The 52,451-nt window shown below is 46.5% G+C and carries 46 protein-coding genes; 11 read left to right on the top strand and 35 right to left on the bottom strand.

Annotated features, from left to right (window positions below; genetic code table 11):
• Positions 1–183: 183 nt before the first annotated feature.
• The gene (gene dxs / locus K1X61_12815; GenBank protein ID MBX7109525.1) at positions 184–2,106 is read right to left on the bottom strand and encodes a 1-deoxy-D-xylulose-5-phosphate synthase; all 1,923 of its coding nucleotides are present in this window, start codon (positions 2,104–2,106) and stop codon (positions 184–186) included.
• Positions 2,107–2,316: 210 nt separating this feature from the next.
• Here dxs and K1X61_12810 point away from each other — a divergent pair, with 210 nt between their 5' ends.
• Positions 2,317–3,069 (top strand): segregation/condensation protein A, encoded by a 753-nt coding sequence (locus K1X61_12810; GenBank protein ID MBX7109524.1) that lies wholly within the window; start codon positions 2,317–2,319, stop codon positions 3,067–3,069.
• A 46-nt stretch (positions 3,070–3,115) separates the two neighbouring features.
• Here K1X61_12810 and kbl read toward each other — a convergent pair whose 3' ends face one another.
• Both kbl and thpR read right to left on the bottom strand, forming a co-directional pair.
• On the bottom strand, positions 3,116–4,300 hold the full coding sequence (kbl, locus tag K1X61_12805; GenBank protein MBX7109523.1) for a glycine C-acetyltransferase: 1,185 nt from the start codon (positions 4,298–4,300) through the stop codon (positions 3,116–3,118).
• A gap of 104 nt (positions 4,301–4,404) precedes the next feature.
• Positions 4,405–5,019, bottom strand: coding sequence for an RNA 2',3'-cyclic phosphodiesterase (gene thpR / locus K1X61_12800; GenBank protein ID MBX7109522.1), 615 nt, complete (start codon positions 5,017–5,019; stop codon positions 4,405–4,407).
• Positions 5,020–5,235: 216 nt separating this feature from the next.
• Here thpR and K1X61_12795 point away from each other — a divergent pair, with 216 nt between their 5' ends.
• Both K1X61_12795 and K1X61_12790 read left to right on the top strand, forming a co-directional pair.
• The gene (locus tag K1X61_12795) at positions 5,236–6,903 is read left to right on the top strand and encodes a T9SS type A sorting domain-containing protein (GenBank protein ID MBX7109521.1); all 1,668 of its coding nucleotides are present in this window, start codon (positions 5,236–5,238) and stop codon (positions 6,901–6,903) included.
• A 71-nt stretch (positions 6,904–6,974) separates the two neighbouring features.
• On the top strand, positions 6,975–8,429 hold the full coding sequence (locus tag K1X61_12790; protein MBX7109520.1) for a hypothetical protein: 1,455 nt from the start codon (positions 6,975–6,977) through the stop codon (positions 8,427–8,429).
• A 130-nt stretch (positions 8,430–8,559) separates the two neighbouring features.
• Here the strand turns inward: K1X61_12790 and K1X61_12785 are convergent, their stop codons facing one another.
• The 4 genes from K1X61_12785 to trmB form a co-directional block, all read right to left on the bottom strand.
• A complete protein-coding gene (locus tag K1X61_12785; protein MBX7109519.1) occupies positions 8,560–9,768 on the bottom strand; it encodes a glycosyltransferase in 1,209 nt (402 codons plus the stop codon).
• A gap of 81 nt (positions 9,769–9,849) precedes the next feature.
• A complete protein-coding gene (gene asnB / locus K1X61_12780) occupies positions 9,850–11,739 on the bottom strand; it encodes an asparagine synthase (glutamine-hydrolyzing) (protein MBX7109518.1) in 1,890 nt (629 codons plus the stop codon).
• Positions 11,740–11,796: 57 nt separating this feature from the next.
• Positions 11,797–12,216 (bottom strand): MGMT family protein, encoded by a 420-nt coding sequence (locus K1X61_12775; protein ID MBX7109517.1) that lies wholly within the window; start codon positions 12,214–12,216, stop codon positions 11,797–11,799.
• The gene (gene trmB / locus K1X61_12770) at positions 12,173–12,820 is read right to left on the bottom strand and encodes a tRNA (guanosine(46)-N7)-methyltransferase TrmB (protein MBX7109516.1); all 648 of its coding nucleotides are present in this window, start codon (positions 12,818–12,820) and stop codon (positions 12,173–12,175) included. Before trmB ends, K1X61_12775 begins: the two co-directional genes overlap by 44 nt.
• A gap of 402 nt (positions 12,821–13,222) precedes the next feature.
• On the opposite strand from trmB, the gene K1X61_12765 reads away from it, so the two are divergent.
• Entirely contained in the window at positions 13,223–14,314 is a 1,092-nt protein-coding gene (locus tag K1X61_12765) for a molybdopterin-dependent oxidoreductase (GenBank protein ID MBX7109515.1), read from the top strand.
• Between the two features lie 219 nt (positions 14,315–14,533).
• Here K1X61_12765 and K1X61_12760 read toward each other — a convergent pair whose 3' ends face one another.
• The gene (locus K1X61_12760) at positions 14,534–15,397 is read right to left on the bottom strand and encodes a sulfurtransferase (GenBank protein ID MBX7109514.1); all 864 of its coding nucleotides are present in this window, start codon (positions 15,395–15,397) and stop codon (positions 14,534–14,536) included.
• Between the two features lie 67 nt (positions 15,398–15,464).
• On the opposite strand from K1X61_12760, the gene K1X61_12755 reads away from it, so the two are divergent.
• Positions 15,465–15,989 (top strand): DinB family protein, encoded by a 525-nt coding sequence (locus tag K1X61_12755; protein MBX7109513.1) that lies wholly within the window; start codon positions 15,465–15,467, stop codon positions 15,987–15,989.
• Positions 15,990–16,040: 51 nt separating this feature from the next.
• Here the strand turns inward: K1X61_12755 and K1X61_12750 are convergent, their stop codons facing one another.
• The 4 genes from K1X61_12750 to K1X61_12735 are packed head-to-tail and all read right to left on the bottom strand — an operon-like array spanning position 16,041 to position 20,659.
• Positions 16,041–17,342 (bottom strand): retroviral-like aspartic protease family protein, encoded by a 1,302-nt coding sequence (locus K1X61_12750; GenBank protein MBX7109512.1) that lies wholly within the window; start codon positions 17,340–17,342, stop codon positions 16,041–16,043.
• Positions 17,335–17,778 (bottom strand): hypothetical protein, encoded by a 444-nt coding sequence (locus K1X61_12745; GenBank protein ID MBX7109511.1) that lies wholly within the window; start codon positions 17,776–17,778, stop codon positions 17,335–17,337. Before K1X61_12745 ends, K1X61_12750 begins: the two co-directional genes overlap by 8 nt.
• A 57-nt stretch (positions 17,779–17,835) precedes the next feature.
• Positions 17,836–19,233 carry an MFS transporter gene (locus tag K1X61_12740; GenBank protein ID MBX7109510.1) on the bottom strand — a complete coding sequence of 466 codons (1,398 nt, stop codon included), beginning with the start codon at positions 19,231–19,233 and terminating at the stop codon, positions 17,836–17,838.
• Positions 19,234–19,282: 49 nt separating this feature from the next.
• On the bottom strand, positions 19,283–20,659 hold the full coding sequence (locus K1X61_12735) for a hypothetical protein (protein ID MBX7109509.1): 1,377 nt from the start codon (positions 20,657–20,659) through the stop codon (positions 19,283–19,285).
• Positions 20,660–20,931: 272 nt separating this feature from the next.
• Between K1X61_12735 and uvrA the strand changes: the two genes are divergently transcribed.
• From uvrA to K1X61_12710, 5 genes are all read left to right on the top strand, one after another.
• Positions 20,932–23,814 (top strand): excinuclease ABC subunit UvrA, encoded by a 2,883-nt coding sequence (gene uvrA, locus K1X61_12730; GenBank protein MBX7109508.1) that lies wholly within the window; start codon positions 20,932–20,934, stop codon positions 23,812–23,814.
• A gap of 230 nt (positions 23,815–24,044) precedes the next feature.
• On the top strand, positions 24,045–24,791 hold the full coding sequence (locus tag K1X61_12725) for a polysaccharide biosynthesis/export family protein (GenBank protein MBX7109507.1): 747 nt from the start codon (positions 24,045–24,047) through the stop codon (positions 24,789–24,791).
• A complete protein-coding gene (locus K1X61_12720) occupies positions 24,781–27,243 on the top strand; it encodes a polysaccharide biosynthesis tyrosine autokinase (protein ID MBX7109506.1) in 2,463 nt (820 codons plus the stop codon). The genes K1X61_12725 and K1X61_12720 overlap by 11 nt, the downstream gene beginning before the upstream one ends.
• A gap of 15 nt (positions 27,244–27,258) precedes the next feature.
• Positions 27,259–28,401, top strand: a complete 1,143-nt coding sequence (locus K1X61_12715; protein ID MBX7109505.1) for an undecaprenyl/decaprenyl-phosphate alpha-N-acetylglucosaminyl 1-phosphate transferase — start codon at positions 27,259–27,261, stop codon at positions 28,399–28,401.
• A gap of 70 nt (positions 28,402–28,471) precedes the next feature.
• Positions 28,472–29,440, top strand: coding sequence for a tryptophan 2,3-dioxygenase (locus K1X61_12710; protein ID MBX7109504.1), 969 nt, complete (start codon positions 28,472–28,474; stop codon positions 29,438–29,440).
• Positions 29,441–29,484: 44 nt separating this feature from the next.
• Here K1X61_12710 and K1X61_12705 read toward each other — a convergent pair whose 3' ends face one another.
• From K1X61_12705 to K1X61_12695, 3 genes are all read right to left on the bottom strand, one after another.
• On the bottom strand, positions 29,485–29,928 hold the full coding sequence (locus K1X61_12705; GenBank protein MBX7109503.1) for a hypothetical protein: 444 nt from the start codon (positions 29,926–29,928) through the stop codon (positions 29,485–29,487).
• A gap of 132 nt (positions 29,929–30,060) precedes the next feature.
• On the bottom strand, positions 30,061–30,438 hold the full coding sequence (locus tag K1X61_12700) for a rhodanese-like domain-containing protein (protein ID MBX7109502.1): 378 nt from the start codon (positions 30,436–30,438) through the stop codon (positions 30,061–30,063).
• A complete protein-coding gene (locus K1X61_12695; GenBank protein MBX7109501.1) occupies positions 30,438–31,310 on the bottom strand; it encodes a sterol desaturase family protein in 873 nt (290 codons plus the stop codon). Before K1X61_12695 ends, K1X61_12700 begins: the two co-directional genes overlap by 1 nt.
• A gap of 143 nt (positions 31,311–31,453) precedes the next feature.
• On the opposite strand from K1X61_12695, the gene K1X61_12690 reads away from it, so the two are divergent.
• On the top strand, positions 31,454–33,028 hold the full coding sequence (locus K1X61_12690) for a hypothetical protein (GenBank protein ID MBX7109500.1): 1,575 nt from the start codon (positions 31,454–31,456) through the stop codon (positions 33,026–33,028).
• Here K1X61_12690 and K1X61_12685 read toward each other — a convergent pair.
• From K1X61_12685 to K1X61_12590, 20 genes are all read right to left on the bottom strand, one after another.
• On the bottom strand, positions 33,023–34,465 hold the full coding sequence (locus K1X61_12685) for an aldehyde dehydrogenase (protein MBX7109499.1): 1,443 nt from the start codon (positions 34,463–34,465) through the stop codon (positions 33,023–33,025). The two genes, K1X61_12690 and K1X61_12685, sit on opposite strands and share 6 nt — an antisense overlap.
• Positions 34,466–34,718: 253 nt before the next feature.
• Positions 34,719–35,567 (bottom strand): hypothetical protein, encoded by an 849-nt coding sequence (locus K1X61_12680; GenBank protein MBX7109498.1) that lies wholly within the window; start codon positions 35,565–35,567, stop codon positions 34,719–34,721.
• Between the two features lie 121 nt (positions 35,568–35,688).
• Entirely contained in the window at positions 35,689–36,999 is a 1,311-nt protein-coding gene (locus tag K1X61_12675; GenBank protein ID MBX7109497.1) for a peptidoglycan DD-metalloendopeptidase family protein, read from the bottom strand.
• Positions 37,000–37,014: 15 nt separating this feature from the next.
• Positions 37,015–37,761 carry a DUF4292 domain-containing protein gene (locus K1X61_12670; protein MBX7109496.1) on the bottom strand — a complete coding sequence of 249 codons (747 nt, stop codon included), beginning with the start codon at positions 37,759–37,761 and terminating at the stop codon, positions 37,015–37,017.
• The gene (locus tag K1X61_12665) at positions 37,754–39,514 is read right to left on the bottom strand and encodes a tetratricopeptide repeat protein (GenBank protein ID MBX7109495.1); all 1,761 of its coding nucleotides are present in this window, start codon (positions 39,512–39,514) and stop codon (positions 37,754–37,756) included. The genes K1X61_12670 and K1X61_12665 overlap by 8 nt, the downstream gene beginning before the upstream one ends.
• Before the next feature lie 345 nt (positions 39,515–39,859).
• Complete coding sequence (locus K1X61_12660; GenBank protein MBX7109494.1) at positions 39,860–40,861, bottom strand: NTP transferase domain-containing protein; 1,002 nt, start codon at positions 40,859–40,861, stop codon at positions 39,860–39,862.
• A 75-nt stretch (positions 40,862–40,936) separates the two neighbouring features.
• Positions 40,937–41,371 (bottom strand): dUTP diphosphatase, encoded by a 435-nt coding sequence (dut, locus tag K1X61_12655; GenBank protein MBX7109493.1) that lies wholly within the window; start codon positions 41,369–41,371, stop codon positions 40,937–40,939.
• 144 nt (positions 41,372–41,515) lie between these two features.
• Positions 41,516–43,024 carry an oligosaccharide flippase family protein gene (locus K1X61_12650; protein MBX7109492.1) on the bottom strand — a complete coding sequence of 503 codons (1,509 nt, stop codon included), beginning with the start codon at positions 43,022–43,024 and terminating at the stop codon, positions 41,516–41,518.
• A 300-nt stretch (positions 43,025–43,324) separates the two neighbouring features.
• Positions 43,325–44,005, bottom strand: coding sequence for a lycopene cyclase domain-containing protein (locus K1X61_12645; GenBank protein MBX7109491.1), 681 nt, complete (start codon positions 44,003–44,005; stop codon positions 43,325–43,327).
• On the bottom strand, positions 44,002–44,460 hold the full coding sequence (locus K1X61_12640) for a sterol desaturase family protein (GenBank protein ID MBX7109490.1): 459 nt from the start codon (positions 44,458–44,460) through the stop codon (positions 44,002–44,004). Before K1X61_12640 ends, K1X61_12645 begins: the two co-directional genes overlap by 4 nt.
• 115 nt (positions 44,461–44,575) lie before the next feature.
• Positions 44,576–45,025 carry a hypothetical protein gene (locus tag K1X61_12635; GenBank protein MBX7109489.1) on the bottom strand — a complete coding sequence of 150 codons (450 nt, stop codon included), beginning with the start codon at positions 45,023–45,025 and terminating at the stop codon, positions 44,576–44,578.
• A 1-nt stretch (position 45,026) separates the two neighbouring features.
• Entirely contained in the window at positions 45,027–45,863 is an 837-nt protein-coding gene (locus K1X61_12630) for a phytoene/squalene synthase family protein (GenBank protein MBX7109488.1), read from the bottom strand.
• Positions 45,847–47,343 (bottom strand): phytoene desaturase, encoded by a 1,497-nt coding sequence (crtI, locus tag K1X61_12625; protein MBX7109487.1) that lies wholly within the window; start codon positions 47,341–47,343, stop codon positions 45,847–45,849. Before crtI ends, K1X61_12630 begins: the two co-directional genes overlap by 17 nt.
• A gap of 27 nt (positions 47,344–47,370) precedes the next feature.
• Positions 47,371–48,258, bottom strand: coding sequence for a MerR family transcriptional regulator (locus tag K1X61_12620; GenBank protein MBX7109486.1), 888 nt, complete (start codon positions 48,256–48,258; stop codon positions 47,371–47,373).
• 259 nt (positions 48,259–48,517) lie between these two features.
• Positions 48,518–49,177 carry an aquaporin gene (locus K1X61_12615; protein ID MBX7109485.1) on the bottom strand — a complete coding sequence of 220 codons (660 nt, stop codon included), beginning with the start codon at positions 49,175–49,177 and terminating at the stop codon, positions 48,518–48,520.
• Positions 49,178–49,446: 269 nt separating this feature from the next.
• Complete coding sequence (locus tag K1X61_12610) at positions 49,447–49,845, bottom strand: arsenate reductase ArsC (protein ID MBX7109484.1); 399 nt, start codon at positions 49,843–49,845, stop codon at positions 49,447–49,449.
• A 419-nt stretch (positions 49,846–50,264) separates the two neighbouring features.
• Positions 50,265–50,630, bottom strand: coding sequence for a DUF2200 domain-containing protein (locus K1X61_12605; GenBank protein ID MBX7109483.1), 366 nt, complete (start codon positions 50,628–50,630; stop codon positions 50,265–50,267).
• Between the two features lie 41 nt (positions 50,631–50,671).
• Positions 50,672–51,163: a DUF1801 domain-containing protein gene (locus K1X61_12600; protein ID MBX7109482.1), complete on the bottom strand. Its 492-nt coding sequence runs from the start codon at positions 51,161–51,163 to the stop codon at positions 50,672–50,674.
• A gap of 175 nt (positions 51,164–51,338) precedes the next feature.
• A complete protein-coding gene (locus K1X61_12595) occupies positions 51,339–51,776 on the bottom strand; it encodes a VOC family protein (GenBank protein ID MBX7109481.1) in 438 nt (145 codons plus the stop codon).
• A 59-nt stretch (positions 51,777–51,835) separates the two neighbouring features.
• Positions 51,836–52,285: an SRPBCC family protein gene (locus tag K1X61_12590; GenBank protein MBX7109480.1), complete on the bottom strand. Its 450-nt coding sequence runs from the start codon at positions 52,283–52,285 to the stop codon at positions 51,836–51,838.
• Positions 52,286–52,451: the final 166 nt, after the last annotated feature.

Raw genomic sequence — 52,451 nt, 5'->3', positions numbered from 1 at the left:
ATACATTTGTAGTGCAAATTTTACTGCCCCAAATTTGATCACTTCGTGACTTATTTGGGGCTTTTTCTTTGCACACTATACTGTGAAATACTTACTCAGATTGAGTTCTACATTTTCGGGAATACCCGGCAGTATGCCGGTGACATTAAAGTTCAGGTGCTTCGCTGCAGCTTGTTGTCCTTATCATTTCACTTTAATGAAAACCTTTTCCTTCACCATCTCTCTCACCGCCTCAACAATACCGTCTGCATCAAAACCACAGAGATGATGCAACTCCTTCAATGATCCATGTTCAATAAACTTATCTGGAATGCCTAACCGTTTTACCGCTGCGGAATAGTGATGCTCCTGCATGAATTCAAGCACGGCACTGCCGAATCCGCCCTGCACGGCGCCGTCTTCCACCGTAATGATCTTTTTGAATTTCTTAAAAACCTCATGGAGAAGTTCTTCATCCAATGGTTTCACAAAACGCATGTCATAATGTGCCGGGAAAATTTCATCCAGCCTGAGTTCATTACACGCTTCCACCGCAAAGTTTCCCGGATGGCCAATACTTAATATGCAGACTTCCTGTCCATCGCAGATCATGCGGCCTTTCCCAATCTCCAGTGCAGTAAATGGTTTTCTCCAGTTTGCCATGACACCTTCTCCTCTCGGATAGCGGATTGAAAACGGCCCGTTGTTTTTTTCTAATTGTGCAGTGTACATCAGGTTGCGCAACTCTTCTTCATTCATCGGCGCACTCACTACCATATTTGGAATGATACGCATATAGGCAAGATCAAAACTTCCCTGGTGTGTTACGCCGTCTTCGCCCACTAAACCTCCGCGATCGAGACAAAAAACCACGTGCAGCTTCTGAATCGCCACATCATGGATCACCTGGTCGTAACCGCGCTGCAGAAAGGTGCTGTACACATTGCAAAACGGAACAAGGCCCTGCGTAGCCAGCCCTGCCGCGAAAGTGACTGCATGCTGTTCCGCAATACCCACATCAAAAGCACGGTCAGGCATCTCTTTCATCATGATGTTGAGCGATGAACCGGAAGGCATTGCCGGCGTGATGCCCATGATCTTTGAATTTTCCTTTGCCAGCTCTACGATGGTTTGGCCAAATACATCCTGGTACTTCGGAGGCAGCGGCTTCTCAGGTATTTTCTTGAAAATTTCACCTGTCGCCTTGTCAAATAAACCCGGCGCATGCCACTTGGTCTGATCCTGTTCGGCGAGGTAATACCCTTTGCCTTTGGTGGTGATGCAATGCAGCAATTTAGGGCCGGGAATATGTTTGAGATCTTCGAGAATTTCGGTTAGCCGGTTTACATTATGCCCGTCTACCGGGCCGAAGTAACGTATGTTCAGTGCCTCAAAAATGTTGCTGCTTTTAGAAATGGCGCTCTTCAGGCTTGCTTCAATCTTAGAAAGCTGCTGCTGTGCTGCTTTGCCGCCGAGCTTTCCGAATAAGTTCCAGATCTCATCCCTGGTTTTATTGTAGGTGTGCGAGGTGGTGATGTCGGTGAGGTATTCTTTCAGTGCACCTACATTCGGATCAATGCTCATGCAATTGTCATTCAGGATGATCAGCAGGTTGGAGTCGGAAACGCCTGCATGATTCAATCCTTCAAAAGCCAGCCCGGCCGTCATTGCGCCATCGCCAATCACCACGATGTGTTGCCGGTCCCTCTCTCCCTTGTATTTGCTGGCAACTGCCATGCCCACTCCGGCAGAGATGGAAGTGGATGAATGGCCGACACCAAACGTATCATATTCACTCTCGGCACGCGCAGGGAATCCGGCTATGCCTTTGTATTTCCTGTTCGTCTGAAACCGTTTCCTTCTGCCCGTGAGTATCTTATGGCCATATGCCTGGTGGCCTACATCCCAAATGAGCTGATCGTAAGGTGTATTGAAGACATAATGAATGGCTACTGTCATCTCCACTACGCCAAGACTGGCACCGAAATGACCGCCATAGACGGAAACGCTGTCGATGATGTATTGCCGCAACTCCTGCGACACCTGGTACAATTTTTCTTTTCCGAGTTTCCGGAGATCGGAGGGATAATTAATTTCGGATAACAGTTCGCCTGCCTGAATTTCCATTCAATGTGAATAAATGAGTGGGTAAAATTAATGATTACTTCCTTTAAATCAGCCTTTTTTCGCCTCAACAGCCTGATTCGCAACGATTCAGGATCCGTGTTGCGTTTGTGGTCTTCAGGATGACACCGGAACAACGGTTGTGGATATTTAGACGCCCTTTCAATCATCTGCCTAACAACGGAAAGCTAATTTTGTTTTTCATTTTTTAAGATGACAGAAGCACCAACAACATACGAAATAAAACTGCCCCAGTTTGAAGGTCCCTTCGACCTGTTGCTTTTTTTTATTGAGCGCGATGAACTGGATATCTATAATATTCCGATTGCGCGCATTACCCAGGATTTCCTCGATTACATTCATAAGCTGAGTGTGATGAATATTGAGCTGGCCAGCGAATTTATCGTGGTGGCCGCAACGCTTATGCGTATCAAGGCGAAAATGCTGCTGCCCAGAAAAGAGGTGGATGAAAAAGGACAGGAGATTGACCCGAGGCTGGAGCTGGTGCAGCAACTGCTGGAATACAAACGTTATAAGGAAGTGCTGGATGACCTGCGCTTGCTGGAAGATGAACGCAGCAAGCAATACGAACGCGGCAACGTGGTGAGTGAACTCAAAGCGGTATCGGAAACCTGGACGGGTGAAGCGGAACTGCACACACTCACGCTTTTCAAATTGCTGAAGGCTTTTGAAAGAGTGATGCGCAGGATGGAAGAAGAGAAGAACAAGCCAGTTCATAAAATTATTTCTTTTCCCTATACCATCGAAGGCCAGAAAGAATATGTGGCAAAACTGATGGAAACGGAACATGATATCCCGTTTGCCCGTGTGTTTGAAGTTTGCACCAACCGCATTCATGCCATCTTCACCTTTCTTGCACTGCTGGAAATGAGTCAGCAGAAATTAATTCAGATTCAATCCGGAATGGGATTCAATAATTTCTGGATCAACAAGGCAGCGGCTTAGGCATTACATCCTCCTCACATTACAACTTCCGGAAGCTTTTTTTCAATTACTGAATCACTCCTAGTTCCTTCCCTACCTTGGTGAATGCGGCAATAGCCTTATCAAGATGCTGCGTGTCATGCGCTGCTGAAAGCTGCACGCGGATGCGGGCATTGCCTTTCGCCACCACGGGATAGAAAAATCCAATCACATAGATTCCTTCTTCCAAAATCCGGGTGGCGAATTTTTGCGCCAGCACCGCATCATATAACATGATGGGAACAATCGGATGTTCACCGGGCTTGATATCAAAACCTGCTGCCGTAATTTTTGTCCTGAAATACTTCGTATTGAATTCGAGCTTGTCACGTAACTCCGTGGTTTCACTCAGCATATCAAGCACAGCAATGGAAGCGCCGGTGATGGAAGGTGCAAGCGTATTGGAAAACAGGTATGGGCGGGAGCGCTGCCGCAGCAACTCCACCACTTCTTTGCGGCCGGATGTAAAACCACCGGAAGCACCGCCTAAAGCTTTTCCCAAAGTACCGGTAATGATATCAATCTTTCCGATCACGCCGCGGTGTTCATGCGTGCCGCGTCCGGTTTTACCCATGAAACCCGATGCATGACATTCATCAATCATGATCATGGCCTGGTACTTTTCTGCCAGTGCAACTATTTTATCCAGTTGTGCAATGGTGCCATCCATACTGAAAACGCCGTCGGTGATGATGATCCGGCTCCGTGCACCGGCTGCTTTTTGCAGTTGCTCTTCCAGGTCAGCCATGTCGTTATGCTTGTAGCGGAAGCGTTGCGCCTTGCAAAGGCGAACGCCGTCAATAATGGAGGCATGATTCAGTTCATCGCTGATGAGTGCATCTTCCTCATTAAACAATGGCTCAAACACACCACCATTGGCATCAAAGGCGGCAGCGTATAAAATGGTGTCTTCGGTGCCAAGGAAGGCGGAGATTTTCTGCTCCAGCGTTTTATGAATATCCTGTGTGCCGCATATGAAGCGCACACTCGACATGCCGTAACCATGGGTGTCAATGGCATCTTCAGCTGCCCTGATAACCTTGGGATGTGAGCTTAGACCAAGATAATTGTTGGCGCAGAAGTTCAACACTTTTTTTCCATTAACGGTGATCTCTGCTCCCTGCGGTGAAGTGATGATGCGCTCTTGCTTGTATAGACCTGCAGACCGGATGTCGTCGATCTCCTTTTGCAGTCGTGACTGTATGCTGTACATAGGAAAAATTTGATTGGTTAATAATTCGTGAACGGTCGTGATGCGGAGTCGTTGTCAGGCCCGCAACAACGTGGTGAAGATAGTATTTCAGTTGTTTAACAGGCTCACTTTCCCAGTTTCCATTGGCTGATTACCTCATAAACAGATCCCGTTTGCTGCAGGTGCGACTGCCATAATTCAATGGAATCAACATGGATGGAAAATGGTTTCATGGCGGGAAGATCAAAGGGCAACTGATGCAACTGCCGGATACGTGCCAGGGTGATATGCGGCGTTTGTTCCCGGCGCTCCGGAGCAGAAAAAATTCTGCAGATGGACACCGACAAATCAGTGAATGAAGAATGTTCCTTAAAGACTGCCCACAACATAGCTGGTTTTTTGTTTTTATACAGCAAGCGCAGATTTTCAAATTCGAGATTGAAAGCGGTTTTCGATTGGCAAAGAACCGGTACCAGTGAGTCAAAGGTATGGAGCACCTCCTCGGTTACTTCACCCGCGAAATAAACAGTGATGTGCAACTGTTCTTGCGGAACCCATCGAACACCATAAACATGTCTTCCTATAAAAGGCTTCAGCAAAGCTGTGCTGATAGCTTCAGGTATTGGGATGGTGAAAAAAATACGTTTCAAAGAGTCTTGCAATTGGAGCAGTATAAAGGTAAAGTAGTTGAAGTTTTTTGATTGTCGCTCTGAAAAATACCAATGTTTGGTTTGAATCATGATAAGGAAGTGCAGTGTCCGTATTGTTGACATTATGCCATTTTAACCCGGATTTTTCATTTGCGATATCCCGCTTCACTACGACATAGAACCGCGAAATGCCGGAATAAGCACTATGCATATGGTCATAACCGGAAATCAACCATTCTTCAAATTGTGAAATTTTGTAACTATTTTTCAAAACTCATCTGTACAGTAAAACACCCATACAGCCGATTGAAAAAATATCTCCTGCTTCTTCTATTTTCACTTTCTACAACTGCCTTTGCACAGCAATGGACGCTCATGAATACCGGTGTGACCAACCTATTACGTTCTGTGTTCTTCATCAATTCCAACGTCGGATGGATTTGCACTGAACCTGTTTCTCCCGACAATTCCCTGATTCTAAGAACAACGGATGGAGGAACCACATGGTCCATCTACAACACCGGCACCTTTGCCGCTATGCGTGGGGTTCATTTTACAGATGCCAACCATGGCATCGTATGCGGCTTTAATGGTACCATCCTGAAATCAACAGACGGAGGCGCTTCATGGAATGGTGTTTTCAGCGGTTCCACTCAGGCGCTGCGCTCGCTTGATTTTCCATCCGCCGATACAGGCTTCGTATGCGGAGGAGGTGGAACGATGTTGAAGACCACAGATGGCGGCACATCCTGGTCAACACTTGGCACGGGTATAACAACCGATCTCATTCAGGTTCGTTTTTCCAATAACAACGTAGGATACGCCGTAGCGAGTAACAGCTCTTTTGCGGAAGGCGCGGTAATAAAAACAACAGACGGAGGTAATACTTGGAGCACCGTTTATACCAATGCCAGTAGCGGCCTTCTGGCGCTTGCCATTGGTAACGAAGACACGGTATATGCCGGTGGCAAGGGCGAAAACATTTTCAAGACAACAGATGGCGGTGTTAGCTGGAACCAGGTTTATAGCGGCATCTCCACTTATACACTCCGCGATGGCTTCCTGTCAACAGATAATAGCTGTCGTTTTATTTCCTATAATATTCTCGCTACTGACAATGGTGGGGCAAGCTGGAGTTACGATGCAACAGCCAACGGGCAGCTTTATGGCATTCATTTTCCCAATTATTATACAGGCTACGCAGTAGGCACCGCCGGCATTCTGTACAAATACACAGCGCCATGCCCGGACTTAAGTGCAATTGGTGCTGTGACTGGAACAACTTCAGCATGCGAAGGCGATACACTGAATTATACAATTCCTGTTATTGCTGATGCCGCTTATTATGAATGGACGCTTCCTTCCGGTTCTATCTTTTTATCAGGACAAGGAACTAACACTATAAAAGTAAAAGCCGGTGACCTGTCCGGAACAGTTTCTGTAAAAGCATACAACGGCTGTGACACCACTTCGGTCAGTCAAATCATCGTAACGCTGCACCTTTTGCCTCCGGTGCCTGCCATTACGTTTAACGGAGTTACTCTGTTTTCCGATGCTGGAACAGGCAATCAATGGTACCTTGAAAATACGGCTATACCAGGCGCAACAAACCCGTCATATAATCCGGTGCAGAACGGAACATATTATGTGATGGTTACAAACAATTTTGGTTGCTCCATACATTCCAATTCTCTTGATATTATTGCATTAGACATCGAAAATTCAGTCGCGCCGGATACTTGGGATATTTTCCCTAATCCTGTCAATGATATTTGTACGGTTGTGTTCTCAAAAACCATTGCGGCAAACATGACACTGACTTCTATAGAAGGCAAAATGCTGCAAGTTATTCCACTAAACCATCAACAGTCAGTTGTAATAATTTTATCGGGATTGAAGTATGGCATGTACACCATTCAATTAACTGACAGGAATGGAAATATGACTGGCCTTAAAAAGTTAGTCGTTCAATAATTTCCGAATGCAACAACAGCACCGGTGAAAATAATTTTGACGGAGCTGCAAACAAAAGACAGGTATTACCCATGAAAAAAACACTCCTCCTCCTCAACCTCATCAGCAGCACCTGCTGCTTGCTGGCACAGTCGCCCTTAAACTGGACAAGTCCTGTTGTGGTGAATTCAGGAGCCGGCACCGACTGGCCGCGTATTGCTCTGGTGCATGACACACCGGTGGTAGCCTGGGGTGATTTCATTTCAGGGAAAATTTTCTGCAGCAGATGGACGGCAGGCAGCTTCAGTCCGGCCATACAACTAACGCCCGCCGGCGTGGAAGCAACTGTGTTTTCACTCACCGGCCCCGACCTGAAAGCGGCGGGTGATACCGTGTTTGTTACCTACGTCAGAGCAGATGCCACGCATGCATACCTGCATCGTTCATTTGACCAGGGGCTGACTTTCAGCGACACCATACGCATTGACAATATCGGGAATAACTATCTTCAATATGCAAGTGTCGGCACCGTACAGGAGGGCAACCCGGTGGTAACATTCGCGAAGCTGGATGTCAATTCATCCAACCCGCAATATGTGTTTACCAGGTCAGACAATGGAGGCAGTACCTTTTCCGCCGATAATCCGGTAACGGCTGCGCTGGGAGCCGATCCCTGCGACTGCTGCCCGGGCAGCATCGTTTGCAATGGCGATGAAATAGCCATCATCTACCGCAATGCCATCAACAACATCCGCGATATGCGCGCGGCCATCTCACATGATGGCGGACTGACATTCGCGCTGGGCAACATCGACAATAACAACTGGGTACTTGAAAGTTGCCCTTCAAGTGGCGGCGAAGCGGTAATCAGCGGCGACACACTGATCAGCGTTTTCATGAATGGTGTGAACGGAAACAAATGTTATGTTTCCACATTGAATACTGTGACGCTGCAACAGGGTTTTGAAAAACCGCTCTTTAACCTGCAGGGCGCAGCCTCGCAAAACCATCCCGCCATTGTTGCCAGCGGTGATACGATAGCAGTTGTTTGGGAGCAGATTATCAACGGCCATCGTAATATCATGTTCACGTATTCACTCACCGGCCCTTCCGGCCTGGGAACGGTGGTGGATACCATCAGCAATGTGCTGACTGATGGTTTCCATACCAATCCGGATGTGGCGTATAACAACGGTACTTTTTACGTAGTGTTTGCTGATGAAGGTAAGGAACAGATATACCTGATGAAAGGCATCCTGTATGAAGTCAGCGGCATTCAAAATACATCGGCAACCTTGTCTTCGCTGCATATTACCGGCAACGTGCAGGGAAACGTGCTCAAGATCAAGAGCAATCGCACTATAACCGGAGATTGCCGTATTGCGCTTTATAATTCCAATGGTTCGTTGTGCATGCAAAGCAAGTTGCATGGATTAAATACAGAACAGTCGCTGCCGGCTGATGACAGCTGGACCGACGGAATATACCTGCTTACTGTTACTGCAAAAGATTTTACTGCTTCCGGCAGTATGCTGATTGCCCGGTAACCATCCTGCTGAATATGCAACAATAACAGCCGACAAAAAAATAATTCCTGCCGCGAAAACGGAAACTGTAACGCAATGCAACTTTATGTCATGCATACCTAAGGCATTGCAAGCCATAAAGCGAAATGCCTCATTTACGATGACGATGACTTTTTTCGTCAAGCATCAGGCGATACAGCGTCGCCATTTCTTCCATCAGCCGTTTGTAATGAAAGCGGGCCGTCACCGCGGCGGAATCATAGCCCGTCATTTTTTTTCGCAGTAAATCATCTTCTATCAGCAGCAACAGGTTTTCCGTAAATGCCTGTTGATCGCTGGTGGCTGTTACAAGCGCGTTTTTTCCGGGTACGACAATATCCGTGATGCCGCCGGCATCTGTGGTAACAATCGGTTTGCCTGCTGCCTGTGCTTCAATCAGGCTCACCGGCGTGCCTTCATTCAGTGAAGTGAGTGCGACGATGTCAGCACCGGCATATACTTCCTCCACCTCCCTGATCCATGACGTAAAGGTGAGCAGGGCACTTCGCGGATGGCTGTGAAAGTCGGTAAAGTCAAGCTGCAGTGAAGAAGCTTTTGCTTCAATAGCATTCCGCTCTTCTCCGTCTCCTACAATGAAGGCTCTTATTTTTTTTGATGTCCTGCCCTGTACCGACTGGAGAGCTCTCAGGAACAACGCATGATTTTTTACCGGCACGAGCCGCCCTATTATTACAATCACTATTTCATCCTCAGCTACCAGGTAATACTCCCTGAATTTCTTACGTGCCTCCGTTAAGCCGGATGAAAATTTCTGAAGATCAAAACCCAGCGGTATGACCACTGCTTTTTCCGGCGGGCAAATCCTGTACGCAGTGGTGAGTTCCTCCTTTTGTTTATCGCTGATACAAATAATGCGGGTACTTTTTTTAGCGAGATACCTTTCGATGGCGATGAACATTTGTGTTTGCCAGGCCGGAAAATAGGAATGAAAAACATGGCCATGAAAAGTGTGCACAATTACTGGTACATCACATGCAGCAGCTGCCAGGCGGCCCAGTGTGCCTGCCTTGGCGGCATGTGTATGAACGATGTCGGGCTGATAAGCACGGATTAATTTTTTTAACCGGTTATAGGCAAGCCTGTCTTTCAGGGGATGAATTTCGCGGTACATTTCAGGAATATAAACGGGCTTTAATCCCATTTCATCCGTGATGAAGGCAGCGCTCTCTTCGGTTTCGTCGATCATACCGGCAACGAGCATGGTGTCAAACTCAGGCGCAAGAAACCTGGAGAGATAGGCAACATTCAAGGTGGGGCCTCCAAGGTTAAGGCGATTGATAATGCGGAGGATCCTGGGCATTGCAGAAAAAAATAATCGGTCGTTCGTTTGCCCGAAACCGGACGGAACAAAAGTAATTTTCTTTTCAAGATCACTTTGGGATCATGACATGTACTGCTTCCACCAATGCTGAAAAACAATCAATGCCCAGATGCGTGCGGCGCTGTCGCCGGGATTTTTGGAGAACAGCCGGTGTTTCAGTTTGCTGACAACATCATAGTCAAACACCTGTTGCGACATTATGAAATCCTTTGCGCAATAGTCATTCTCTATCTGAGACCGCAATTCGGTGGTTAAGAATCCGTGCAACGGTATCTCAAATCCGCGCTTTGGCCGGTGGTATAATGCAGCCGGCAACATTTTCCTGAACGTATCATTTACAATCATCTTCCTGTAACGCTTATTCACCTTGCACTCGGCCGGCAAGCTGCATGCAAACGCTGCTACACGGTAATCCAAAAAAGGAGTACGCACTTCGAGTCCGTTCGCCATCGACATGGCATCCACTTTATAAAGCATATCGTTTGGAAGCACTAGTTCCATATCATTCAGCAGCACTTCATTCATATCATCACTTGCCTGCACATGGCGGGTGAGATTGTTTTTACGGCTCCGCCACATTGATTCATCATTGCCATGCAATAACAGGGCTTTCGTTTCTTCATCGCCGGCAAGTGAACACCATCTCCAGTAGCGGTCCTGCCGGCTCATGTGCATGCCTTCGGCGAAACGCTGCAACTGCCGCATGCGATTCATGGTGGTGCTGTTACGGCTGGAAGCAAAATGTTTCAGTAATGGATAGAGGGCAGCGACGGCGCGTTCCGGAAATCCTGCATGGCGTGCACGGTATTCGGCAGTGTGCTTCATATATCCGCCAAATAATTCATCCGCTCCATCGCCGGAGAGTGCAACCTTCACTTCCTGCCGCGTCAGCTTGCTCAGGATAAATACCGGCAGTGCGGATGAGTCGGCAAAGGGCTCATCGATATAATTCAACACATCATACAATGATTCATACAGCTGAGCACGGGTAACACTGAATACCGTATGATCCGTATTAAAATGCCGGGCTACTGCTTTGGCATAGTTTGTCTCATCAAAAAAGCCGTCTTCATGATAACCGATTGAAAAAGTTTTCAGCTTATCCGTATGCCTGGCAGCCAAACCACAGATCACTGAAGAGTCCAGCCCGCCGGAAAGAAAAGCACCCAGCGGAACATCGCTGATCAGCCTGATGCGAACCGCATCCTCCAGCAATTCAAACAGTTCCTGTTGCTTTGCCGTATAATCGGTTGGGGCAGGCGTGTTGTTTACCGCAGCGGGCAATGAATAGTAAGCATGCAACGAAGTTTGCAGACCGTTCCACCAGAGGTAATGGCCGGCTTGCAGTTTCTTCACCCCTGCAAAAATGGTATCGGGCGCTGGAATGTAATTCAGCTGCAGATACTCCTGCAGGGAAACCGCATCAATCACCCGCTTCAAGGGAAACTGCAGCAGGGCTTTCATTTCCGAAGCAAACAACAGGCAGTTTTCATCTTCATAATACAGCAGTGGTTTAACGCCAAAACGGTCACGTGCCACAAAACAGGTTTTCTCTTTACTGTCAAAAACCGCAAAAGCAAAAAACCCATTCAGCATGGGAAGCATCTCTTTCCCATGCATCATATAAAGGCGCAACAATACTTCGGTATCTGATTGCGTGTGAAATTTTTCTCCTTTTGCCGCGAGCTGCTTCTTTAAGTCACGGTAGTTAAATATCTCGCCGTTGTAAATGATGGTAAACCTTCCGGATTCATCAGACATAGGCTGGCCGGCCGTTTCAGCGAGGTCAATGACGGAGAGCCGGCAATGACCAAAGGCAACCGTTTCTTTCACAAAAAAATGCTGCGCATCGGGGCCGCGCTGATGCAAAACGCCTGCAGCGGCGTGTATATATTGCATCCATTGCCTGCCCGTATCATTTTTTGCAATCAGTCCGGTCAACCCGCACATAAACAGTAATTGATGGAAGAATTTTTAAGTAAGCTGACAGCATGCTTATCACTGTCCTTATTTTGATTTCACAGCGCTCTTTTTTGCAATATTTCTTTTTTTAAGTTCAACAGCAGGATTCCAGAACAACTTCCTGAAGTCTTTAACCTTATCTTCTGCAACCAAGACGCCTTCTGCTTCCAGCAGTTCCTCCATTAATCCGGGCGTTGCAAAATGATGCTTGCCCGTGAGTAATCCATTCCTGTTCACCACCCTGTGTGCAGGCACCGGAGGGTAGGCGAGATGGCAACTGTTCATGGCCCAGCCGACCATTCTTGCTGAAAGGCCGGTGCCGAGATAATCCGCGATGGCGCCGTAGCTTGTTACCCTTCCGCGCGGAATCTTCCTGGCAACAACATACACTTTATCAAAAAATGATTCCTTCTTCATGGCATCAGGTGTTGAATGAAAACCGAATGTACTTAATCGTTTTGCCATTTGCGAGGTGTTGCTTTTCGTAAAATGTTTTCACGGAAAGTATTTCATCCGGCAAACCGGAAGCATACAGATCTTCGGTATGAAATAATATGCTGCAATCATGTTTGCGCAATGAGCCAAGGCTGAATTCATACAACAGCTGATCATCGGTTTTCAGGTGGAGGATGCCGCCGGGCTGCAGTATCTGCCGGTAACGGTTTAGAAATACGCCGGAGGTAAGTCGTTTACGTGCCTTGCTGTTTTCATGGTAAGGATCAGGAAAGGTGATCCATATTTCCGACACTTCACCTTGTTCAAAATAATCGGTGATATGATCGATGTAGGTACGCAAAAATGCAACGCTGTGGATATTTTCTTCCAGTGCCGTTTTCGCGCCGCGCCATATTCTTGCTCCTTTGATATCTATGCCGATAAAATTTTTTGAAGGAAACCGCCTGGCAAGTGCAATGGTATATTCTCCCTTGCCACAGGCAAGTTCTAAAGTAATGGGCGCCTGATTGCCAAAAACACTTTCATGCCATTTGCCTTTCAGTTCCTTGCGTAACTGGAAGACGTTGGAGAAGGATTCCATTTCTTTTAAACGGATGCGCTTTTTCTTGGCCATTGCTGATGCACGCTACCTGCTGTGAATTTGCTGAATGCGGCAAAGATAACTGATGCAAGTACCATTCATGCCATCAACCGATATATGCATGAATGATCCGGAATCCGGCCAAGGCCCGGCTATCGGGCAAAGCGACAGGGCGCTGCATGATCAGCATTCGGAATGGAATGCTTAACGGAAAAACATTTCCCGAAACATCATGGTTATAACCGTTGCAGTTGCCAACATCAAATACCTCCTTATGGGACATGATGCCTTCGTACTATTTCCTGAACCGTACAAGAATTACGTTAAAGTTTTTTTTCACAATCAATATGATTCGTGTGCATTAAGAAATTTTGTTGCAACATGAAATTCCTTTTTCATGGATTTTCTCAAAGACTTCTATTTTTGAGCATGACTATGATGAAGAAACATACTGATTTCCTGGTGCATACCACATCACCCTTAAATGCAGAACCCTTACCGGCCGCCTTACGCGAACATTTTATCACACCTTCCGGATTATTCTATATCCGTAACCATGGAGAAATTCCGGCAATTGATCCGGGAACGTTTCAGTTGCACGTAAACGGCATGGTGAAAAAGGAGCTCCTGCTGTCACTGGAGATGATCAAAAAAGATTTTGCCAGGCATACGGTAATGGTCACGCTGCAATGTGCCGGCAACCGGCGTGATCAGTTGATAGAGGTGGCGCCGATTCCGGGTGAAGTACCCTGGCAGTCAGGCGCTATCGGCAATGAAGTGTGGAGCGGTGCACGTCTGAGCGATGTGCTGCAAACCGCGGGCCTAATAGACGGAGCGGAGTATGTTGAATTTATGGGAGCAGATGATGTCTATCGTAAAAATGAAAATGTAGGCTTCGGCGGATCCATCCCGCTGGAAAAGGCGCTGAGCGCTGATGTGTTGCTCGCTTATGAAATGAATGGTGAACCGCTTGCTCCAACACATGGATTTCCTTTGAGGACGATTGTTCCGGGTTATATCGGCGCAAGAAGTGTTAAATGGTTGTCCCGTATCATGGTGCAGCAACATCCTTCTGCCAATTATTTTCAGTCGCATGCATACCGGCTTTTCCCCGCTCATATCAATGGCGAAAACGTGGACTGGAATGCGGGGCTGCAGCTTAGTGAGCTGAGCGTGAACTGCGTGATTACATCGCCGCAGAGCGGTGAAATGGTAAACGGAGATCCATTGCTGCTGAAAGGATACGCCATGAGTGGCGGCGGCAGAAAAATATCCCGCGTAGATGTTTCCACGGATGGCGGAAAATCATGGATCACCGCCACAATAACGCAGGGCGGGCAACGGTGGGCATGGACGTTTTGGGAAGCGTTAGTACAACTAAATTCAGCCGGCACGCATGAAATTATAGCGCGAGCCATGGATGAGGCCTGCAATTCACAACCGGAAGATGCGCGACAGGTCTGGAATTTCAAAGGTTACATGAACAATGCCTGGCACCGGATAAAGTTAAATACCGCGGGCAACTGAACTATTGATGCGCAGCTGCAGCTGCAAAATGGTACTTACTACTTTACAACAGCTTATTGCCGGCGATAAGGTCAGGCAGATTTATACAGGAGCAATCTCAAAATACCTCGTGTCATCCTGTCCCGATTGATCGTCATCAGCATCTCTTCCATTCATTGACAGATGCTGAAATAAATCCGGCATGACCGCATTGATTGCCTGTTTTGAGACTGTTAGTAGTTATTGCTCTCCTTTTGCCACGGGCAAATCATTACGCGACCATTCACTCCACGATCCGACATAAAGATTTGCACCCGTGATTCCTGCCGCATCAAGTGCCAGTAATGTATGACAGGCAGTAACTCCTGAACCGCAATGGACGATCACCTTTTCCGGATGACGATCACCAATTACTGATTTGTAAAGCGCACCGAGTTTTTCCGGAGAAATAAATTTTCCATCAGCAGATAGATTTTCCAGGTAGGGAACATTTACAGCATTGGGAATATGTCCTGCTACCAGGTCAATCGGTTCACTTTCCCCGCGATACCTGAATGCTTCCCTCACATCAATAATGAGGTAATCTGAATCTTGTGTTGCACCCGATACTTCAGGCAGCGAAACCAGAGGCCATTGCCATGTATTAACCGGATAATCAGCTGTTCCTGCTGTTGTTTTTATTTCAGTTGAAACTGCAATGCCGGCTGCCAGGGCGGCTTGCCATCCACCGTCAAGCACGCGCACATCCTCATGGCCGGCTGCTCTCATCATCCACCAGAAACGCGCGGCTGCATTTGCTCCGCCTTTATCGTCATACACCACCACAGAGGAGGCGGGTTGTATACCGAGCCTGCCAAGCAATGCGGAGAAGCTGTTAATTGCCGGCAACGGGTGACGGCCGCCTTGTGCCGCATGCAACGGCTTAGCGGCAAGATCGTCATCAAGATCAACATGCAAGGCTCCCTGTATGTGCTGCAATGCAAACAGTTGCAATGCATCCTTACCACTGCGGGCATCAATGACGATGAGGCCTTGTGTGGTTAACTTGTCTTTCAGCTCTTCCGCGCTGATCAGCGGACTTGTTTTGGGTGGCATGGTTTCCATCTGACAATGTAGTTTTTTAATATAAAAAATAATACGCGAACTTACCGGCAAAGTTTTAACAATCCTTATGAACAGAGAAGTTTTGCAACAAAAGCTTAAATCCAATCATCAGTCATTTATTGATCATATTCTTTCGCTGGATGAAGCGGCATATAATTTTTCAATGGAAGGAAAATGGAATGCAGGCCAGGTACTTGATCACCTGCAACGGGCTGTTTCTACGCTGAGCCTGGCATTACTGCTGCCCAAACAGGTGTTCGGTTTATTATTCGGCAAAGCCAACCGGCCGTCAAAAGATTATGAAGGACTTGTAGCGAAGTACCGGCAAAAGTTATCTGAAGGTGGCAAAGCACATGGAAGATACCTGCCGGCAATCGTTCCATTCCATAAAAGAAATGACAGCGCTGCTGCACTACAGAAATCCGTGATCGCCGTTTGCAAACGACTGAATGCCTTTAATGAAACGCAGCTGGATACTTATATTCTTCCACATCCGCTGATGGGAAAAATTACCATGCGGGAGATGATGTACTTTACTATTTATCATGCTGAACATCACCTGCGGATTTTGCAGCATAGTGCCAACAACTAAGGGATTGCTTTGATCGGTTGATGCGATAATCTGCAACTTTCCCGCACAGCATCATTGCTGCACGGTGAAAAAGCCCTTTCTGATATTAAAACGGACAGACTTATCTTCAAATTCCTGCATGCCGATTAAACCATCGCAGGTAAACAGGCAATTGGGTTCATGCGGATACCACACCACCTTCTCCAGTTGCAGTGTGGTAGTCTCCACTTTCAACGTCATCAAAGGAATTTCATACGATGTCAGTCGTTTCATGCCACCGGCTGAACCCATCATTATCTCCTTTTTTTTGGCACCTGCGGCAGATGCCCTGGCAAGGTATGGTTGATACACTGCACTACTTCCGGCTCCGGTGTCGATTGTAAAAAGACAGGAGTCGCCCGCTCCGTCGGTACAGCTGATCAGCGGGTCACCCATCCAGAAGAAATTGCGTTGCTGATCAGCGGCAGCACCTGCAGCATCCAGGTAAATCCTGTCTGTTCGATTATTGATAGTGACATCGAACTCCTGCAAGAAATTCCAGCCGATCAGCCCGTCAATTTTCATCAGCGGTATGCCCAGTATCCTCCATTCAAGATCCTTTTTGTTCAGGATGATGCAGGGATGATAATATACTTTCAGATTATTTATTTCAAATGAGTCAATCATTCCCGGATCAAGTTCAACCGCTTTACCGGTGCCGGCAATGGCTATTGCATCATTGGCCATCATCATCTTAACATTGCATTGCTCTGCGACAGCAGAACTCAGCACCGTCATTCCCGCACCGGTGTCAAGCCAGAAGCGGTAACTGTGCCCATTGATCCTGACTTTGACACGCGGCGTGCCCGAAACAGATGGTTTAAATGGAATATGTTCCGGTTGCCTGAGAGAGATCACTTCCGCGGGCTGCCCCGAACAGAAACGGGCTATGGATAACACGGTGGTGTCTTCACCGGTCCGACTTACATGCGTGGCATAAGCATCGACAATGCCGGTCCAGTTTTTTTCAAAAAGGTACAAGTTGATCAGTGCATCAAACAGCCCGCCGGTATCATTGCTGATGGCAGGCAGCCGCTGTTCCAGTAAGGCAATTGCTTCATCATAATATCCATCCTGCAGCTGCCGTTGAAGATTTTTACGCAGATCAGGTAGCTTATCCTGAGCAAATACTGCCTGGCTGCAGAACAGTAATCCAACTATCCCAAACCATATTCCCCTTGCAGCTTTGATATTATGTGTGATGCTATGGTCAAAATCAGACGACTGATTACAAAGTCGTTGAAAGAACGGCAGGATAACTATTGAATGAAATAGAAGGATGAACCTGTTTCGCCGCATGAAACTTCCTGTAGTCAGTTGCCAACAGTTACTCATGAAAGATGATCAGGCCATAGTGACAGCCCGTCTCACCATAAGCAAACTTATACGCTTTCACCACAATCTTATACATGCCCGAATTAACCGGCTTAACCTTTACGATAGCAACACCTGAGGCATCTTCATCTTTTGTGATAAGCGACCAGGTGTCATCCACATCCTTGTAAACCTGTATGTCGATGTCTTCCAGCCGGTAGTCGCCAAAAGCACAAATGCCATAGGTCCAGCCTTCATACAAATACCGGTATGTTTCTTTTTCATCTTTCAGAATGTCAAACTCCATTCTTACAATTTCATTCCCTGCTCCTTCCACTTTGTCGATGTAATCAACGGCATCCGTTAAAATGGGGATCATGGTTCTTCCGTCATCTTTTTGCGCGAATGCAAATTCAACGGTAATGAAAGACAATAGCAGCAAACATGCTTTTTTCATACTGTTTGATTTTTTCTTCATTTAAATGAATGGCAAAGCAACTGCAGCATTATTCCGCTAATGTCCGCCGCCCTGCACAGCAACTTCACTTCCCGCTTCTGCGGAAACATCTTTCACAAATGGCACAGCGAGGCTGCCGAGCATCATGATGCATCCGGCCAGCACCAGTATGTAGATGGCTTGTTCATCAAAGAAATTTTTCAGGATCAGGCCGCCGAAAAGTCCGCTGATGATTTGCGGGATCACAACAGTAAGATTAAAGATGCCCATGTAAATACCCATTCGTTTGGCCGGTAATGAGCCGGAAAGGATAGCATAGGGCAGGGAAAGAATGGCTGCCCAGGCAAAGCCGATGCCCACCATGGAAACCAGGAGTAAATACTGATTGTGAAACATGAATATGGAGAGATAAGCAAGGCCTCCTAAAAACAGGGCTGCTGCATAAACGGCTTTCCTGCTCGACAGGCGGATGAAATATGGAATGGCCATGGAGAAAAAGGCGGCAAATAAACTGTAAGCGGCAAAGCAGATTCCCACCCAGTTACCTGCTTCATTATAGGCTTCGGAGCTTGAATCACCGATCGGCGTATTCCAGTAATGCTGTGCGATGGCAGGCGTTGAATACACCCACATCAGAAACAAAGGAAACCAGGAAAACAACTGCACGAGGGCAAGCTGTTTCATCGTCTTCGGTACTTTAGCCAGCAGACTGAAAAAGCCTTCCTTCTGTGTTTTTTCCGTTTCATCAATGTTGTTGTATTGCCTGAATTCACTCGGCGGATATTCCTTTGTTCTGAATACTGTTACCAAAACACTTAACAGCAAAATAGAACCGCCGATATAGAAGGACCAGATCACTGACAACGGCACCTCTCCTTGACCGGTCTTATTGCTGGCACCGAATGCAGTGAGCACAAACGGTAATGCCGAACCAATCACAGCGCCGATATTTATCAGCAGACTTTGCACGGAATAGCCAAGGTTACGTTGTTTCTCCGGTGTCATGTCGGCTACCAAAGCCCTGAACGGCTGAAACGTTACATTAAATGACCCGTCCATCAGGGCCAGCATCACTGCGCCGAAAATCAAAGCACCAACGCTGCCGACCTGGATAATATAAGGCGCATTAGGCATTAAAAACATTGCGAGCATGGAAACGAGCGCACCGGCTAAAATAAAAGGCGATCGCCTGCCAAGCCTCGTCCAGGTCTTATCACTTGCCGCGCCTACCAGCGGCTGCACGAGCAAACCCATCGTTGGAGCCACCAGCCAGAACAGCGATAAGGAATGAAGATCCGCTCCCAGGTTGGAAAGTATCCTGCTTGCATTTGCATTCTGCAGCGCGAAGCCAAACTGCACACCTAAGAATCCGAAACTCACATTCCAGATTTGCCAAAAGGTCAATTGTGGTTTTCCCGCATGCTCCTGACTCCTGTTAACTTGGTTATCCGCCATAACAATTATTTCGTTTGCTGTTTGAGAGGGTTGCTTAACCTGATCTTATTTATTTCGCCGGTATTGCTTTCAGCACCTTGTATTCGAAAGGTGCGAATTTTATTTTATCTGAAACGCTCCACGACTCACCGGTAAATGCATTGTTAAACTGCCGGCCGCTCAGCTCTTTTGGCATTGCCACAGCTGCTTCTTTATTGCGCACATTCACCATCACCACCATCATCGAGTCATTCATGGAACGTGTATACACGAGGATATCTTTACTTTCCGTGGCAATGTATTGCACACTTCCCACCTTCAGTATATCACTGGTTTTATACAAGTGAATAACATCCTTATAGAATTGCCGGAGATCGCCATTGGCCGTCCAGTCGATATTGTATTTCTCAAACAGGTTGATGCGCGTACCATAACCTACTTCCTGCCCGTTGTACAGCAGCGGAACACCGGGCAGCATCACCAGTGCAACAAAAGCGGCTTTTGCTCCTTCAGCCGACTGAAATTTAACTGCCGGCACATTGTCCCAACTGTTTTCATCATGGTTATCAGAGAAGCGGATAGGTCTGTAGCTGGATGGATAGCCGCTTTTCTCCTTTGCCAATATTGTATCAACGGCACTGACAGGCCGTTTGCCATTCCATACTTGTTTAATTGCCGAATACATCTGCCATCCGTAAGTCATATCAAATCCGCTGTCATACAACTTTGGATCATCTCCTTCCGCAAGCATCATCACCGGCCGGCTTTTGCGCAGTTCTCCAATGCATTCTTTCCACCAGTCAAACGGCACTTCTCCGGCCACATCACAACGATAACCATCAATATTGAAACTGTCAATCCAGTATTTCATAGATCTGATCATCTCTTGCCGCAAGGCAGGGTTGTCGTAATTCAGATCTGCCACATCAGTCCAGTCCGGCACCGGCGGAATCATCTTACCGGTGGAATCCTTAGTGTACCAGTCGGGATGATCTTTCACCCATGCATTGTCCCAGGCGGTATGATTAGCCACTTCATCTATTATGATGAAGAGTCCTTTCGCATGCACCGAATCCACGAGTCGTTTAAAATCCGCTTTGGTTCCGTAATCCGGATTGACAGCATAGTAATCGCTGATGGAATAAGGGGATCCGTACGTTCCCTTTTTTTCAATTTGCCCGATTGGCTGAATAGGCATGAGCCAGATGGTATTGATGCCAAGGTCTTTCAGTTCATCCAGTCTCGCCGTTACGGCATTGATGGTTCCTTCATTCGAGAAATTGTGAATGAAAAGTTCATACATCACTATATCGCTCACTGCGGGAATTGCAGGAATAACCTTTTCCGGCGCGGTATTTTTTTCCACGTTGCTTTTGCATGAAAAGAGTACGATGGAAAACATGCACAGTGCACAGATGGAGAAAATATTGACTGGTTTTGATTTCATTCAGCGGAATTTTTTGGTACAGTATGCAAAAGAGCTTTGCATCTCACAAGATGCAAATTTTCGATGATTTGGATGCTGCAGGGCAAGAATGATATTTTTCGGGAAGAGGGATCAGCCATTACATTACATTGCACGATGCGGTAATTAAAACCCTTATCTATCCTTCACACCTGCTGCACCCAGGTTAACCTGTCATTGTTTCCATTGCGTCTGCTTTTAAACCTTCCTTTTCCGCGAGGTGTTTATTCTCTATCTTTGCGCCCTTATTTTTTATGCCGGTAAAAAATTCCAGCCAACAACCCGTCTCCGCTTTACCTCCCGAGAGTCAGCCTGATCTTGAAAACCTGGAGGTGCTGGGCGCCCGCGTTCATAACCTCAAAAATATTGATGTAAAGATTCCGCGAAACAAGCTGGTTGTCATTACCGGTATCAGCGGCAGCGGCAAATCTTCGCTGGCATTCGACACTATTTATGCCGAAGGGCAACGCCGCTACATGGAGAGCTTTTCATCGTATGCCCGCCAGTTTTTGGGCGACCTGGAACGGCCCGATGTTGATCAGATTACAGGCCTCAGCCCGGTCATCTCCATTGAACAGAAGACCGTCAATAAAAATCCGCGTTCCACGGTCGGAACGATCACGGAAATTTATGACTTCCTCCGCCTGCTGTTTGCGCGCGCCGGTGAGGCTTATTCATACGAGTCGGGCGAGAAGATGATCCGTTATACGGAAGAACAGATCATCGAACACCTGGAACAGCATTTCGCCGGAGAGAGAATCATGTTACTGGCGCCGCTTGTAAGGGGCAGAAAAGGGCACTACCGTGAATTGTTTGAACAGGTGCGTAAGCAGGGATACCTCAAGGTGCGTGTAGATGGCGTGATCACTGAAGTGAAAGATAAAATGCAACTCGACAGGTATAAGGTGCATGATATCGAACTGCTGATTGACCGGCTGGAAGTAAATGAAAAATCAACGGAGCGGCTGAAAAAATCAGTGGCGCTTGACTTGAAGATGGGGAAGGGATTGATCATGGTGGTGATGGCGGATGATGAAAGCAGGGCGCAAAGCTTCAGCAAGACGCTCATGGATCCCTTAACAGGCATCTCTTACGAGGAGCCTTCTCCCAATACTTTTTCCTTTAACTCACCTTACGGGGCATGTCCGCATTGCAAAGGACTGGGTTTCGTGCTCGAGATCAACCGGCAGGTGATCATTCCTGACGAATCAAAAAGCATTAATGACGGCGGTATCATACCACTGGGAGAAGTGCGTGATAACTTTTTATATCAGCAGGTGCGGGCAATAGCTGCCAAATACAAATTCACACTGGCCACACCCGTTAAAAAAATTCCGAAGGAAGCGATGAACATGATCCTTTACGGATCAAAGGAAGAAAAGGTGGATGTGTCACTCAACTTCGACACCATCGAACAGACTTATGCTACCGGTTTTGAAGGTGTGGTGAACATGATCTACCGTTACTATCGCGATACTTCATCAGACGGCTTGCGCAGGTGGGCCGAAGAATTTATGGATGCGGTGCCATGCCCAGAATGCCACGGCACCCGGTTGAAAAAGGAGTCGCTCTTCTTCCGCATCGCCGAAAAAAATATTGCGGAGCTTTCGGCGATGAGCATTGCCGAGCTGCAGCAATGGTTCAGCATGGTGGAGGATCATTTAACAGAAAGACAGTGGAAGATCGGACGGGAGGTAATAAAAGAAATCCGTTCACGCATTGGTTTTTTGATGGATGTAGGCCTGGAATATCTTGCCCTCGACCGTCCTTCCCGCTCTTTATCCGGTGGCGAATCGCAGCGCATCCGGCTGGCAACACAAATCGGTTCTCAGCTCGTCGGCATCACTTACATACTGGATGAACCGAGCATCGGGCTGCATCAGCGCGACAATCAGCGCCTGATCAAAGCCCTGAAGGAACTTACCGGTGTCGGCAACAGTGTGCTGGTGGTGGAACATGATAAAGACATCATGCTCGCAGCCGACCATGTGATTGATCTCGGCCCGGGCGCCGGTGAACATGGAGGTTTTATTGTTTCTGAAGGGCCTCCTGCAGCGTTTAATACACAAACCACTTTAACGGTAGACTATCTTACCGGAAAAAAGATGATCAGCGTGCCGCTGCAAAGACGGCAGGGTAACGGTCAGGTGCTGCACCTGGCAGGCGCAAAAGGCAATAACCTGAAGGATGTTTCCGTCAGTTTTCCTTTGGGTAAACTGATCTGCGTAACCGGCGTTTCAGGCAGCGGCAAATCCACACTTATCACCGAAACACTGTATCCGATCCTCAACCAGTATTTTTATACATCCAGAAAAAAACCACTGGAATACCGCGCGGTGGAAGGACTGAAACAGATCGATAAAGTGATCGAGATTGATCAGTCGCCGATTGGCCGCACGCCACGGTCCAACCCGGCAACCTACATATCTGTATTTTCCGATATCCGCGACCTGTTTGCACAACTGCCCGAATCAAAAATCAGGGGTTACAAGACAGGCCGTTTTTCGTTCAACGTAAAAGGAGGCCGTTGTGAAGCATGTCAGGGCGGTGGCATGAAACTTATTGAGATGAATTTTCTTCCTGATGTATATGTGGAGTGCGAAAAATGCATGGGTAAGCGTTATAACCGCGAAACACTGGAAGTTCGCTATCGCGGAAAATCAATCAGCGATATACTGGAAATGACGGTGGACGACGCTGTAGTGTTTTTTGAAAACATGCACAAGATTCACCGGAAGATAAAAACCATGCAGGATGTAGGCCTCGGCTATATACGTTTAGGGCAGCAGGCTACAACGCTCAGTGGTGGTGAAGCACAACGTGTTAAATTATCAACCGAACTCTCTAAAAAAGATACCGGCCAAACCTTTTATATTCTTGATGAGCCTACTACCGGTTTGCATTTTGAAGACATCCGGGTGTTAATGGAAGTGCTGAACAAACTGGTTGACAAAGGCAATACAGTACTCATCATCGAACATAACCTTGATGTCATCAAACTGGCCGACTATGTAATTGACCTTGGTCCCGAAGGCGGAAATGCCGGAGGATACATTATCGCCGAAGGCACACCGGAAGATATCGCTGCAAACAGCAAGAGCATTACCGGCAAGTTTCTGCAAAGGGAACTGCATTAAATTATCTAAAGTGGTAAAATTATATGTGATGCCTTATCATCACTATCCCGCCTGCTTAACCATACAGGAAACCCTTTCAGTTAAGGCAAATGTGGCTGCGAAACAACAGCACGTCCGCTCAGCTTTGTACCATCATTTACCAGTGATCATTCTATATTACTTTGATTTTTGATCATGCAGAGTTAGCGCAGATTTATCTACATTTGAATTTCAGAAAAACAACCTCCTGATTGAAACGGATTCTTGGACTGCTGTGGATTGTGGCAAGCATTTCTTCCTGTAAGGTTTTTTATCCTGACCGTCTTTTTAAAACCGGCAAAGACTTCCCGGTGGTATCAGCTGATTCGCTGCAGGTGCCGAAAGAATATGTGATCCGGCCGGGCGACCTGCTGGCTATCGGCGTATTTTCCAACAACGGCTATGAGCTGGTGGATGTGATCAGTGATAATAACGGATCGGTGTCGGCCATCAACTATGTGGTGAAGGAGAATGGTTACGTAATGCTGCCGATGCTCGATTCTGTAGCGATTACCGGGCTCTCGCTCAGCAATGCGGAAAAATTATTACAGCAGCTGTACAGCTACTACTTTGTGAATCCGTTTGTACGGGTGGATGTCACCAACCGGCGCGCCTATGTTTACCGTGGCCGGCAAGGCGCCAATGTGGTGATACTGGATAAAGAAAACATGAACCTGCTGGAAGTGCTTGCCAAAGCCGGAGGTATGCCCTCCTTCGGAAAAGCTGACCGCATCAGGGTCTTACGGGGCGACCCACAGCATCCGGTTGTTTTTGATGTAGACCTGTCAACCGTTGAAGGCATGATGCAGGCTAACCTCCGCGTAGAAGCCAATGACATCATTTACATTGATGCCAAGCTTGGCACCAATGACGTACTGTACCAGATAACACCGGTACTCACACTTATTTCCACCGTGCTGGTGATTTACACAACCATTATTGCAATCAATGGACAATGATAACCTGAGCAGCAGCGAACGAAGGACCATTCTCAGCCCCGTGCAGAGAATGCTGGGCGAGGATTTCAATCCTGCGCTGTTGCTGATCATGATCCGCAAGAGTTTTATCTGGTGCGTCATCATCCTGCTGATCACCACTTCTTCCGCACTGATCTACCTTCGTTATACGCCACCCACCTACGAGGTGAATGCTTCGCTCATCGTGAAAGCCATCAATACCGCGCAGGCGCTTGACATTCAGAACAGCCTTTTCCAGCAGAAAAACAGCAACCTCGACATTGAGAAAGATATCCAGATCATGAAGTCGAGCGTGATCATTGACCGCGTGATTGATTCCCTGCCGCTGCAGGTGAGTTATTACCGGTCAGGCAATATCCTCAATGAAGAAATGTATAAAAACAGCCCGTTTATTATTCAGGCCACCATCAATGATCCTTCTTATTATGACCGCCCGGTCAATTTCAGGATTGTATCCACAGAAAAATTTCAGCTCGACTATTCAGCTGATGGCAGGGAAAGTTATGAGACCTACGATTTTAATAAACATTACACCACACCGGCATTTGATTTTACCGTCACGCTGAATCTTCCCGTTTTCAACAGGGAAGCGGCTACCTTTCTTGAATCCAACTTCTTCTTCACCATTAATAACAGGAACACGATTTACAGCAGTATACGCGGCGCCTTGCAGGTGGCTCCTTCCGCACCTACCATCGGCCTGCTGATGCGCAACCAGAAGCCGCAGAAGGCAGCCGATATCGTCAACAGGGTGTGCGAGGAATTTATTCAATACGATAAAGAAAAGAAAACCGAAAGTGCCACACTCATACTGGAGTTTATTGAATCACAGGTTGATTCCATCAGCAACGACCTGCGGAGGTATGAAGATGAAATGACTGCATTCAAACAGGCCAATGGCATTTCAATAAGTTCCATCGAACAGGATCTGAATACACAGCTCAAAGAACTCAAGGCAAAACAGGATGCACTGAGTCTTGAATATTCCACGCTGGAATACTATCGTAAATATTTTATTCAATACCAGGATTCAACAAGGCTGCTGGCCGGCATCGTGGATTCCCGTTACCTGGCACTCAGCCAGAATATTATCCGGCTCGATGAGTTGCAGACACAACTGAAAGAAAAACTGCTCAAACTTTCACCCAACAATCCTGAAATCACTAATCTCAATACGCAGATAGCGGAAGTAAAAAAGAACTTACTGCAGAGTGTCCTGAACTCTCAGAATGAATTGCGGGAGAAGAGTGGTGAGGTGGATAAGGAAATAGCACATTACCTCGGCGATTATTCCAATGTGCCCGGCATCCAGGCACAATACCTTCGCCTGTCGCGGCTGAGTGACCTGAAAGAAAAATATTACCTGCTGCTGCTGGATAAGAAATCTGCATTCAGCATCACCAAAGCCGGATTCGTTTCAGATTATACGATTCTGAAAAAAGCGGATGTTCCTACCAAACCCATTTTCCCGAACTCACCGCTGATCAAACTGGTCGGGCTGGTATCGGGACTGCTGGCCTGCCTGATTCTAATTGTTGCCCGCTACCTGCTGCACCATAAGATCCTTTCCATCTCAGAAATCAGCCGTTACACCAATGCAGGCATCCTGGGAGTGATCCCAAAATACCTGCAGGCCATGGATGTTTCCCAGCTGGTGGTGAATAAGAGCCCTAAATCGGTGCTGTCGGAATGTTTCCGTTCCATGCGCACCAACCTTGAATTCATCTCGCCCACAAAATCAAATCCGCAGCTGCTGGCTGTCACTTCTACGGTGGCCGGTGAAGGCAAAACATTTATAGCCGTAAACATGGCAGGCATCATGGCCGTTGGCGGAAAAAGAGTGATCCTGCTGGATTTTGACCTCCGGAAACCGCAGTTGCATAAGGCTTTTCATGTAGATAATCAGCGCGGGGTCAGCACCATCCTGATCGGCAAGTTCAGCCCAGAAGACTGCATTCATCATTCCGAATGGGAAAACCTCGATTTCATTACATCGGGCCCTTTACCACCCAATCCGGCGGAATTTATCGGATCAAAAAAAACAGATGAGCTGATTGAAAAGCTCAAAGAAACATACGATGTAGTGGTGATTGATACGCCTCCCGTGGGTATCGTAACTGATGCGCTGCACCTCATTAAAAAAGCTGATGTGCCGTTGTATATCTTGCGGGCAGATTACTCCAGCCGTAATTTTCTGAATAACGTGAACTACCTGGTGAACGATCATGGCATCAGCAAGCTCTCTATCGTGCTGAATGATATGGGTGAAGGTGCCTCCATGTACACCTACAATTACGGTTATGGATATGGTTACGGCTACGGTTACGGAGGATACGGATCGCGCAGCTACGGTTATGATTATTACGCTGATGACATGCAGGGGAAAAAGAGTTTCTTGGGACGCATGTTTTCATTTGTGAAGTCATTGTTTTGAGTAAAACACCATTTTGTGAATCTGAACGGGGAAAGTTTCTTTTTTTACGCCGCCTGCGCCTGTTTTTTCGCGCTCGCCATTATCTTTTCAGCACTGACCAATGGCTTGTTGCTGAAGTTTTCGCGAACACTCGGCGACCGCAATGAACAACATCGCCATGTAATACGCTGGACATCTCAGGTGAAACCTTCCGTGGGCGGATTTTCTTTTTACATTCTGTTCCTCATCTCCCTGTCACTCTACGGGCTTTTCAATTTTTCGGGTAATCAATATCTGAATGAACACCTGTTGGGGCTGGTTTTTTCCGTAACACTCGGGTTTCTGATCGGACTGGCTGACGATGCGTATAACACCTATCCCTGGCTTAAATTTTCAGGTCAGTTGCTGTGCGGATTATTCCTCGTAATTACGAATACCATGATTCAGGCTACCGGCATCTACCTGCTTGATGTGCTGATTACGCTCATTTGGGTAGTTGGTATCATGAATTCCATCAACATGCTCGACAACATGGATGGCATCTGTGCCACCATTTCCCTGGGCATACTCTTTTCCTGCCTGCTGGCACTGATGATCGGCAGCAACCTGTATTCATTTTATACCGTGCTGCTGCTCGGTGTATCCGGCGCCCTCGCAGGATTCCTGGTGTTCAACTGGCATCCTGCCAACATCTATATGGGAGATACCGGCAGTCAGTTCCTCGGTGCATTTATTTCTGCGGTATCCATTCAGTTGTTATGGACGTACCACGATGTAAATGGCCCTGCCTTTCAGTTCAGGCAATTTCTTATCCCGCTTATTGCTTTTACGGTACCATTGATCGATACCACCACCGTATTTATCCGCCGCATCGCCCGCGGTCAGTCTCCCTTCGTTGGCGGCCGCGATCATATCTCCCATCATTTCGCTTATGCCGGACTGAGTGACCGTCAGGTGATTTATTTACTGGGCGGTGTTTCATTTTTGTCGGCCTTGCTTACTGCTATCCTTATACGCTTCAACCAGGATTCTTCCTCCCTGCTTACTGTTTTGTTTTATGGCTACTTTCTAACGCTGTTTGTCATCGTGCAACACTATTATAACGTGGGAAAAAGAAAAGAAAAACAACGGCATAACGCCACCACGGCAAGCAGCTCATCCGTTCCCGTCCTGCACTGAACAGCAGCAGATCATTATTTATTTCCTGATATTTTCATAATTATGCGGAAATAGATTTTTACTTTTCACTATGGATCATCAGGAGCTGCCAATTACACCGGAACTGGTAAACCGGATAAAACAACTACAGGAAAAATATGAGTTGATGGGACAGGACATGCATTCTTACCTTGAAGGATTGCTGTACCAGGACTATCTCAAATACTGGGACTACATCAACCTCGATGCATTGCTCAGCCTGCAGCATCCGCGTACTACATTTCCGGATGAGCAGACTTTTATCATTTACCATCAGATTACCGAACTCAACTTCAGGCTTATCAGGAATGCCATTGAACTGATCACCGGCGATCCGTCACCTTCCGCCGCTTTATTCATCAAGCAGTTGAAAAGAGTCAATAACTATTTTGAGCTGCTGAAGAATTCCTTTTCCATCATGTATGACGGCATGGACCGAGAACAATTTCTCGCTTTCAGGATGGCCTTGCTGCCTGCCAGCGGTTTTCAAAGCGGCCAGTACCGTATTATAGAGTTCTATGCCACCGATGTCCGCAACCTCGTTCACTATTCAAAAAGAGAAGAATGCAAAGACGACGATGAACCCGCATCATTGTTGCCACATCTCTATTGGCGCCGTGGAGCCATGGAACTTGCCACCGGAAGAAAGACGCTGATGCTGCGGCAGTTTGAAGAAAAATATGACACTTCCTTTTTATTCATCGCCAATGATTACCGCCACAAAAATTTACGCAGGAAATACGCAGCCCTGCCGGAAGCTGAACGAAACAATACAACGCTTATTGAAGTGCTTCGCCGCTTTGATCAGCTCGCTAATGTCGAATGGCCATTGGTTCATTTCCGCACTGCAGCACGTTACCTCGACCGGCAGCCGGATCAGATAGCCGCTACCGGCGGTACCAACTGGAAAGATTATATGCCGCCGAAAAATCAGCTGATTATGTTCTTTCCTGAATTGTGGAGTGAAGAAGAAAAAGAAAACTGGGGAAGGAATGTGAGCCGGGAGATCATTGGCATTTAGCCATCTCCGCTGTCATATACGCTGAAGAAATTCACAAAGGTTCATCACTGCGGATTACCGGTCGGCGGCACACTACTCCATTCCGCAATACATTTCAGTTCAATGGCAATGGGAGTCGGCAGCGAATTAATTTCCACGGTCGTTCGGCAAGGCTGATTGTCTTTGAAGTATTCTGCGTACAACTTGTTAAAAGTTGCAAAATCATCCTTCATATTGGTGAGAAAGACCGTTACATCAATCAATTGATTCCAGCTGCTGCCCGATGCTTCGAGCACGATTTTCACATTATGAAAAACAGCATGGCACTGCGCGGCAATATCATAGCTTACCAGCGTGCCCTCCGTATCATATTCATTTCCCGGTATCACATTTGTGCCCGCTGTTCTTGGTCCGATGCCACTGAGAAAAAGCAGGTTGCCCGCCTTTCTCGCATGCGGATAAAGTCCGACCGGTTGCGGCGCGTTGGCGGTAGATATTTTTTCACTCATGCAATTCAGTATTTATGATGTATGCGTACCGGTTCCGATCAATGCCATTTCAAAAAATAAAAATCCTGGTTCATCCTGCCCGCTGTTCACAACAGGTATCTTGCTGATGCACATATAAGTGCAGCAGGCCAGCTATTTCTCCTTAGCGCCATTCCACCTGCTGAATCCGCCTTCCAAATTGTAGATTTCTTTAAATCCTTTTTCCGCCATCATGGACGATGCTTTCGCTGAACGTCCGCCACTCGCACAGTACACGAGGTAGGTTTTGTTTTTGTTAAGTGTATCCAATGCCGAGGCAAATCCCGGAGCATTATAATTCATGAGCACAGCATGCGGAATATGGCCTGCAGCATACTCTTCCGGCGTACGCACATCTAGTATTACGGTATTCTCCTTTTTCATCTGCGCGGCAAAAAAATCATTGCCCGCATCTTGATATTTGCCTGCCGGAGTCTGGCTGCAGGCAGCAAAGGAAATCAGCAGCAGCATTGAAAAAAAATGTTGTTTCATCACGCTTGTCTTTTTTTAAATGGTTGAAGCATTTGTTTGAAAAATGAAGCCGGATAAAATTCCGACCGTTCGAATCCCAAAGGTTCATCACGCCCGCTTTGCGGCCAGTGTACGGTATGAAATAGATAATCCCAGCAGCTCAAAGTTAATCCAAAATTTACACCGTAACGGGCCGGCAATTCTTTAGCATGATGCCAGATGTGCATCTGCGCACTGTTAAAGAGATATTTGAGCGGGCCCATGGGCAGTCTTACATTCGAATGATTGAGATGACCAATGGCCAGCGTAAAGATGTGCACCAGGATAAAGTCATTGATGCCAAAACCTATCATCGCCAGCGGAATGTATTCAATGGTTCTGTACACCACCGTTTCCATCCAGTGAAAGCGCAGATGAGCAGCAAAACCCATTTGTTCCACGGAATGATGCACTTTATGAAACTCCCATAACCAATCCACACGATGCAGTAAACGGTGTACATTCCAGTCAATAAAATCCTTCACCACAAGCAATACCATCAATTGCAGCCAGACAGGCCACGATTGGATATTGATGGCCACGAGGTTGGTCCAGCCAAACAAACCGATAAAATCAGCAAAGAACTGTACGCCGATATTGGAAAGCGCGTTATATCCTATCAGTGAAAAAAGAAAGAAATTAAAAAACATATAAAATCCATCAAGCCAGAAATCCTTGCGGATGACCGGCTGATCTTTTCTCCAGGGAAAAAGCATCTCCAGTAACCAGCAGCAAAGCGAGAGGCCAATCAGCCAGTAAAAATAGTTATGCCATGAAGGATGCAGTATCTCACCGGTCAGGTAATTCCAGTAACCGGTAAATGAAGTGCAGAAGATATTCCAGTAGTTGTTCATCGGTTAAACAGATATCGGGATGCAGGCCATGCCCTTCATTTTCTTAGGAAAATATTGCGGGCTGTAAAATTACCGCATGGCGGTTACCCCGCAATAAATTATGTTGCTGTTCAGTTGATTAATTTTGTGCAAAACATTTAATGTTGAAATCTCTGCTTTTCAGTTGCCTGTTATTACTCAGTTTTGTCGACGCAGTGCCTGCACAGCCTGCTCCTGACCAGTCAAAATTACGCCTGAGCACGGAAATGAAAGAACCTGCCAACGCCACCATTGATGATTATCTTGGTGAAGATGAAAACGGCTTTTATATTCTGCGGAAAAAAATAAATAATTCCGCAGCCGGATTTTTTGGCACCACCGTTGGATTCATCGTTGAATCATATGGTAATGACCTCAAGATGAGAAAACGACAGGAACTGGCACCAGGTGTTAATGGCATGGTGGCTGAAATGGATATGGTGAAGTATCTGGATGGCCACCTGCTTGCCTGCTTTACATATGTGAACAGAAAAGAGGAAAAGACAGAGCTTTACTATCAGTTCATTGATAAGAAAACGCTGTTACTGACAGGAACACCTGTAAAGATTGCCGCTATTGCTTACAATTCCCGCAGCAGGCAGGGCGAATTCAGGTATCAGCTGCCTGCCGATAAGAGCAAGATCGCCATCATCGCAGCATTGCACGATGAAAAGCAGTTAAAAGAAACATTCACCACCCGTGTATTTGATGGCAGCATGAAATTGCTTTGGTCGAAAGACATCACACTGCCCTATGAAAGCGAGCTTTTTAACCGGGAAAAACTCTTGCTTGATAATAAAGGAAATATTTACCTCAGCGGCAGGTTGTACTTTGAGAAATTAAAAGAGAAACGCAATGGCATGGCTAACTATGCCTATAAGATACTCGCTTACCGTGATAGCGGATCGGTGGCCAAGGAATATGATATATCAGTGCCGAATCAGTTTATTACGGATGTTGGTTTTAATATTACCCGCGATGATAAGCTGGCCGTCGCCGGATTCTATTCCACACAGGGTACCTATAGCATCAAAGGCATTTCATTCACACTGATCAATGCCGCTACCGGCAGCATCATCAGGCAAGGCACTAAACCTTTTGATGCTTCGTTTCTCGAACTTTTTTCCAGGAGCCAGGTAGATAAAAAGGATGCGGAGCTTTACAGCTACGACCTCGACAACATCATCATCCGTTCCGATGGCGGCGTACTGCTGCTGGCAGAACAATATTTTGTGGAGTCGCGTACCACCCGTTATTACACGGGAAGCACCTACACCACGCGTACAACTTATTATTTTAACTACAATGATGTGATGGCCATCAATATCAATCCTGATGCATCTGTCGCTTGGGCCACTAAAATTCCCAAACGGCAGGTGACAACCGATGATGGAGGTTACTACTCTTCTTATGCTTATGCCGTTGGCGGTGATAAGATTTACCTGCTCTTCAACGACAATCCGGACAACCTCCTGGTTACCGATCCTTCGAAGGTGGCAAAATATTCGGGTGTCAAACGATCTGTTGCCACCCTCGTAACCATAGGTGCTGACGGCAAGTGGAAGAAGAGCTTACTTTTCAGCAACCAGGACCAGGGTGAAATACTGCGACCGAAAGTTTGCGAACAGGTTGCTGACCGCCAGTTTTTTCTTTATGCTGAAAAAGGAAAAAACTATGTGATCGGGAAAGCGGATCTATAGCTTCACGCACACATTCTTGGCTTCCGTAAAAAAGCGCATCGCTTCATTACCGCCTTCGCGTCCTACTCCTGAATTTTTCATGCCGCCAAAAGGGGTGCGTAAATCACGGTGCAGCCAGCAGTTGATCCAGATGATGCCGCTTTGTACCTGCGCCGCTACGCGGTGTGCACGCGTGAGGTTTTCCGTCCAGATGCTTGCGGCCAGGCCGTACATGGTGCTGTTGGCGAGTTCTAATGCTTCAGCTTCTGTGTCAAAGGGCATGATGGTGACAACAGGGCCGAATATTTCTTCCTGGTTGGTCCGGCAATGCCAGGGCAACCCTTCAATAATGGTTGGTTCAATAAACCATCCATGCTTGCAACGGCCTTCCGGGTTCACCACTTTTCCGCCGCATAAAACAATTCCACCTTCTTCTCTTGCAAGGTTGATATGATAGTTGATCTTATCAAAATGCTGACGGGAAACAATGGCACCGATCTGTGTTGCTGCCTCCAGCGGATCGCCCACTGTCAGCGCCCGCGTTGCCGCCACAAATGCAGATTTGAATTTTTCATAAAGCGGCCTTTCAATCAGTATCCTGGAACCACACAGGCAGATCTCACCCTGGTTGCTGAAAGAAGACAGCAAGGTGGTGCGTAACATTTTATCAAAATCGCAATCCGCGAAGATGATATTAGGATTTTTGCCGCCCAGTTCCAGTGAAAGTTTTTTGAACATTGGCGCCGCAACGGATGCAATCTCTTTTCCTGCTCTCGTGCTGCCGGTGAACGAAATAGCTTTGATGCCCGGATGACTGACTATAGCGGCACCGCAATTCGGCCCGTTGCCATGCACAATATTCAGCACTCCTGCGGGCAAACCTGCTTCCATGCAGATCTTCGCCAGCTCATAACCCGTCATCGGTGTTACTTCGCTGGGCTTGGCGATCACACAATTGCCCGCGGCAAGGGCAGGAGCAATTTTCCAGGTAAATAAATAGAGCGGCAAATTCCATGGTGAAATACATCCGACTACTCCGATCGGTCGCCGTAGTGTATAATTAATTGCGCTGTTTTCCATGTGATGCGATTCACTGGGAAACTGCAATACGGCAGTCGCAAAAAAACGGAAGTTGGATGCGGCACGCGGAATATCCAGCGTGGCAGCCAGTTTCTTCGGCTTGCCATTGTCTGTGGATTCCACCTCAGCCAGGCAATCATTCTTCTCGTCAATCATATCCGCTATCCGGAGCATTATCCGGCAACGCTCTTCAGCAGGCATGTTGCTCCAGCTGTCAAATGCAGTTACAGCGGCAGATACTGCCAGTTCCACATCCGCTTCTTCCGAATCCGGCACCTGTGCATACACTTCACCTATGGCAGGATGATAGTTATCCAGGTATTTTTTTGAAACGGGATCCACCAATTGTCCATTGATGTAATTTTTTATCTGGAACATGATCGTGAATATGTTATGACATCAAAGGTAAGCAGGATGCAGCAGCTTTGAACCATACGGCCATGTTGATGCAAATCCCCTGCGCAATATGATTTTCAGGAACCGATTCGCATCGCTGCAGCAAACAATCTGCTGTAATACGCGGCACTAAATCATGGCGCCTGTATTTGCATGAAACGCCACCCGCATACCTCAAAAATACATGGGGAAACTCCTGCCGGAATTTCCCCATGTAAAAAAATCAACTCCTCTTTTACAGGCTGATCGGGTACACCGCACCATTGATGGTGATCGTTGCCTTATTATCACATTCACCATCTCCATAGTCGAGTATCCTGGCCGGGGATCCTTCATGCACGGTTTCCACGGTACCACTTACAATCCACGGGCAGAACTGCACCTGTAATGGATTGGTAATGGTTACGGTAAATGCATTTCCGTTACGGTCGACGCCTGAAGCGCCACCTGTAATCAGGTAAACGTCATCAAAGGGCGGCAGTGTGGAAGATCCTTCAGTCCACTCACGGTCGCGTGTTGATTGCCACGTGATAGTTTCACCGCTGTAAAGCGTTACTGTTGCCGCGGAAACGACCACGGAAAAATGCAGGTTACCATTCGCATTGAGGCCTTCGTTAGTAATCGTCTTCACATAATCGTGTTTGTTCATAGTGGAGGCGGAATAACCAGCATAATAATCTGAGGTTACCACGGTGATAACGGTTCCGGCTTCGCGGTAGCCGCCACTCCACGTTGCAGTGATTTTCCCCTGGCGGAATTTATTATCCCAGTTCACACACTGGCACGGTACCGGCCCGAAATCTATGGTAATGGTTTTCAAGGCATCCACTGTATCCACGGTAATGGTGGCACAAGGTGAAAAGAGAGAATCTTCCATCGTCTCCTGTGTACCGTCGGGCTTGCCTACGCCATAGCTCTCCGCTACAGCATTAATGGCATCAATCACCTTGCCGGATTCACCCTCCGCAAGTGCATTATCTGTGGCAGCGGTGGTGTCTGTATTATTATCGTCCTTTTGACAGGATAACATCATGTTGCTCACAAGCAATGCAAGCACAATGGAAAAAAAATGAATGCTTCTCATCTTGACTGATTTGTTTTGGTGAGGAATGATTTAACTATTGGCAGCCGGAAATATTGTGCTGCCGGAATTCCATGTACAGACAATAACCATACCTGAAGGTTTAAAATCCGGGCAAGGAAAATTATTTGGCGATGATCCAGCTCTCAGGATTCAGCAGTGTAGTACCCTTCCATATTTCCAGGTGAACAGTGGCTTCACCACTTTCATTGGTAAAAACTGTACCGATGGACTGCTTGGTTTCCACTTCCTGGTTGGCTTTCACCTTTACGGAAGCGAGGTTGCTGTAAACAGTATAATATTCTCCATGCTTGATCAGCACGCCTTTGTGGTAGCCCGGATTGGAGATAATGCTGACAACGGTTCCTCTAAAAACAGCTCTTGCGTCTGCGCCAGGCACGGTCTTAATGTCCACACCGTTATTCTTCGTCATCACATTTTCAAGTATGGCATGTTCATGTTCGCCAAACGTTTCCGTTATTTCGCCTTTCGAAACCGGCCATGGCAGTTTGCCCTGATTGGATGCAAAGCTTGCTGAAAGGGCAGCCGCTTCCGGCGTCAGTCCCAGTGATGCACCCGTGGAAGACTTGCCGGACGCCGTGCCGTTTTTCTTTTTCGATTCTTCGATCTCCTTCCGAATCAGATCGGCAATTTGCTTTTTCAACTGCTCCTGTTCCTTTTTCTTTTTCGCCAGGGCTGTCTTCAGTTGTTTTTCCTGGCTGCTGAATGATTTCGCCAGTTTATCTTTCTCTGCTTTTTCTCTGGCCAGTTTTTTCTTCTGGTCTTCCTGCTCGGTAAGCACCTGTTTCTTAGCGGTGCGCTGCACTTTAAGCTGCGACATTTTTTTCGCCAGGTCTTTTTGCGTGGTACGGATCAGTTCTGCCTGCATGCGGCGGTATGCACTGTAGCGTTTAATATACTTCAGTCGGATAAATGCATCATTAAAATCTTTTGCTGAAAAAAGAAACAACAATTTGTCGTACGCGCTCCGGTGCTTATAGGCATAATACACCATGTTGGCGTAGTTCGCTCTTAAGGTATCAAGGTCGCGGTCGAGTGCTCTTACTGTTCTCACCTTTGCAGTCAGTTCCCGGTCTATCTGGCTGATCTGGCTGTTGTAGTTTCCGATAAGTTTTTCACGTGTCTTAATCTGTTTTTTTAATGCTGCAAGCTGGCTGAGGTTGGCATTCTTCGATTTTTTTGTCTGATCCAGCTGCTGCTGCATTGTTTCAATCTCCTTCAGCAATTGTTCCTTCTTCTTTTCGAGGTCGTCTTTATTTGTTTGCGCAGTGGTTGCTGTTATTGTTGTAAACAGCAACAAAAACACCAGCGAAATCCTGGCAAAGCATAAAAAACGGAAGCCAACTGTTACAGAGGATAAGGCATGCAATTGCCGGCGCGCGCTTGTCCCTTCATCATAACCGGTAGTGACCATAATACTTGATGGATGTTAATCTTTCCCGTTAAAAGGCAGCTTAACAGGTTCGTTGATTCTAATTTTGCTAAAGGTAAGGATGATCTCCATCTGCCGGGGCCGGATCATTTCAATTTTTCTCCACAACGAAAATGGTGAAGTGTATGGTATATCATACTGCCGTTGTGTGATGTTTACACCGGCCATTGTACTGTCGGTGATATGTTGCTCAACAGGGCGAAAATTCCGGTCCACCGCAATGCGGTTCGATTGCATTGCATTTTGCCATTGAAGAATGTAAGCCGAATCGTTTTCTGCCACAACAAATTCCTGTTCACCGATTATCAGGGGAGCACCTGTAATCAGGTCCTGTATCAACGAGAAAGTGACGGGCAAAGAGGTGTACTGATTGAAAATATGATAGTCCGTACTGTACTGTTCATTGTTGATACGGTCTATTATGTGCACCGAATCCTTCGTCATTAACACACGTGCTGCTTCAATGCCAAGCGCAGGAGAGATGGAAACCCAGATGGCACTGTCTTGCCGCATTCTCAGGCTGGCTGTAAACTCTGTTTTGTCGGTTCCCTGCAGCACCTCAACCTTTGCCTTTCCGGTAAACCAATCAAAATAAAACGCGTGCATCCGCACACTGTCCAGCAAGGCTTTGGATGCACTGTTTTTTGCCGTTGCAGCAACCGGCGCTGTGGTGATCTTTGATGTTGTTTCGCAGCCGGCAAACAGCAGGAGGCAGGAAATTGCTGCTGGAATAATTTTAATCATACATTTTTCTGCCGGCAATCTTTCTGTCAATTGTTTCCGATTCCACGTGCTTCTCTTTCGCCTTCATCCAGTATTGCACGGCACCATCCACATCGCCGAGTTTGAAAAGCACATCACCATAGTGTTCCAGCACGGTGCCATCATCAGCGGATCCGTTCTTCAGCGATTTCTCTATCCATTCCTTTGCTGAGGCATATTCGCCGAGTTTATACAGCACCCATCCATAGGTGTCTTCGTATGCCGCCGTATTCGGAGCGAGGTTGTTTGCGCGCTCCGCCATTTTTTTTGCTTCATCCAGCTTCATGCCCCGCAGAGAGAGATAATAACTGTAGTTGTTGAGTACATAAGCATTCTGCGGATCAAAAACCAGGGCCAGTTCATAGCAACTATCCGAAGCAGTAGCATTTTGCAGGCTGAAGTAGGCATCACCCATGAAAGAATACAGTTGTGCAATAAACTGTTTGTCTTCAGAACCCATGGCGGCGGCTTTTCCCAGTGATGCAATAGCATCGCTGTATTTTTTCAACTGCATATTCGCATATCCGTTAAAATAATATGCCATGCCCTGATCAGGAAAGAGCTCAACAGCCCGGTTACTCACCGCCAGCAATGAATCCCTGTTCTGTTCGCGGTCATAGAGAAGCATCACCTGTTGCCATACCATGAAGCGGCTGTTATCAATCTCTAATGATTGCTTGTATTCATCAAGCGCCTCATCAACCTGGTCGTGCTGATAGAGAATGTCGCCCAATAATGCATGCGCCATCGGATCGCCGGGATGGACACTCACCAGCAGTTTGCCCAGCACAAGTGCTTCGGATTTCGCAGCAGTGTCTGTTTGCATCAGCGGCAGGAATGTTGCCAGCATGGAAATTTTCACGTCAGCCTGTAGTTCCGGATTGGCGAAAGCGCGTTCCAGCGCGTCAAATGACTTTTGCTGCTCTCCTTTTTTCCGGTAATAATCCGCCATCACCAGGTTGGCCCTCGGATTATCCGGATCAATGCTGATCATTTGCTGAAGCACCACAAAGGCTTTATCCTCCATCTTGTTAGCCATATAGAGATCCACCAACATGGCATAATACCTGGGTTCATCAGGAAAGGCGGCAATCAGATTGTTCAGTTCATCCGCTGCCTTATCCACCTTGCCCAGCTTAAGCCACATTTTTTCCTTCTCCAGGGAAATATCTTCATTCACACCAAAGCGTGCTTCAATCTTATTGAATACATTGATGGCTTCTTCCGTCTGCCGGTTCTGATCGAGGAAAAAAGCCCAGTTGAACCAGGCATCCGTGTTATCCTGATCAAGCTGCACCATTTGCTGATAGACTTTCACGGCTTCCTTGTAATTGCCAATACCACCCAGCAAGGTGCCATAGAGGTCGAGGTACCAGCTGTTTTCAGGCTGCAGCTTCACGGCCTGCGCAACATAAGCCAGTGCTTCCTGGTATTGCTTCTGTCTGAAAAGAATGGTAGCTGCATCATAAAAAGCAGCATCATTGCCGGGATCAAGACGGATACATTCTTTATACAATCCCATGGCGGCCTGCTCATCACCAAGCAGTTCCATCTTTTTGGCTTCTATCAGCTTCGCTTCGGCTTCACGCAAACGCGCCTCATCAACTGTGGCTTTTGCATCAGGAGCTCCATCCTTAGGAGCTGTTGCAGTTCCCTCTTTGGGCGCAGAACAGGCATGCAGGAATTGTAATCCGGCAATCAGCAGCAGTAACTTAATCGCATTTCCAAGTTTCATTCTTTCTTTTTATACGGGTAATAAACAGGGCGGCTTGCTATCGGTTCACACCGGATTTTTCAATTGAAGAATACCATTGTATTACTACTTAGTATCAGTAACGGCAAAAATCTGTTTTAGTTATGCTTTGCAAAATGAAGGTTCAAACCTACACACAAAAAATGACTCGCATGTCAATCTGCAGTCCTGACAAACCGGCAATTTAAGCAAGCCGGGTATTCCCGGTACAAACAGTCCTCAATCAATAGCGCTTCACTATTTATAAATGCGGCAAACAGGTATTGCTGCAATAATAAGATCTTGGTGAAAACAGGGAAAAGACCGGAATAAAATGCAGGGAAAAGTTCAGTTATCCGTTGAATAATCGCCAACACTCAGTTCATCTATCCTGCCATTGAGTGAAACATGATTGCCCACCATGGAATTTTGCAGGATCCGGTTTTTTATACGGGAATGAGACTGAATGACTGAGTTCCTGATGACTGCATTTTCCACGACCGTTTTTTGTCCGATGGATACATGCGGACCAATCACCGAATTTTTTATCACTACATCGGCGCCTATATAAGTTGGAGGAATGATTGTGGAGTTTTCTATCAATGCTGATTTATCAATAAGCCGTTTGTTTTTTTCATGTTCCAGCACCTGCTTGTTGGTATCCACGGTGGCATCTTTGTTGCCGCAATCAAGCCATTGAGCCACTTCGCCGGGAAACAATTTGAGTCCCTTGTTCTTCATGTGCTCCATCGCAGTAGTAAGCTGGTATTCGCCTTTCTCTTTAATATCATGATCGAGCAGATATTGTAACTCATGCTTCAGGTTTTCACCATCGCGGAAATAGTATATCCCGATAATTGCAAGATTGGAGACGATGACCGGCGATTTCTCAATAAATTCGGAGATGTGGCCTTCCGGGGCGAGCTTCACCACTCCAAATTGCTGCGGATTTTCCACCTTTTGCACCCAGATGACGCCATCGGCATCTTCATCCACTTTAAAATCAGCATAGAATAAGGTGTCGGCGAATGCAATGATGACATGCTCCTTCAGGTGTTCTTTGGCGCATAGGATAGCATGAGCGGTGCCCAAAGGTTCTGCCTGGTGATGGATGGAACATTTGGCGCCGAGGTCATCGGCAATTTTGCACAATCCTTTCTCTGCCTCTTTGCCAAAATCTCCAACCACAAAAGCAATGTGTTCAATTTTGTCTTCACACATTTCGCCCAGATATTCAACGAGCCGCTGAACAATCGGTTTACCCGCTACCGGAATCAGTGGCTTCGGGGTGGTAAGTGTATGTGGCCGCATCCTTTTACCCATTCCGGCCATTGGAACAATTACTCTCATGGTTCACTACTGTATTGCTTGGTTATAAAAACAACTGCTATGATTTTCTGAACAGCCACAGGCTGCCACATCAGATTATTTTATGCCAGTATGCCCGAATCCTCCCGCGCCACGGTCAGTGGCCTCCAGTTCTGTAGTAAGCTGCCATTCTATCCGTTCATACCGTGCGATGATCATCTGCGCGATCCGTTCACCGTTTTCAATTATTTGCGTGGCATCAGAAACATTAACCATGATGACCTTGATTTCGCCACGGTAGTCGGAATCGATGGTGCCCGGCGTATTTAATAAAGTCAATCCCTTTTTTGCCGCCAGTCCGCTCCTGGGTCTGATTTGCGCCTCATGGCCGGAAGGAAGTTCTATGAATAAACCGGTTGGAATCAACTTGCGCTCCAGCGGCTTCAGCTCAACGGGTTCCTGCAGCCATGCCCGCAGGTCAAGTCCGGCGGAACCCGCCGTCTCATAGGCAGGCAGCGCATGGGGCGAATGATTGATGACCTTTACTTTCATGGGGCGGCAAAGTTAACCATCCTTTTCAGAAATGGGAATTTGCTTGGCCGGATGATGATTCCCTTGTTTCCATGGCAGGAAAAATTGAGTAAACAAGGCATTTTCTATACTGGATGGAAAATGCACTCATGGCAGCACACTTGTTTATTGAATGGCTTTAAACACCTTCCACCGACCCGTTTCAAAAAGGTAGGCCAACCCGATGTAAGCGCCCAGGATAAGAAAGGCAAGCAGGTAGCTGAGCATGGCAAGTGAAGCAGGCAGCAACGGTACAAGCTGCAGGTGGAGAAAATAAAAGGCGACAGCCATTCCCACATAAACGAAAAACCGCATCACATCATAGGGAACCGGGTAATATTTCTGCCCGAGAAAATAGGAGACCACCATCATGCCGCCATAACAGATAAACGTTACCCAGGACGACCCATAATACCCGTAACGCGGAATCCACCACCAGTTAAGAAGGAGTGTGATCAGCAACCCGCCAATGGCTATGAGTGAACCGGCGAAATTTTTATTTGTGAGCTTGTACCAGATGGTGAGATTATAATAAACACCGAGGAAAAAGCTGGCCAGCAACAGCACAGGCACCACGCGGATACCTTCAAAATATTCCGCGCCCATGAAGATCTTTTTAAGCACATCCATAAAAAGTACAACGAGTAAAAAGATGAAGCCGCAGAAAATCACGAAATAGTTCATCGTTCGGGCATAGGTAAGCTGCGGATTCAGCTTTTTCGATTCGCCGAAGAAGAAAGGCTCCGCCGCCATACGATAAGCCTGTACAAACAATGTCATGAGCAGCGACATCTTATAACAGGCGCCAAATACACCCAATGCATGGATGGCTTCGTCATAGCTTCCATTCCACCGCCGTGTGAGCAGCACGCGGCTCAGCAGTTCATTACCCATACCGGCCAAACCCACAATAATAAGCGGCCATGTGTAGCGCAGCATCTCCTTCAGCAGCTTTGTTTGAAAGTGCCAGTGACGAATGAAAAAATACTGTCCCATAATCAGCACCGTTACACCGCTTGCCACGAGGTTAGCAATAAAGATGTATCCTACACCAATGCCGGGATGATAAACCATGTTGATGAACGGATGCCATGCTGCCCAGGATGAATTGCGCAGTATCCACGGACAAACAAGGAGAAAGAAAATGTTCAGCAACACATTGATGCCGATGCTGATGATCTTGAATGTGGCAAACTTCAAAGGCCGGTTCTCCTGCCGCAGCCGCGCGAAAGGAATGGTGACAAGCGCATCCAGTGCAAGTATCAGCGCCAACATCGTCACATATTCGGTATGTCCGCTGAACTGCATCATGCCGGCAATTGGAAAACGGAATATGATGATGATGGCAGCAAACAGGCAGGAGGAAAATATCATGGCGGCAAGTCCTGTGTCATACACCTGCTTCTGATCATCTTTGTGGTTGGCAAAACGGAAAAAAGCCGTTTCCATGCCATAGGTGAAGATGATATTGAGAAACCCTGTATAAGCGAAAAATTGAGTAACCACGCCAAACTGATCAGGATGAAAAACCCTTGTCTGTATGGGTACCAATGCATAATTAAGAAAGCGGGCCAGGATGCTCGAAAGCCCATAGATGGCAGTTTGCTGTGCCAGTTTCTTGACTAAAGGATGCAAGCGCAGAATTTTCGGTGGCGAAGATACATTTACAATCCGGATGAACGGAACGGAAGGTTCTGCGCTAATCGTGCAGCATCCTGCGACTATGCTCTCATTATGACCCTAAGCAAAACGATTAGCATCATTCCGATAATAACAATATTCATTTTCAGATCTTCGGAATGGAATGTGTGGTTCACTTTTAACAGGCAGGCTGAGAATTTATCCCTGATGTATCGCCATTACAGCATGCAATAACGCTGATGATCAACCGGCTTTTATAAAGAATAAACACAGGGAGCGAAGCACCCTTTCATGCTAATTTTTCCTGAAACGCTCAAACAGAAAAACATTGAGCATAATCAACGCCATTCCATAGAACGTGTCTTCAACGGGAATGGTCAGCAGGCGAATGCCAAGGTTTTCCGAATTATTGTACAATACAACCGGCTCTTCGAGACCGGTGCCGGTGAGTATTCCATTCACAACAAAAAATGGAATCAATAAAAACAGGTAAACCAAAAAAAACTGTGCAAGCCAATCCGCTTTGAAATAATATTTCAACGATAGTAGCAAGGCAGCTGTAACAAGGCAGGTGACCGATGTATAAGCTTTCTCCCGGAAAACTATACCCGCCACAAGCAGCAATGCCGATAACAGCAGCACAAAAATATTTTCGGTGGAATTGCGCCATTTTATCTTCCAAAATATACCGGCGCAATGATAGGAAAAGGTGCAGGCGAAGGGAATACACAGAAAAAACAGTATTTCTTCTATTGGCAGATTATATATCTCAATGCCAAGTGTATAATCTGGGTTAAAGCTCCATACCCCCTTGGCCGTAAAAATGACATCCCATACCAGGAACAATGCAGCAGCAATCAGGTTAGCTTTAAAAAAAGCGCTGAAGTTCCTGTTGAATTTTATTTTTGGGTGAAACGAAAAAACAAAGGGGACTGATACCGCTAAGAAATTGACGAGCAGGTAGGTTCCTTTCATACTTCAGACAACGGGTGGCTTTTTGCAAAGTACTTAAAGGGCACCCATAACATGCCGAAACACTCTCCCTCTTCCTTGCTTAAATGTTTATGATGCATCTTATGCGCCCTGCGGATAGCCCTGAAATATCTGTTGTCTGTATGCTTCAGTATTTTAAAGCGCTGATGAATGAAAATATCATGCACCATGAAATAGGCAAATCCATAAAAGGTGATGCCCAGCCCAATCCAGAATAATGCATTAAAGTCGTACTTCATGCCCCAAAATAAACCGGCTATGCCCGGCAAGGCAAAAATCAGGAAGAAGAAATCATTGTGTTCAAAAAAACCCTTGCTTTCCTTGTTATGATGGTCTTTGTGCAACGTCCAGAGCAATCCATGCATTACATACTTATGCGCAAACCATGCTACGGCCTCCATGGAAATAAATGAAAGCAAAACGATTAAGAAATTCATTGGTGATCTGTTTTCAGTTAATTAATAATGCGCTGCCTAGGTTTTCACTTTTCAAAGATAAGTTGAAATGAAAAAGTGATGAAATTATTGCATTTGCATTTTAAGCTTGCATAAGCTACATGCTGCTTAAAAATTGTTTAATCATTGTCTTTAATTGCTGGTCTTCGATTTTCGGAAGGCATTCTTCAAGATATTGTTTATCCATTGCAATATTTTTATTGTACCCCAGAAAAGCAGGGGCATTATACTGAATGGTCAGGCGCAGATACCGCAGCTCCGGATTTTGGCCATCAGCCACGATGGCTGATTCCAGCAATGCTTTTCCCTCATTAAAGGAATCGAATTTTTTTAATGGGTTATAGAAATGATTAGCCATTAAGATATTCCCCGCACCACAATACGCCTTCAGCACGGGATTCCATTGCTCATCCTGCGTTTCCTCAATTAACTGCGCCGCTTTGGACTCATCGGCTGCTGCACTTACAAAGAGGCTCCTCAGGTAAACCAAATCGGGATTTGCGGACGGTTTACTGAACAGCAGGAGTATGACGGAAAGTATCATCATATCAGAGAAGATGAAGCTGAAGTTTCAAATTTGACTGCAGCATCAGCCATACTTTTTCATAGTCTGGAATGCGGATACGCTGTTGCAAGATCCGGTGCGGCGGCACCTGCCTGATTTTTTTAAAGAGCATATAATAGTAGTAGTAAGCAAGGAATACACCCTTTCTTGCACTTGAAGGCAAACGTAAGATGCCCTGCAACGATTCGTGAAAATCGGCTGCTATATCCATTTCTATTTGCTGCTTATCCGCTAAGGAAAAATTATTCAGGTCAACGCCCGGAAAATAGGTCCTGCCCAATTCCAGGTTGTCTGCCTTAACATCCCGCAGGAAATTTACTTTCTGAAAGGCTGCTCCCAGTTTCATGGCATACGGCTTCAGTTCATTGTATAAGTTTCTGTTTCCTTCCGTGAAAACACAAAGGCACATCAATCCGACTGCCTCTGCTGAACCATAGATGTAGGCACGGTACTCATCTGCGCTGTATTGTGTCTTGGCTAAATCCATTTGCATGCTATGCATAAACGATTTGATCAGCTCCGCCGGAATTTCGTACTGATTCACTACCTGCTGAAATGAATTCAGCACGGGGTTCAGAGAGATCCCTTTTTCGATGGCAGCAGAGGTATCCCTGTTCAAATCATCCAGCAGTGATTTTTTGTCATAGTCATGGAAGCTGTCCACGATTTCGTCGGCCAGCCGCACAAAGCCATAGATTGCATAGATGGGAGATTGCAGGCGTTTATTTAAAAACCTGATACCCAGCGAAAAACTCGTGCTGTATTTCCTCGTAGTGATGCGGCTGCATTCCGCTGAAAGTTCATCAAACAGCTGTTTCATGGACAATTTTTTTTAATTCATTTTCAAGTAATCCTGCGGCAATCTTCCCGCTGATAATCGACGGCGGTACGCCGGGGCCGGGAACCGTAAGCTGACCTGCGTAAAACAGGTTTTTTATCTTATAGTTCTTGATTTTGGGTTTCAGCACTGCAGTTTGCAATAACGTATTGGCCAGACCGTAGGCATTTCCCTTGTAGGAGTTATAGTCGCTGACAAAGTCATTGATGCAGTAACTGATCTTTTCAATAATATTTTCGCGCAAAGATTCGCCCAGGTTATTTTCGATGCGGCTGAGCATGATGTCAAAATATTTTTCCCGCGTTTGCGCTGTATCGGGTAGTCCCGGTGCAATCGGCATCAACAGGAATATGTTCTCACATCCTTCCGGCGCAACACTGTTATCCGTGCGGGATGGGCAACACATATAAAACAAAGGCTGTGTCGGGTACTGCGGGTGTATATAGATTTCTTCCGCATGTTTTGAGAAATGCGTGTCAAAAAACAGTGTGTGGTGGCTAAAGGAATCCACCCTGCGGTTGATGCCCAGGTAAAAGACAAGGCAGGAAGGTGCCAGCGTCCGGCTGTCCCAGTATTTTTCATCATAATTTCTCTGCCTGGCGTCCAGCAAAGTGCTTTCAACATGATGATAATCGGCAGCGGCAATAATACCATCACAGGCGAATGCATCATGATTGACCCTGATGGCCACTGCTTTATTTTTATCGGTAATGATTTTTTCTACGTTAGCATCGAAATGAAATTGCGCACCTGCTGATTTTGCCACGTGCACAAAAGCGTTTACTACTTCTCCGAATCCTCCCTGTGGATACCATGTGCCGAGTTTCAGCCCCGCATAATTCATCAAACTGTAAAGCGCTGGCGTTGCTTCCGGCATTGCGCCCAGAAACAAAACGGGAAACTCCATCAGGGAAAGTAATTTCTCATTCCTGAAATACCTGCGGATATGTTTGCTGAAGGATGACAGCAGCTGCAGCTTCATAAGACCTTTCAATACTTCCATGCTGGCATATTCACTCCACACTATGCCGGGTTGGTAGATCAGCCTGTTCATACCGGTCTCGTACTTAAATTCGGCTTGCTCCATAAATTTCTTCAGCTGCAGTGCACTGCCTTCTTCAACGCTTTCAAACCATGCACACAGCTCATCAAAACGCTGCGGGATATGGGCAACTTCATTCCTGCCGAATACCATATCGAAGGCCGGCTGAAGCAGATCCAGCCTGTAGAAATCGGAGGCCTTATGTCCGAAGTCATTAAAAAACTTTTCGTAAACAGCAGGCATCCAGTACCAGCTCGGTCCCATATCAAAAACAAAACCCTTTGCCGTTTTCAGTTGCCTTGCCCTGCCGCCCGGTGAATTGTTTTTTTCAAATACATGCACCTCATGACCTGCTTTTGCCAGGTAAGCCGCAGCACTTAAACCAGAAAACCCTGAACCGATCACCGCAATGGTTGCCATTCTTTGTCTAATTTAAAATTGATTTATTTATACAATCTCCAACGCCTTCTTTAATGCACCCATCGATTCAAGCAAGGTGAGTTTTGGGTGATCACTACTCTTGACCAGGCGGCCGGCCTTCGCTGCAATAAATATTTTCTGCGTTGGAAAGGACTTCAACATCAACTGTATCAACTCCCTGTCGTGCTGCTCATCCTTATTGGATACCAGGAATAAAAGTATGCATGCCGGCTTCGTGGCCTCTACGGCGGCTTTCAAGGCATCAAAGGGAAGATTGGCTCCCAGGTAAATACACGGATGACCAGCGCTCCGCACCAGGTAGTTGGCCATGAGCAATCCATTTTCATGAAATTCATTTTCCGGAAGGAAAAGGAGCCATTTATCCGCCGATTGTTGTGGTACCGGGAGAATATCAATGGAAGTATCCAGCTTTTGCCGCAGGAGGTTGCTGATGAAATGTTCCTGCGCCGGAGCAATCTTGTCTGCCGACCACATGATGCCGAGCCGCAACAGAACCGGATAAATCACCCTTACATACGTGTCCACCATGCCATAACGTAAAACGGCACGGGAAAAAACCTTGTCAAAAAGCAGCTCATCAAATGTTAGTGCCGAAGCCACAAGTTGTGATATCAGGAACGCATCATGATCGGTGACCGAAAGATTTTCAAGGTTGCTGATCATCAATTCATAGAGCCTGCTGTCTGAAAAAGAACAGAGTTCAGAAACTTTATACTCTGTATGCATTAAGCTGGCGATGTTCAGCAGCCTCCGCAACTGATGACTGTCATAGTAACGGGTATTTCCTTCACTCCTGCCGGGTTTTAATGCATGGTACCTTTTCTCCCATGCCCTGATGCTGTGCACATTTATTCCGGAGTACTGCTGGAGCTGAGAGATGGTAAAGGAGTTCATGAATTGTCTAACTATATGCAAATATATATAGACATGTTGAATTTACCAAAATAAGGTTCACCCTGGTCTTTTAATGCCCGATAAAGATTGCCGGATGGATGGGCTTCTTACCTGCAAACAACTCGCTGACTCATTGACCGATGCCTGGTCTGTCAACATCTGGTGCCGTCACGGGTTGATCCGCATGCCCCTTACCGTTGGGTTGAAAATTATCCCCTGAAATAAGCAATGTAAGCGGTGACTTTGGCTCTTGCAGGTACTATTCACCAATCGCAATCTTGTTGTTCATTATGCTCCAAGTTGATGTGGCTGCAATGGCGCCAGCAACCGGTGCAAGCAAATAAATCCAAATCGAATGGACATTGCCTGAAAGGACGGCCGGCGACAGGCTCCGGGCAGGATTCATAGATGCGCCGCTCACCAGACCTCCAAACATTGCCTCCAGGCCACATGTTGCACCGATCGCTATGCCTGCCAGTACGCCGGTTTCCCTCGATCCTTGTGAGACATGGATGATGACCAGCATGAGCAGGTAGGTCAGTATAAATTCAAGGATGAAACTTTGGAGTTGCGAACCTGCCGGAAATGTTGCACCCAGATTGATGCTGTCGGGAAACAACAATCGCAAAACCGCAGAAGCAATAAAAGCACCAGCGAGCTGTGATAAGATGTACGGCAGCACATCCTTCCTGTCAAATCGCCTGGCAAAAGCAAAACCGATCGTGACGGCAGGGTTAAAATGTGCTCCCGAAATTTCTCCAAAAGTATAGATCATGGCCAGCACAATTAATCCAAAGGTACTTGCGACACCAAGGTGTGTGACAGCACCATGTGTCTGCTCGTCAATAATGATTGCCCCGGTGCCGCAAAACACCAACGCGAAGGTTCCGATGATTTCTGCAAGGTATTTTCTGTTGATCATAATAAATGTTTAGTCTTGCTGGGAGCTGTTTACGGTTTGAAAAACGGAAGGAAGCATCTGCAGCCGTTCTTCATCCGGCAATGAATCTGCTTTCCTATCAATGGCCTGAAGAAGCCAGTTGTCCACTTTATTTTTAAAGCAGCCCGATGCGTGATCTTTTCATTGGAGGAATATCAGGACGATACAATTCAGCGTTGCCCGATGTTGATTTCAACGCGAAGACCGGTATTTCTTTCTCCGTTAACTGCCCGGCGACCTTCTGCAAATCAAGGTATCTTGCGTGTCTCTTCACTTTGTATTTTCTGTATGAAGCTGAGAACGGCCGCTTTGATAAGGTCACGAACCAACCGTGTTTGTGCCAGCTTTTCTTCAAGAGTTCCTTCAAATTTTGAAGGGTCCGGGAAATCCCAGGCAATTTTTTCAAATATGCCCGGGAAAACGGGACAACGTTCGGCGCTTGCCGCATCACAAACAGTAATTACATAATGATAGATTTTACCTTGCCGGAAAAAGTCAAACACTTCCCTGGTAGTATTGCCGGAGAGGTCAATACCTTCCTCTTTCATCACTTCTACGGCAAGCGGATTGAGCGTTCCCGCTTCAAGGCCTGCACTTTCCACGATAAATTCATCACCGCCAAATTTTTTAAGATAGGCTTCCGCCATCTGACTCCGCGCGGAATTGTGTATACACAAAAACAAAACGCTTGTAACCATGCCTGCCGGAATATTTATCGCAAAAATACGATAAAGAACAAAACACGCTGCTTGCCGCGCATTAAGAAATTGTTACGGGGCTTTGTTTCGTCTTGCGTCATAATACCTGGAACGAAATTATTGTGGAGGGTAAATACCTATGGCAGGGAAATCTGCTTCACAAAGCATTGTTCGCCTATTCATCGCGCTGACAGCAGCGCTGTTTTTATTCGAAGCTATCTCAAAACAGGCAATCAATGCGGTCATGCGGGATTTATTTCGGCAGCTGTCGATGAATGGAAGAGATCCTGATGCCGGGCAATCGCGACTGGATGACTCCGGGTATTTTGAGATAGCTTCTCGGCACTGCTTACATCCATGCGCCTCATTTACGCTGATCTTAATATCTTTTCCATTTTCCTTCCTTTCGCCAATTCATCAACAAGCTTGTCAAGGTACCTTGCCTGACGGGTTAACGGATTGGTAATTTCTTCTATCCTGTAACCGCAGATTAATCCCTTTATCAGGTGTGCATTGGCATTCAGCTTTGCCCTTTTAAAGAATGTATCGAAGGTCACCTTTTCATCAATTAATTGCTGCAGCTGCTTGTTATCAAAACCGGTTAGCCACTCAATCACCTGGTGCAATTCTTCCTTTGTCCTGCCCTTCCGCTCCACTTTTTTGACATAAAGCGGATAAACGCCGGCAAAAATCATACGCGCGATTCGCTGATCGTGTTCAGGTGTGGTAATCATTTTTCAATTGTTCTGCCTGCGGGGAAATCACTACCCCGTTGCTAGTTGTTTTTTGTTCCCGCTTTCGATTTGCCGGGTTTTGGTTTAAACGCAGATTCATATTTCTCGATCCATTCCTTCACACTTATTTTTTTCATCAACTCACCAATAAGTTCATACGGAATGTCATCCATCTTTTTAAACCGGATACAACTCTTTCCCATGTCAAGTTTTTGCCGGGAGTACTTAGGATACGCTGTTTGAAACCATTTCAATAATGCAGTATCTGCATAGATTCCCATATGGTAAAAATTAATGGACCCCTTTTGCGAGGCAATTCCGGCAAAAGGCAGTGGCTCAGCCGGATTGCAGTGGTAACCTGAAGGATAAATTTTATGCGGCACCACATAGCCCAGACCGCCATAGCTTATCCCTGCTTCAAAACCTTCCGGCAGGTTTTTGATTATTACTTCGTGCAGTCTTTTGAATGGTTCGGCCCTGTCTTCAGGAAGGTTAGCAAGAATTTCGCTTACTGTTTTTCCATTTGCTTTCATCTTACATTTCCAATTTCAAATTTGATGAAACATCGTTTTGCAGTTGCTCCTGAAAACGATTTAGCATCACTTTTCATGCTGATGCGTACAAAAGTTATGGAGCATACAATGGAAGAACATTATTTTTTGGCATTACGATGTAAGGTTCCGACACATGTTAGGTCTGAAGATTAAACTACTGTGGCGGATTCGAAATATTGAACATCCACCTGATGCCAAATCTGTCTTTACAAGTACCCCAATAGCCCCAGAATTCATCGTGCGGCGCAACACCGTCGCTTGCCCCCTGAGAGAGTTCCCGGTACAAACGGTCAGCTTCTGCTTTCGTGTCGGGATTGAGACTGATCGTTACATTATTTCCTTCAATCAGTTTATGCCCCATACTTTCCAGCATATCAGTGCCCATGATCTCAGTGCCGCCGAGAACCGGTAATGCCACATGCATCACGCTGTTTTTGTCTGCCTCTGAAAGCGGCGGCATGCCCTCCTGATTGGGAATATCCTTCATTCTCATGATCGGTGCTGAGAATTCTGCCCGGAAAACTTTCTTATAAAAATTGAAAGCCTCTTCCGTATTACCCATAAAGTTTAAATAAATTGAAACATGTGCCATAGCATTTTGATTTAATTGCTGAAAATAATCTTATCGCCGCATTACAATTTTCGTAATCATCAGGCATCCGGAATTTCCGGTTCCACCAGCCTGAGTAGTTTATCCAATGATTCCTGCCAGCCGAGATAACACATCTCAACCGGTATCATGGCCGGTATCCCTTCCTGCAAAACTTTTAATTCAGTACCGCAGGATACCTTATTGAACGTAATCGTTGTTGTCATCTCACCGGGCAAAGCAGGGTCGTCAAATTTGTCCGATATCTTAAGGTGTTCATTCGTTTTGATCTCCAGAAAAACCCCGCCAAATGAATGTTCATGGCCGGTGGTAAAATTTCTGAATGACATTTTGTAGCTGCCACCAACCTTGAAGTCCATGTGGTGAACCATACACAAAAATCCATAGGGCGGAATCCATGAAGCATAAGCCACCGGATCTGAAAAAGCGCGAAAAACTTTTTCCGGTGAAGCCTTCAATACCCGCTGTAACGTTACGCTGTTGCCTGACATGATTATTTTTTTGCTAATGTAATTATTTATCCGAAGTCGGCATGACGCTCCTTCTTACACAAATCCTGATTACGCCAAAAGCCGGATGTCATCCATCAAATAAAGCTAATCAATCATCATGAAAATCACCTATGAAAATGTTCCTCATCACGAAGTAGTTCAAGTA

The sequence above is a fragment of the Chitinophagales bacterium genome (assembly GCA_019694975.1).
Lineage (GTDB): Bacteria > Bacteroidota > Bacteroidia > Chitinophagales > UBA10324 > JACCZZ01.
The sequence above is the reverse complement of the archived record's forward strand: the minus strand, read 5'-3'. Positions and strand labels throughout refer to the sequence as shown.

Bases quoted from the DNA above. Each gene is read 5' to 3' on its own strand.
- dxs (MBX7109525.1), bottom strand. From the start codon at position 2,106: ATGGAAATTCAGGCAGGCGAACTGTTATCCGAAATTAATTATCCCTCC.
- K1X61_12810 (MBX7109524.1), top strand. From the start codon at position 2,317: ATGACAGAAGCACCAACAACATACGAAATAAAACTGCCCCAGTTTGAA.
- kbl (MBX7109523.1), bottom strand. From the start codon at position 4,300: ATGTACAGCATACAGTCACGACTGCAAAAGGAGATCGACGACATCCGG.
- thpR (MBX7109522.1), bottom strand. From the start codon at position 5,019: ATGATTCAAACCAAACATTGGTATTTTTCAGAGCGACAATCAAAAAAC.
- K1X61_12790 (MBX7109520.1), top strand. From the start codon at position 6,975: ATGAAAAAAACACTCCTCCTCCTCAACCTCATCAGCAGCACCTGCTGC.
- K1X61_12785 (MBX7109519.1), bottom strand. From the start codon at position 9,768: ATGCCCAGGATCCTCCGCATTATCAATCGCCTTAACCTTGGAGGCCCC.
- asnB (MBX7109518.1), bottom strand. From the start codon at position 11,739: ATGTGCGGGTTGACCGGACTGATTGCAAAAAATGATACGGGCAGGCAA.
- K1X61_12775 (MBX7109517.1), bottom strand. From the start codon at position 12,216: ATGGCAAAACGATTAAGTACATTCGGTTTTCATTCAACACCTGATGCC.
- trmB (MBX7109516.1), bottom strand. From the start codon at position 12,820: ATGGCCAAGAAAAAGCGCATCCGTTTAAAAGAAATGGAATCCTTCTCC.
- K1X61_12765 (MBX7109515.1), top strand. From the start codon at position 13,223: ATGATGAAGAAACATACTGATTTCCTGGTGCATACCACATCACCCTTA.
- K1X61_12760 (MBX7109514.1), bottom strand. From the start codon at position 15,397: ATGGAAACCATGCCACCCAAAACAAGTCCGCTGATCAGCGCGGAAGAG.
- K1X61_12755 (MBX7109513.1), top strand. From the start codon at position 15,465: ATGAACAGAGAAGTTTTGCAACAAAAGCTTAAATCCAATCATCAGTCA.
- K1X61_12750 (MBX7109512.1), bottom strand. From the start codon at position 17,342: ATGAGTAACTGTTGGCAACTGACTACAGGAAGTTTCATGCGGCGAAAC.
- K1X61_12745 (MBX7109511.1), bottom strand. From the start codon at position 17,778: ATGAAAAAAGCATGTTTGCTGCTATTGTCTTTCATTACCGTTGAATTT.
- K1X61_12740 (MBX7109510.1), bottom strand. From the start codon at position 19,233: ATGGCGGATAACCAAGTTAACAGGAGTCAGGAGCATGCGGGAAAACCA.
- K1X61_12735 (MBX7109509.1), bottom strand. From the start codon at position 20,659: ATGAAATCAAAACCAGTCAATATTTTCTCCATCTGTGCACTGTGCATG.
- uvrA (MBX7109508.1), top strand. From the start codon at position 20,932: ATGCCGGTAAAAAATTCCAGCCAACAACCCGTCTCCGCTTTACCTCCC.
- K1X61_12720 (MBX7109506.1), top strand. From the start codon at position 24,781: ATGGACAATGATAACCTGAGCAGCAGCGAACGAAGGACCATTCTCAGC.
- K1X61_12710 (MBX7109504.1), top strand. From the start codon at position 28,472: ATGGATCATCAGGAGCTGCCAATTACACCGGAACTGGTAAACCGGATA.
- K1X61_12705 (MBX7109503.1), bottom strand. From the start codon at position 29,928: ATGAGTGAAAAAATATCTACCGCCAACGCGCCGCAACCGGTCGGACTT.
- K1X61_12700 (MBX7109502.1), bottom strand. From the start codon at position 30,438: ATGAAACAACATTTTTTTTCAATGCTGCTGCTGATTTCCTTTGCTGCC.
- K1X61_12695 (MBX7109501.1), bottom strand. From the start codon at position 31,310: ATGAACAACTACTGGAATATCTTCTGCACTTCATTTACCGGTTACTGG.
- K1X61_12685 (MBX7109499.1), bottom strand. From the start codon at position 34,465: ATGTTCCAGATAAAAAATTACATCAATGGACAATTGGTGGATCCCGTT.
- K1X61_12680 (MBX7109498.1), bottom strand. From the start codon at position 35,567: ATGAGAAGCATTCATTTTTTTTCCATTGTGCTTGCATTGCTTGTGAGC.
- K1X61_12675 (MBX7109497.1), bottom strand. From the start codon at position 36,999: ATGGTCACTACCGGTTATGATGAAGGGACAAGCGCGCGCCGGCAATTG.
- K1X61_12670 (MBX7109496.1), bottom strand. From the start codon at position 37,761: ATGATTAAAATTATTCCAGCAGCAATTTCCTGCCTCCTGCTGTTTGCC.
- K1X61_12665 (MBX7109495.1), bottom strand. From the start codon at position 39,514: ATGAAACTTGGAAATGCGATTAAGTTACTGCTGCTGATTGCCGGATTA.
- K1X61_12660 (MBX7109494.1), bottom strand. From the start codon at position 40,861: ATGAGAGTAATTGTTCCAATGGCCGGAATGGGTAAAAGGATGCGGCCA.
- dut (MBX7109493.1), bottom strand. From the start codon at position 41,371: ATGAAAGTAAAGGTCATCAATCATTCGCCCCATGCGCTGCCTGCCTAT.
- K1X61_12645 (MBX7109491.1), bottom strand. From the start codon at position 44,005: ATGAAAGGAACCTACCTGCTCGTCAATTTCTTAGCGGTATCAGTCCCC.
- K1X61_12640 (MBX7109490.1), bottom strand. From the start codon at position 44,460: ATGAATTTCTTAATCGTTTTGCTTTCATTTATTTCCATGGAGGCCGTA.
- K1X61_12635 (MBX7109489.1), bottom strand. From the start codon at position 45,025: ATGATGATACTTTCCGTCATACTCCTGCTGTTCAGTAAACCGTCCGCA.
- K1X61_12630 (MBX7109488.1), bottom strand. From the start codon at position 45,863: ATGAAACAGCTGTTTGATGAACTTTCAGCGGAATGCAGCCGCATCACT.
- crtI (MBX7109487.1), bottom strand. From the start codon at position 47,343: ATGGCAACCATTGCGGTGATCGGTTCAGGGTTTTCTGGTTTAAGTGCT.
- K1X61_12620 (MBX7109486.1), bottom strand. From the start codon at position 48,258: ATGAACTCCTTTACCATCTCTCAGCTCCAGCAGTACTCCGGAATAAAT.
- K1X61_12610 (MBX7109484.1), bottom strand. From the start codon at position 49,845: ATGGCGGAAGCCTATCTTAAAAAATTTGGCGGTGATGAATTTATCGTG.
- K1X61_12605 (MBX7109483.1), bottom strand. From the start codon at position 50,630: ATGATTACCACACCTGAACACGATCAGCGAATCGCGCGTATGATTTTT.
- K1X61_12600 (MBX7109482.1), bottom strand. From the start codon at position 51,163: ATGAAAGCAAATGGAAAAACAGTAAGCGAAATTCTTGCTAACCTTCCT.
- K1X61_12595 (MBX7109481.1), bottom strand. From the start codon at position 51,776: ATGGCACATGTTTCAATTTATTTAAACTTTATGGGTAATACGGAAGAG.
- K1X61_12590 (MBX7109480.1), bottom strand. From the start codon at position 52,285: ATGTCAGGCAACAGCGTAACGTTACAGCGGGTATTGAAGGCTTCACCG.